At 63.5% G+C, this 55,803-nt stretch carries 55 protein-coding genes and 1 riboswitch (1 of these 56 only partly in view); of the genes, 18 read left to right on the top strand and 37 right to left on the bottom strand.

Going from position 1 to position 55,803, the window contains the following annotated elements; genetic code table 11:
• Positions 1-20 carry the 3' end of an OmpA family protein gene (locus tag AX756_RS14615; protein WP_068312913.1) on the top strand. The gene continues 979 nt to the left of window position 1, outside the view, so 20 of the gene's 999 nt are visible here — the last part of the coding sequence; its start codon lies off the left edge, out of view; its stop codon occupies positions 18-20.
• A gap of 106 nt (positions 21-126) precedes the next feature.
• Here AX756_RS14615 and AX756_RS14610 read toward each other — a convergent pair whose 3' ends face one another.
• From AX756_RS14610 to AX756_RS14590, 5 genes are all read right to left on the bottom strand, one after another.
• Entirely contained in the window at positions 127-1,032 is a 906-nt protein-coding gene (locus tag AX756_RS14610; RefSeq protein WP_068312910.1) for a LysR family transcriptional regulator, read from the bottom strand.
• A gap of 249 nt (positions 1,033-1,281) precedes the next feature.
• Complete coding sequence (locus AX756_RS14605; RefSeq protein ID WP_068312908.1) at positions 1,282-3,309, bottom strand: FAD-dependent oxidoreductase; 2,028 nt, start codon at positions 3,307-3,309, stop codon at positions 1,282-1,284.
• Positions 3,310-3,404: 95 nt separating this feature from the next.
• Entirely contained in the window at positions 3,405-3,791 is a 387-nt protein-coding gene (locus tag AX756_RS14600) for a hypothetical protein (protein ID WP_068312907.1), read from the bottom strand.
• Positions 3,792-3,800: 9 nt separating this feature from the next.
• Positions 3,801-4,568 carry a DUF6478 family protein gene (locus AX756_RS14595; protein ID WP_170307708.1) on the bottom strand — a complete coding sequence of 256 codons (768 nt, stop codon included), beginning with the start codon at positions 4,566-4,568 and terminating at the stop codon, positions 3,801-3,803.
• Between the two features lie 67 nt (positions 4,569-4,635).
• Complete coding sequence (locus AX756_RS14590) at positions 4,636-5,280, bottom strand: hypothetical protein (RefSeq protein ID WP_156461508.1); 645 nt, start codon at positions 5,278-5,280, stop codon at positions 4,636-4,638.
• A gap of 214 nt (positions 5,281-5,494) precedes the next feature.
• On the opposite strand from AX756_RS14590, the gene AX756_RS14585 reads away from it, so the two are divergent.
• The 4 genes from AX756_RS14585 (at position 5,495) to AX756_RS14570 (ending at position 9,662) form a co-directional block, all read left to right on the top strand.
• Positions 5,495-6,385 carry a CPBP family intramembrane glutamic endopeptidase gene (locus AX756_RS14585; protein WP_068312902.1) on the top strand — a complete coding sequence of 297 codons (891 nt, stop codon included), beginning with the start codon at positions 5,495-5,497 and terminating at the stop codon, positions 6,383-6,385.
• 62 nt (positions 6,386-6,447) lie between these two features.
• Complete coding sequence (locus tag AX756_RS14580; protein ID WP_163886806.1) at positions 6,448-7,368, top strand: CPBP family intramembrane glutamic endopeptidase; 921 nt, start codon at positions 6,448-6,450, stop codon at positions 7,366-7,368.
• A 75-nt stretch (positions 7,369-7,443) separates the two neighbouring features.
• On the top strand, positions 7,444-8,391 hold the full coding sequence (accD, locus tag AX756_RS14575; RefSeq protein WP_068312897.1) for an acetyl-CoA carboxylase, carboxyltransferase subunit beta: 948 nt from the start codon (positions 7,444-7,446) through the stop codon (positions 8,389-8,391).
• Positions 8,392-8,423: 32 nt separating this feature from the next.
• Positions 8,424-9,662 carry a bifunctional folylpolyglutamate synthase/dihydrofolate synthase gene (locus tag AX756_RS14570; protein WP_068313171.1) on the top strand — a complete coding sequence of 413 codons (1,239 nt, stop codon included), beginning with the start codon at positions 8,424-8,426 and terminating at the stop codon, positions 9,660-9,662.
• 156 nt (positions 9,663-9,818) lie between these two features.
• On the opposite strand, the gene zapE is transcribed toward AX756_RS14570, so the two are convergent.
• Positions 9,819-10,910: a cell division protein ZapE gene (gene zapE, locus AX756_RS14565; protein ID WP_068312895.1), complete on the bottom strand. Its 1,092-nt coding sequence runs from the start codon at positions 10,908-10,910 to the stop codon at positions 9,819-9,821.
• A gap of 100 nt (positions 10,911-11,010) precedes the next feature.
• On the opposite strand from zapE, the gene AX756_RS14560 reads away from it, so the two are divergent.
• Positions 11,011-12,249, top strand: coding sequence for an MFS transporter (locus AX756_RS14560; RefSeq protein ID WP_068313169.1), 1,239 nt, complete (start codon positions 11,011-11,013; stop codon positions 12,247-12,249).
• Between the two features lie 90 nt (positions 12,250-12,339).
• Here AX756_RS14560 and AX756_RS14555 read toward each other — a convergent pair whose 3' ends face one another.
• The 5 genes from AX756_RS14555 to AX756_RS14535 are packed head-to-tail and all read right to left on the bottom strand — an operon-like array spanning position 12,340 to position 16,170.
• Positions 12,340-13,242: an ornithine cyclodeaminase family protein gene (locus tag AX756_RS14555; RefSeq protein ID WP_068312891.1), complete on the bottom strand. Its 903-nt coding sequence runs from the start codon at positions 13,240-13,242 to the stop codon at positions 12,340-12,342.
• On the bottom strand, positions 13,239-13,859 hold the full coding sequence (locus AX756_RS14550; protein ID WP_068312888.1) for an HAD family hydrolase: 621 nt from the start codon (positions 13,857-13,859) through the stop codon (positions 13,239-13,241). The genes AX756_RS14555 and AX756_RS14550 overlap by 4 nt, the downstream gene beginning before the upstream one ends.
• Before the next feature lie 51 nt (positions 13,860-13,910).
• Complete coding sequence (locus AX756_RS14545) at positions 13,911-14,357, bottom strand: YaiI/YqxD family protein (RefSeq protein ID WP_068312886.1); 447 nt, start codon at positions 14,355-14,357, stop codon at positions 13,911-13,913.
• Positions 14,354-15,187, bottom strand: coding sequence for an S-formylglutathione hydrolase (fghA, locus tag AX756_RS14540; RefSeq protein ID WP_068312883.1), 834 nt, complete (start codon positions 15,185-15,187; stop codon positions 14,354-14,356). Before fghA ends, AX756_RS14545 begins: the two co-directional genes overlap by 4 nt.
• A gap of 59 nt (positions 15,188-15,246) precedes the next feature.
• Positions 15,247-16,170, bottom strand: a complete 924-nt coding sequence (locus AX756_RS14535; protein ID WP_068312880.1) for an AEC family transporter — start codon at positions 16,168-16,170, stop codon at positions 15,247-15,249.
• A gap of 93 nt (positions 16,171-16,263) precedes the next feature.
• On the opposite strand from AX756_RS14535, the gene AX756_RS14530 reads away from it, so the two are divergent.
• Positions 16,264-16,881 carry a TetR/AcrR family transcriptional regulator gene (locus AX756_RS14530; protein WP_068312877.1) on the top strand — a complete coding sequence of 206 codons (618 nt, stop codon included), beginning with the start codon at positions 16,264-16,266 and terminating at the stop codon, positions 16,879-16,881.
• A 54-nt stretch (positions 16,882-16,935) separates the two neighbouring features.
• Here AX756_RS14530 and AX756_RS14525 read toward each other — a convergent pair whose 3' ends face one another.
• Complete coding sequence (locus tag AX756_RS14525; protein WP_082739120.1) at positions 16,936-17,835, bottom strand: LysR family transcriptional regulator; 900 nt, start codon at positions 17,833-17,835, stop codon at positions 16,936-16,938.
• A gap of 112 nt (positions 17,836-17,947) precedes the next feature.
• Here AX756_RS14525 and AX756_RS14520 point away from each other — a divergent pair, with 112 nt between their 5' ends.
• The gene (locus AX756_RS14520; RefSeq protein ID WP_068312875.1) at positions 17,948-18,445 is read left to right on the top strand and encodes a lactoylglutathione lyase family protein; all 498 of its coding nucleotides are present in this window, start codon (positions 17,948-17,950) and stop codon (positions 18,443-18,445) included.
• A gap of 116 nt (positions 18,446-18,561) precedes the next feature.
• Here AX756_RS14520 and AX756_RS14515 read toward each other — a convergent pair whose 3' ends face one another.
• Positions 18,562-19,281: an NYN domain-containing protein gene (locus AX756_RS14515; protein ID WP_068312874.1), complete on the bottom strand. Its 720-nt coding sequence runs from the start codon at positions 19,279-19,281 to the stop codon at positions 18,562-18,564.
• 85 nt (positions 19,282-19,366) lie between these two features.
• Positions 19,367-20,479 carry an S-(hydroxymethyl)glutathione dehydrogenase/class III alcohol dehydrogenase gene (locus AX756_RS14510; RefSeq protein WP_068312872.1) on the bottom strand — a complete coding sequence of 371 codons (1,113 nt, stop codon included), beginning with the start codon at positions 20,477-20,479 and terminating at the stop codon, positions 19,367-19,369.
• Positions 20,480-20,551: 72 nt separating this feature from the next.
• Here AX756_RS14510 and AX756_RS14505 point away from each other — a divergent pair, with 72 nt between their 5' ends.
• Positions 20,552-20,974, top strand: a complete 423-nt coding sequence (locus tag AX756_RS14505) for an I78 family peptidase inhibitor (RefSeq protein ID WP_068312870.1) — start codon at positions 20,552-20,554, stop codon at positions 20,972-20,974.
• Positions 20,975-20,980: 6 nt separating this feature from the next.
• Here AX756_RS14505 and AX756_RS14500 read toward each other — a convergent pair whose 3' ends face one another.
• From AX756_RS14500 to AX756_RS14490, 3 genes are all read right to left on the bottom strand, one after another.
• Positions 20,981-22,657: a thiamine pyrophosphate-binding protein gene (locus tag AX756_RS14500; RefSeq protein WP_068312865.1), complete on the bottom strand. Its 1,677-nt coding sequence runs from the start codon at positions 22,655-22,657 to the stop codon at positions 20,981-20,983.
• Positions 22,658-22,739: 82 nt separating this feature from the next.
• Complete coding sequence (locus AX756_RS14495) at positions 22,740-23,675, bottom strand: NUDIX domain-containing protein (RefSeq protein WP_068312863.1); 936 nt, start codon at positions 23,673-23,675, stop codon at positions 22,740-22,742.
• 17 nt (positions 23,676-23,692) lie between these two features.
• Positions 23,693-24,880: a GAK system CofD-like protein gene (locus AX756_RS14490; protein ID WP_068312860.1), complete on the bottom strand. Its 1,188-nt coding sequence runs from the start codon at positions 24,878-24,880 to the stop codon at positions 23,693-23,695.
• 68 nt (positions 24,881-24,948) lie between these two features.
• On the opposite strand from AX756_RS14490, the gene AX756_RS14485 reads away from it, so the two are divergent.
• From AX756_RS14485 to AX756_RS14460, 5 genes are all read left to right on the top strand, one after another.
• Positions 24,949-25,404: an NUDIX domain-containing protein gene (locus AX756_RS14485; RefSeq protein WP_231701068.1), complete on the top strand. Its 456-nt coding sequence runs from the start codon at positions 24,949-24,951 to the stop codon at positions 25,402-25,404.
• Positions 25,397-27,025 carry a phosphotransferase gene (locus AX756_RS14480; RefSeq protein WP_068312854.1) on the top strand — a complete coding sequence of 543 codons (1,629 nt, stop codon included), beginning with the start codon at positions 25,397-25,399 and terminating at the stop codon, positions 27,023-27,025. Before AX756_RS14485 ends, AX756_RS14480 begins: the two co-directional genes overlap by 8 nt.
• Entirely contained in the window at positions 27,018-27,902 is an 885-nt protein-coding gene (locus tag AX756_RS14475) for a GAK system ATP-grasp enzyme (RefSeq protein WP_068312847.1), read from the top strand. The genes AX756_RS14480 and AX756_RS14475 overlap by 8 nt, the downstream gene beginning before the upstream one ends.
• Entirely contained in the window at positions 27,899-28,978 is a 1,080-nt protein-coding gene (locus AX756_RS14470) for an HprK-related kinase B (RefSeq protein ID WP_068312845.1), read from the top strand. Before AX756_RS14475 ends, AX756_RS14470 begins: the two co-directional genes overlap by 4 nt.
• Before the next feature lie 184 nt (positions 28,979-29,162).
• Positions 29,163-29,429: an amphi-Trp domain-containing protein gene (locus AX756_RS14460; RefSeq protein ID WP_068312827.1), complete on the top strand. Its 267-nt coding sequence runs from the start codon at positions 29,163-29,165 to the stop codon at positions 29,427-29,429.
• Here AX756_RS14460 and AX756_RS14455 read toward each other — a convergent pair.
• The 5 genes from AX756_RS14455 to AX756_RS14435 all read right to left on the bottom strand — a co-directional run bounded on the left by AX756_RS14455 (position 29,426) and on the right by AX756_RS14435 (position 35,338).
• The gene (locus tag AX756_RS14455) at positions 29,426-30,556 is read right to left on the bottom strand and encodes a lytic murein transglycosylase (protein ID WP_068312823.1); all 1,131 of its coding nucleotides are present in this window, start codon (positions 30,554-30,556) and stop codon (positions 29,426-29,428) included. The genes AX756_RS14460 and AX756_RS14455 overlap by 4 nt on opposite strands.
• A gap of 19 nt (positions 30,557-30,575) precedes the next feature.
• Positions 30,576-32,879, bottom strand: a complete 2,304-nt coding sequence (gene rnr / locus AX756_RS14450; protein ID WP_068312820.1) for a ribonuclease R — start codon at positions 32,877-32,879, stop codon at positions 30,576-30,578.
• 130 nt (positions 32,880-33,009) lie between these two features.
• Positions 33,010-33,591: a TIGR04282 family arsenosugar biosynthesis glycosyltransferase gene (locus tag AX756_RS14445; RefSeq protein ID WP_068312818.1), complete on the bottom strand. Its 582-nt coding sequence runs from the start codon at positions 33,589-33,591 to the stop codon at positions 33,010-33,012.
• Positions 33,592-33,594: 3 nt separating this feature from the next.
• Positions 33,595-34,734 carry a succinyl-diaminopimelate desuccinylase gene (dapE, locus tag AX756_RS14440; protein WP_068312816.1) on the bottom strand — a complete coding sequence of 380 codons (1,140 nt, stop codon included), beginning with the start codon at positions 34,732-34,734 and terminating at the stop codon, positions 33,595-33,597.
• 43 nt (positions 34,735-34,777) lie between these two features.
• Positions 34,778-35,338, bottom strand: a complete 561-nt coding sequence (locus tag AX756_RS14435; protein ID WP_068312814.1) for an acyl-CoA thioesterase — start codon at positions 35,336-35,338, stop codon at positions 34,778-34,780.
• A 134-nt stretch (positions 35,339-35,472) separates the two neighbouring features.
• Between AX756_RS14435 and AX756_RS14430 the strand changes: the two genes are divergently transcribed.
• The 3 genes from AX756_RS14430 to AX756_RS14420 all read left to right on the top strand — a co-directional run bounded on the left by AX756_RS14430 (position 35,473) and on the right by AX756_RS14420 (position 38,769).
• Positions 35,473-35,760, top strand: coding sequence for a YggT family protein (locus tag AX756_RS14430; RefSeq protein ID WP_068312812.1), 288 nt, complete (start codon positions 35,473-35,475; stop codon positions 35,758-35,760).
• Between the two features lie 89 nt (positions 35,761-35,849).
• Positions 35,850-37,901, top strand: coding sequence for a DNA helicase RecQ (gene recQ, locus AX756_RS14425; protein ID WP_068312809.1), 2,052 nt, complete (start codon positions 35,850-35,852; stop codon positions 37,899-37,901).
• A gap of 103 nt (positions 37,902-38,004) precedes the next feature.
• Positions 38,005-38,769 carry a YaaA family protein gene (locus AX756_RS14420; RefSeq protein ID WP_068312806.1) on the top strand — a complete coding sequence of 255 codons (765 nt, stop codon included), beginning with the start codon at positions 38,005-38,007 and terminating at the stop codon, positions 38,767-38,769.
• Between the two features lie 33 nt (positions 38,770-38,802).
• Here the strand turns inward: AX756_RS14420 and AX756_RS25675 are convergent, their stop codons facing one another.
• The 15 genes from AX756_RS25675 to AX756_RS14350 all read right to left on the bottom strand — a co-directional run bounded on the left by AX756_RS25675 (position 38,803) and on the right by AX756_RS14350 (position 54,688).
• Entirely contained in the window at positions 38,803-38,973 is a 171-nt protein-coding gene (locus tag AX756_RS25675) for a hypothetical protein (RefSeq protein ID WP_156461507.1), read from the bottom strand.
• Positions 38,970-39,422: a hypothetical protein gene (locus AX756_RS14415; protein ID WP_068312804.1), complete on the bottom strand. Its 453-nt coding sequence runs from the start codon at positions 39,420-39,422 to the stop codon at positions 38,970-38,972. Before AX756_RS14415 ends, AX756_RS25675 begins: the two co-directional genes overlap by 4 nt.
• The gene (locus tag AX756_RS14410) at positions 39,412-40,656 is read right to left on the bottom strand and encodes an agmatinase family protein (RefSeq protein WP_068312800.1); all 1,245 of its coding nucleotides are present in this window, start codon (positions 40,654-40,656) and stop codon (positions 39,412-39,414) included. Before AX756_RS14410 ends, AX756_RS14415 begins: the two co-directional genes overlap by 11 nt.
• Positions 40,637-41,404 (bottom strand): ABC transporter ATP-binding protein, encoded by a 768-nt coding sequence (locus AX756_RS14405; RefSeq protein ID WP_068312796.1) that lies wholly within the window; start codon positions 41,402-41,404, stop codon positions 40,637-40,639. Before AX756_RS14405 ends, AX756_RS14410 begins: the two co-directional genes overlap by 20 nt.
• An 85-nt stretch (positions 41,405-41,489) precedes the next feature.
• Positions 41,490-42,302, bottom strand: a complete 813-nt coding sequence (locus AX756_RS14400; RefSeq protein ID WP_068312794.1) for an ABC transporter permease — start codon at positions 42,300-42,302, stop codon at positions 41,490-41,492.
• Positions 42,303-42,351: 49 nt separating this feature from the next.
• Complete coding sequence (locus AX756_RS14395; RefSeq protein WP_068312793.1) at positions 42,352-43,407, bottom strand: putative urea ABC transporter substrate-binding protein; 1,056 nt, start codon at positions 43,405-43,407, stop codon at positions 42,352-42,354.
• Between the two features lie 89 nt (positions 43,408-43,496).
• Positions 43,497-43,606, bottom strand: a riboswitch (guanidine-I (ykkC/yxkD leader).
• Between the two features lie 271 nt (positions 43,607-43,877).
• Complete coding sequence (locus AX756_RS14390) at positions 43,878-45,773, bottom strand: bifunctional sugar phosphate isomerase/epimerase/4-hydroxyphenylpyruvate dioxygenase family protein (protein WP_068312791.1); 1,896 nt, start codon at positions 45,771-45,773, stop codon at positions 43,878-43,880.
• Between the two features lie 57 nt (positions 45,774-45,830).
• Positions 45,831-47,627 carry a thiamine pyrophosphate-binding protein gene (locus AX756_RS14385; RefSeq protein WP_068312788.1) on the bottom strand — a complete coding sequence of 599 codons (1,797 nt, stop codon included), beginning with the start codon at positions 47,625-47,627 and terminating at the stop codon, positions 45,831-45,833.
• The gene (locus tag AX756_RS14380) at positions 47,627-49,033 is read right to left on the bottom strand and encodes an aldehyde dehydrogenase family protein (protein WP_068312782.1); all 1,407 of its coding nucleotides are present in this window, start codon (positions 49,031-49,033) and stop codon (positions 47,627-47,629) included. Before AX756_RS14380 ends, AX756_RS14385 begins: the two co-directional genes overlap by 1 nt.
• Positions 49,034-49,062: 29 nt before the next feature.
• Positions 49,063-49,896, bottom strand: a complete 834-nt coding sequence (locus tag AX756_RS14375; protein WP_068312779.1) for a sugar phosphate isomerase/epimerase family protein — start codon at positions 49,894-49,896, stop codon at positions 49,063-49,065.
• Complete coding sequence (locus AX756_RS14370) at positions 49,893-50,825, bottom strand: hydroxymethylglutaryl-CoA lyase (RefSeq protein ID WP_068312777.1); 933 nt, start codon at positions 50,823-50,825, stop codon at positions 49,893-49,895. The genes AX756_RS14375 and AX756_RS14370 overlap by 4 nt, the downstream gene beginning before the upstream one ends.
• 46 nt (positions 50,826-50,871) lie before the next feature.
• Complete coding sequence (locus AX756_RS14365) at positions 50,872-52,146, bottom strand: TRAP transporter large permease (protein ID WP_082739119.1); 1,275 nt, start codon at positions 52,144-52,146, stop codon at positions 50,872-50,874.
• Positions 52,143-52,697: a TRAP transporter small permease gene (locus AX756_RS14360; RefSeq protein WP_068312776.1), complete on the bottom strand. Its 555-nt coding sequence runs from the start codon at positions 52,695-52,697 to the stop codon at positions 52,143-52,145. The genes AX756_RS14365 and AX756_RS14360 overlap by 4 nt, the downstream gene beginning before the upstream one ends.
• Positions 52,698-52,756: 59 nt before the next feature.
• Positions 52,757-53,761, bottom strand: a complete 1,005-nt coding sequence (locus tag AX756_RS14355; protein ID WP_068312772.1) for a DctP family TRAP transporter solute-binding subunit — start codon at positions 53,759-53,761, stop codon at positions 52,757-52,759.
• 21 nt (positions 53,762-53,782) lie between these two features.
• The gene (locus AX756_RS14350; protein ID WP_068312766.1) at positions 53,783-54,688 is read right to left on the bottom strand and encodes a shikimate dehydrogenase; all 906 of its coding nucleotides are present in this window, start codon (positions 54,686-54,688) and stop codon (positions 53,783-53,785) included.
• A 156-nt stretch (positions 54,689-54,844) separates the two neighbouring features.
• On the opposite strand from AX756_RS14350, the gene AX756_RS14345 reads away from it, so the two are divergent.
• The gene (locus AX756_RS14345; protein WP_068312763.1) at positions 54,845-55,498 is read left to right on the top strand and encodes a TetR/AcrR family transcriptional regulator; all 654 of its coding nucleotides are present in this window, start codon (positions 54,845-54,847) and stop codon (positions 55,496-55,498) included.
• The last annotated feature ends 305 nt before the right edge of the window (positions 55,499-55,803 follow it).

The raw sequence follows: 55,803 nt of genomic DNA, 5'->3' as shown, positions 1-55,803 counted from the left end.
TCCTGTCGGGTCCGCAATAGACCATTCTCAGGAGCACAGGCCGGATCTGCGGGGGTGTCGGGACGACAGACAAAAAACGACCGGAGCATTGCCCCGGCCAGGTTTCTCACATCGAGGGTCGTTCAATTACCAGATCTTCGGACCTTTTTCCGAAAAGCTGCGCACCAGGAAATCGATGAATGCCCGTACCTTCGGCTGCGTGAAGCGCCCCGGCGGATAGACGGCATAGATCCCAAGCGATTCATGCGGCAGGTCCGGGATCGCTTCCTCCACCAACCCGTCCTTCATTGCATCGGCATAAAGGAAGCTCGGGAGATAGGCGATGCCGAGCCCGGACACGGCAGCGTTGAGCAGCGATTGCCCGTCATTGACGGTCAACCAGCCTGCCGTGCGAACCTGACGCTTTTCGCCCGAAGGCGCGGTCAGCTTCCAGACATTGCCCGAGGACTGGTTTGAATAGTGCAACAGCTTGTGTTCGTTCAGATCATCGATCTTCTCCGGGCGGCCGTACTGGGCGAAGTAGGCCGGGCTGGCGATCATCCGCTTGCTGGTTTCGGTCAGCTTGCGGGCGCGCAACGTCGAGTCTTCTAGCTCGCCGATCCGGATCGCCATGTCGAAGCCTTCGCTGATCAATTCTACATAGCGATTGTTGAGGATCATGTTCACGGTGATGTCGGGAAACTCCGACAGGAAATCCCCGAGAATCGGCGAAAGATGATTCACACCGAAATCGGTCGCGACCGAAATCCGCAAGAGACCGGACGGTGCCGATTGCATGGAGGTCACCAGCGCATCAGCTTCCCCGGCATCGTTGAGTACCCGTCGGGCGCGGTCGTAATAGGCAAGGCCAATCTCGGTGGGCGAAACGCGGCGGGTCGTGCGGTTGAGCAACCGTGCCCCGAGCCGAGCCTCCAGCGAGGAGACGTGTTTCGAGACGGCCGACTTGGAGATACCCATCTTCTTTGCGGCGTCGGTAAAACCACCCTGATCCACCACGGTGGCAAAGGCTTCCATTTCGGTCAGGCGATCCATAGGGCGGTCCTCATGAACTCAGTGCTGTACACATTCTCTGCGTTGACAGCGTTTATCTCCCCGAAATCCGGCGGGATTGGGGCAAACTGCAGACAATGTCGCGATTAGATCGGGCATCGTCATGTCTGAGGAAACATTTGACCACTCCCATCCGAAAATTGGAGTCGCGTGTTTACGGGACGCCCCTGCAAGGCCGGGAAGGCACGCGCCTCCCCGGAAAGTTCCCCGCGCGCGTGACCGGCCCGAGGATCAGAGCGCGGCTGCGAGGCGGACGCCCTGGTTGATCGCCCGCTTGGCGTCGAGTTCCGCGGCAACATCGGCACCACCGATCACATGCACCTTGTGCCCCGCCGCTTCAAGCGCGTCGGCCAGTGTGCGTTCGGGGACCTGCCCGGCGCAGAGCACAATCGTATCGGCCTCGATCAGGGTCGGGTTTTCATGCGCCTCGCCCGAGCTGACAAGGATCCCGCCTTTCTCGATACGTTCATAATTCATCCCGCCGCGCATCTCGACACCCAGCATCTTCAGCTCGGCGCGGTGAATCCAGCCCGTGGTCTTGCCCAGCCGCTTGCCGAGCTTCTCGGGCTTGCGCTGCAGGAGCGTGAGCTTCCTTGCAGCCCGTTCCGGCTGTGGCCCCTCGGGCGCCAACCCGCCGCGATCCTCAGACGGATCGCCTACGCCCCAGATCTCCCGCCAGGCCTCCGGGTTTTCGGTCGGGCTCTCGCCGGTATGGGCGAGGAACTGCGCGACGTCGAAGCCGATCCCCCCCGCGCCGATAATCGCGACCGAATTACCAACGTCCGCGCCGTCGCGGAGGACATCGATATAACTCAGCACATTCGCACCGTGCTGACCGGGGATCCCCGGATCGCGCGGGCGGACACCGGTGGCCAGGATGATCTCGTCAAACCCGGCGAGCGCTTCTGCCGTCGCTTCCTCGCCAAGACGCAGCTCGATTGTCGACCGCTGGACCATGGTGCGGAACCAATCCACCAGCCCGTGAAACTCTTCCTTGCCCGGAACTCGCTTGGCCATGTTGAGCTGGCCGCCCAACTCACCGGCCTTGTCGAACAGCACCACCTTGTGGCCGCGCTCCGCCGCCGTCAACGCAGCCGACAAGCCCGCCGGCCCAGCGCCGACCACGGCAATCGACTTGACCTCGGCCGTTGGCTCGATCTTCAGCTCCGTCTCATGGCAGGCCCGCGGATTGACGAGGCAACTTGTGAGCTTGCCGCTGAAGGTGTGATCCAGGCAGGCCTGGTTGCAGGCGATGCAGGGCGCGATCTCGTCGCCCCGGCCCTCGGCGGCCTTTCTCACGAAATCCGCATCGGCCAGGAAGGGGCGCGCCATGGACACCATATCGGCACAGCCCTCGGCCAAAACATCCTCGGCTACCTCAGGCGTGTTGATCCGGTTCGAGGTGATGACCGGGATCGACACTTCGCCCATCAGTTTCCGGGTTACCCAGGTGAACGCGCGGCGCGGCACGGATGTGGCGATGGTCGGAATCCGCGCCTCATGCCAGCCGATGCCGGTATTGATGATCGTGGCGCCCGCGGCCTCGATCGCCTTGGCAAGCTGGACAACTTCCTCCCAGGTCGAACCATTCGGCACCAGGTCGATCATCGAAAGACGGTAGATGATGATGAAATCGGGCCCCACCGCCTCACGGCAGCGCCGCACCACCTCGACCGGAAGACGCATCCGGTTCTCGTAGGACCCGCCCCAGCGATCCGTGCGCTTGTTGGTGTGGGTGACGAGAAACTGGTTGAGGAAATAGCCCTCGGATCCCATGACCTCGACGCCATCATACCCCGCTTCCCGTGCCAGCGTTGCGGCGGTGACGATGTCGGCGATCTGCTTTTCGATCCCCTCCTCGTCCAGCTCCTTGGGCGGAAAGGGCGAGATCGGAGACTTGACGGGCGAGGCAGAAACGCATTCGGGCGAATAGGCATAGCGGCCCGCGTGCAGGATCTGCATCGCGATCTTGCCGCCGTTTTCATGTACCCGGTCGGTCACGATGCGGTGGTTGGCGATGTCCTGTTCGGTGAACAGTCCCGCCGCGCCGGGAAACACCCCGCCCTCGCGGTTCGGCGCCATGCCCCCCGTCACGATCAGCGCCACATCGCCCGCTGCGCGCTCGCCGTAGAAACTCGCGACCCGATCCCAATCCCGGGTCTCTTCCAGACCGGTATGCATCGAGCCCATCAGCACGCGGTTTTTCAGCGTGGTAAAGCCGAGATCCAGCGGCGCCAGCAGATGTGGGTACGCGGTCATGAAATCCTCCCTGTTTACCGCCGAAGAATACGGGGCGTTTCGGGGAAGTCACGCGCAACGCGGCGTCATCGCTTTACGTTCACGTCAAGGGCGTTTCAGCCTTCGGCCACTTCGACGCAATGGCGGCGAAAGGCCCGCTTCAACAGGTCCAGCTCAGCCCGCAGCAAATCCAGCTCCGCCAGAACATCCTCCCGAAGCGGTTCGCCCGCCGCGATGGAGAAGCGCGCAAGCGTCTCGCCCTGCGTCGCTTCGCGGACTAGGAATGTCTGCACGCCGTCCGATATCAGCGCCGACGGGATGGGAACAGTCAGGGTCCAGACATTCGCCATTTCCCGATCCGCCTCCAGCTCGACACCGTCCAGCGGCGTTGCCAGGTGAATCACTTCGACCCGCGGAGGCGTCGTGCGCTCCTGAGAGGCCACGAGGAGCCCCTTCCACACACCTTCACGCAAACGCGCGTTGCTCACGCTCAGTTTGGGCATTCCCGGCTCCTAGATTTCCGTGCGGTGGCGACGATACATCGTCAGGTCGCGAATCTCGATCTGGCTCATCTGCGGCGCCTCGAAGATGAGATCGAGCCAAGCGCTTTCGATCCGTTTCTCGTTCATTTCCGAATAGGCCAGGTCGAATTCCACATTCCGTTCCTTCGAGCCCTTGGCGATTTCCAGCACGAGCTGTTCGGTATTTGGGCCATTGCGGATGTTCAGCCGGGCGAATATCTCCAACGTCCGCTCGAAACGGAATGCCGCGTGCAGCCCGATAAGGTGGCGGCGCGTAAGGCCGGCCACTGCTTCCCGGGGCAGATCCACCGCCAGCGACAGAAACGACCCCTCGAAGCGGAAGACATCCATGCTCAGCCCAAAAGGGGCAAGATCCGTAGCGCCGCGATTGCGCAGCTGGCGAAAGGTGATCTCCTGCAACGGGCAGTCGTGGAACATCGCCACGCCCGGCCCGACGACCGTTCGGGATACAACACCAGCCACGCCCGGCGGATCGGCCGCGATCCGCCAGAAATCCGGCCTCCAGGACCAGTCCGCATCGGCAGGTGCCTCCACGACCGATCCGGCCGGGCCGACCTCCGCCATCCTGCCATCGGCAGCGCGGCACAACCGGTCGATTTCCCGGCGCAGGTCGTTCGCCCGGGCGCGTGCCGATTTCAGTTCGGAGAAGTCCAGATTGCCGGCAATATCGGCAAGCCGGGTCCAACGTTGAAGGACCCTGCGATCCGCAACGCGCCCGATCAGATTTGAAACACCCATAGACATTGCCAGAACCCGTGTAACCTACGGAACATCCTTACGGCAAAACCTTTCGGAGCTGCAAATATCAGTGAGGAGAAAACGCGCCGCGTTCGGGTTCCGTGGCATTCGGGTTGGCCAAGAGGATCGCGTCGACAAGCTCCTCGACGACTTGGAACCCCTCCGAATCCTCGATCGGCTGCCCGACGAGGTCTCGCAAAGTAGCGGTCACCATGTGGCCCTTGAGTTCGAACACAGCGCGCCAGCTTGCACCGCCCAGGGCGGGGTCTTCACCGCGTTCATCTGCCCGAAGGAAGAGCACGCCGCGACGGCTGAACATGGCGCCAAGCTCCATCGCTTCCGCGTTGCCCGTGCGCGAGAGGGCAGCCCGGCCCTTGGGCGACTCGAAAAAGCGGCTCAGCTCGCCTTGGGAGGGAAACGGACCGGCTTGCCCATCGACGCTGGTCGTGAGCAGCCCAGCAATCTCGGGACGCGCGGCGCGCAGGTCGCCGGTCACGGAACGGCAGGACGCCATCAGAACAAACGCGGCCCGATGCCCGCTCAGAGACGCGAGCGGATCGATGCAATAGCCGTTCGGCGCCGAGATCACGAGCGTCTCGTCCAGCACCGGCAGGCGGGTCCAGCCGGTCAGCGGGCTGTCTTCACGCCCAAACGTGGCCGAATGGGCAAGGGACACGGACAGCAGGAGCGCCGCCCCGAAAAGGGTCGCCATCCAAAGATCCGGATTGGAAATCCAAGTTGCCATGCTACCTGTTCACGTGCCGCGCCAAAATCGCGCAGACCCTAATCTTCATTGGGTTTGGGAGCAATCAGATCACGGGCCGATGAGCGAGTTCCGGCCAATCGCGCGCGCACCGGGCCAAAGCCGACCCCGGCGTTGCAAGCCGGCCCGCTTCAGCCTAGGCATTTGGTCGAGAGGGAACGCGATGCGCTACGAACCACACAGGTATTTCGTAGCCCCGGCCAAGGGGACAGCGGAGCTTTGGCGCACCGGAGCCGGCGCCGTTCTTGTCTTCGTGGCCGGTATGGCGCTCTACCAGCTGAGCTTCGCGCTGATCTCGAACCTGATCGGCCCCGAAACGACGCAGCTGCTGGTCGACAACACGACATTCGACAAGGACAGCGCCTTCGCCACGATCTATATCCTCGCCACTTTCGGCTTTTTCGGCATTGGTCTGGCAATGGTCACAAGCTCGATCCACCACCGAAGCCCGGCAACGCTGTTCGGGCCGGCCGCAGCGGTGGTCTCGGATGCGATCCGGGTGACGCTGAGCGTCGGTGCGCTCTACATCGTGCTGTCCATCCTCCTCCCCAAGGATATCGAACTGGTTCGCAACGCCGAGCTGGCCAGGCGGAGCTGGATCGCGATTCTGCCGATCTCGCTCACCGCGATCCTGATACAGGCCGGAACCGAGGAGCTGATCTTTCGCGGCTACCTGCAACAGCAACTTGCCGCCCGCTTCCCAAAAATGCCGCTATGGATCATCGTGCCTTCGGCTCTGTTCGGCCTCGCCCATCTCTCGCCGGAGACAGCCGGCCCCAATGCCCCCTATTTCGCCCTCTGGGCCACGTTCTTTGCTTTTGCCGCGGCCGACCTGACGGCCCGAACCGGCTCCATCGGGGCGGCAATCGGGTTTCACATGGCCAACAATATCGCGGCCATCCTGTTTACTTCCCTGCTGGGCCCCGGCTCCGGTCTCGCGCTCTACCACATTCCGATGGAGGCCAGCGACCCAAGGCTCGCGGCACAGATATTGCCCGAGTTCGTGATGCTCTTCTGCGGCTGGCTTGCCGCCAGGTTGGCACTCAAGGTCTGAAACCCGCGATTGCGCCAATGCGGCGCGCAGTCTACCAATTTCCCGAACCACCAGAGGATCTCATGCGCACCGGAGAATTCGAAGCCTCCCTGGAAGAAGCCCGGCTCTACCCGCAACTCTGGCGGCTCCTGCTTGGCCTGCTGTTGATCGGCTTCATCTTCGCCACCGGCGCGGCGATGCTGATGGGCGCCTTCGTTGCGGTCGTCAACCAGATCGACTCGATGAACGCTGTCCACACCGGCGCGGCCCTCAACCGGCTGCGCGCGGCAGCACAGGGCTATGGCGGGATCGACACGCCGCTGGCCGTCTTCCTGCTGCTGATCACCTTCATCGCGCTGTTCATCGGCCCGATGCTCTCGGCCGCGGCCTTCCATTTCCGCGGTCCCGGCTCGCTCTTTGGCCCGACCGCCGACTGGTTTCGCGGTTTCGGAACCGCGCTTGCCGTGCTCGTCCCGATCTATCTCGGGCTGGTCTGGTTGAGTTTTCTGTTCGAATCGCCCCAGCCGAACCTGCCCTTCGCACGCTGGCTGAGCTACCTGCCCTTCGCCATCCCGCTCATCTTCATTCAGACCGCTGCCGAAGAGCTGTTGTTCCGCGGCTACCTGCAACAGCAGCTCGCCGCCCGTTTTGCCGCCCGTTGGATCTGGATGGGTCTGCCATCGCTCGTCTTTGCCGGGCTTCACTGGTCGCAGGCGTCGGGGGATACGCTGCCATTCGTGCTGCTCTCGGCGTTGATCTTCGGCCTGATCGCCGCCGACATCACGGAGCAGACGGGCAACCTTGGTGCCGCCATGGGAATCCATTTCGGCAACAACCTGTTCGGGATGCTCGGCGTCGCCCTCGGCGAGAGCGTATCGGGCCTTGCGCTCTTCGTTTCGATCACACCGGAGGGCGTCTCTTCCTCCCTGATCGCGGGGTTGCTGTTCTCCCTGGCAATGCTGGTTCTGGTCTGGTGGATAACACGACGTCTGTTGACCCGGTGATCGGGGCATCAGAGGGTTTGCATTTGGCGCCATACGGGCCTATCTGAGGGGCGAAACTGGCGCTGAAGGACCCCGATGAACTGGATTTCCAACTACGTTCGCCCGAAAATCAACTCGCTGTTTTCGCGCCGCGAGGTTCCCGAGAACCTTTGGACCAAGTGCCCCGAATGCGGGACCATGCTGTTCCACCGCGAGTTGAAGGACAACCTCAACGTCTGCACCAATTGTGATCACCACATGGCGATCACCCCGCGGGAGCGATTTGCCGACCTCTTTGACGGCGGCATCTTCACCGAGGTCAAGGTTCCCGAACCGCTGGCCGACCCGCTGAATTTCCGCGACCAGAAGAAATACCCCGAACGCATGAAGACCGCCCAGAAGAAAACGGGCGAGGCCGAGGCCATGCTGGTGGCCGAGGGCGAGATGGGCCGCACACCAATCGTCGCCGCCTGCCAGGATTTCACCTTCATGGGCGGCTCCATGGGCATGTATGTGGGCAACGCGATCATCGCCGCCGCCCAACGCGCGGTGGAGCTGCGCCGCCCGCTGATCCTGTTTTCCGCCGCCGGTGGCGCGCGCATGCAGGAGGGCATTCTCTCGCTCATGCAGATGCCGCGCACGACCGTCGCTGTCGAGATGCTGCGCGAGGCCGGCCTGCCCTATATCGTCGTGCTCACCCACCCGACGACGGGCGGGGTGACGGCCTCCTACGCCATGCTCGGAGATATCCAGATCGCCGAGCCGAACGCGCTGATCTGTTTCGCCGGCCCGCGCGTGATCGAACAGACGATCCGGGAGAAACTCCCCGAGGGCTTCCAGCGGGCTGAATACCTGCTCGACCACGGCATGCTGGACCGCGTGACCCATCGCAACGAACTGCGCGAGGAGCTGATCACGATCACCCGGTTGATGCTGAGCCTGCCGCCCGCAGTGAAGGGCGACCTGCCCGCACCGACCGAGGACGCCGCACCCGCCCTCGAAGCGCCCGCGCCCAAAACCGAAAAGCCGGAAAAGACCGCGTGAGCCAGGCCCCGAGCGCCGATCTGCTGGCGCAGATGATGGGGCTGCATCCGAGCGAGATCGAGCTCTCGCTCGATCGCACATATCGTCTTCTCGATGCGCTCGGTCGCCCGCAGGACAGGTTGCCGCCCGTCATCCACATCGCAGGAACCAATGGCAAGGGTTCGACACTCGCCATGATCCGCGCCGGGCTGGAAGCCGCGGGCAAGCGCGCGCACTGCTACACCTCCCCGCATCTGGTCCGCTTCCATGAGCGTATCGTGCTGGCCGGCGCCGAGATCACGGAAACGGCCCTGAGCGACTTGCTCGTCCGGACATTGACCGCCAATGGCGGCGCCCCTGTCACCTTCTTCGAAGCCACGACCTGCGCCGCATTCGCGGCCTTTGCCGATGTTCCCGCAGACTACCTCCTGCTGGAGGTCGGCATGGGCGGCAGGATGGACACGACCAACGTTGTCGATGACCCTCTGCTGACGATCATCACGCCCGTCGCGTTCGACCATCAGGCCTTTCTCGGTGACACGCTCGCAGAGATCGCGGGCGAAAAGGCCGGTATCCTGAAGCGCGGCATCCCCTGCGTCGTCGGCCGTCAGGAGGATGATGCGCTGGAGGTGATCGAGGCCCGCGCCGCGCGCCTCGGCGCGCCCGTCATCGCCCAAGGCCAGCACTGGCATAGCTGGGAAGAACGCGGCCGCCTCGTCTTTCAGGACGAAACAGGCCTGCTGGACCTGCCCCTGCCTGCGCTGCCCGGCCCGCACCAGATCGACAATGCGGGCGCCGCGTTGGCCGCGCTGCGCCAACTCGGATTCGGCGAGGAGTCCTGCGAGGGCGCAATGGTCAATGCACATTGGCCGGCCCGCATGCAACGCCTGACACGCGGCCCGCTGAAACAGGCGGCCCCCGAGGCCGATCTCTGGCTCGATGGCGGGCATAACGCCCATGCCGCCCGCGCCATTGCCGCCACGCTCGACCGGCTTCCCGCGCGCCCGACCCGCCTCGTATTCGCGTTGCTGAACAACCGCGCGCCGTCCGACGTGCTCGCCCCGCTCGCGGCACATGTCCAAAGCCTGACCGCAGTCCCGATCCCGGATGAACCCAATGCATCCGATCCCGAGACGCTTGCAGAAGCCGCCCGCGCATTCGGGATTTCTGCAAGCACCGCTGTAGACGTCGAGGACGCCGTGACCGGAATCGCGACAAAGGACCCGCACGCCCGCATTCTGATCTGCGGGTCGCTCTACCAGGCCGGTGCGGTCCTGCGCGAAAACGGCTAGGAAGCGGACGATGCGAGCAGGATGAACCGTGCTTCTGGCGCTCTGCTCAAATCTCCACGAAACGGCTCGGCTCTGGCTCGCGTGCGGAACGGGACAGGCCAACCAGACACGCTCGCTGGCGGCAGGATTATCCGGCTGTCCCTTCCGTCGCAGCCTTCAACCCGCCATCCAATCCGCCGATTGCATCTCCCGCAGCCGGCTCGCGGTGCGCTCGAACTCGAAGATTCCCTCACCCTCCAGGTAGAGCAACTCGGGCTCTGCCGCCGCCGAGCAGATCAGCTTGGCTTTCGCCTCGTATAGGGCGTCGACCAAGGTTACGAAACGCTTCGCTTCGTTGAAATTCGACCGCCCCAGGCAGGGGATATCCGTCAGCACCAGGACCTTTGCCACCTCGGCGATCGCCAGGTAATCCGCCGGGCCCAGCGGATGTCCGCACAGGTCGAAGAATCCTGCGCGTGCGACTCCGTTTCGAAAGGCCGGGATCTCCACCGGCCGGGCCTTCACAGTCAGGATCAGAGGCGGCGCATCGCCGCCCGACAGGTCATCCCAGACCGATTGTATCGCCAGCCGCGCCGCATGATTGTTCGGCGTGAAATAGACCGGAGAGCCGGACAGCCGGTCCTGCCGGTAATCCTTGTCCGAAGTCAGCTCATGCACGACCATGCGCGTCTTGATCATCTCGATGAAGGGCAGAAACAGCTGCCGGTTCAACCCGTCCTTGTAAAGATCGTCCGGCACACGGTTCGACGTTGTCACCACCACCACCCCGGCCGCGAAAAGCCGCTCGAAGAGCCGCCCCACGATCATCGCGTCGGTGATATCGCTGATCTGCATCTCGTCGAAGCAAAGCAGGTCCACATGGGCGATCACCTCATCGGCCACGGGCAGGATCGCGTCGTCGACGCCCCGCTTGCGCGCCTCGTGCAGGCCGGCATGGACCTCCTGCATGAACGCATGGAAATGGACCCGCCGCTTCCGGTCCGTGCGTGCGGCCTCGAAGAACATGTCCATCAGCATGGATTTGCCGCGCCCGACACCGCCCCAGAGATACAGCCCCCGCACCGGGTCCGGCTCGACCGGCTTGGAAAACAGCCCGCGCAGCCCGCTTTTCGGCTTTGCGACCGGGCGATGGGCAAGTTCATGGCGGACCCGTTCCAGCTCCGGCAGGGCGGCCGCCTGTGCCGCGTCTGCTGTTAGCAGCCCCTCTGCCGAACGGGCATTGTAAATATCGATCAATGTCTCGGTCATCGCAGACCGTTTAGGCGGCTGGGCCCCGATTGGAAAGCCGCCTTCCGTCGCAGCTCGCGCATGATTGACGATGGATCAAGGAATGTGGATGGATGCCGAAATGGAAATGCGCACGCCCTTGATAACGCCCGTCCTTGTGGCGGGCTGTTTCATCATCTTGATCAGTTTCGCCATCCGGGCGTCCTTCGGGGTCTTTCAGATTCCGATTGCCGAAGAGTTCGGCTGGCTTCGGTCCGATTTCTCCCTCGCCATCGCGATCCAGAACCTCGCCTGGGGTTTCGGGCAGCCGATCTTCGGTGCCCTTGCGGAGCGGTTTGGCGACCGGCGGGCGATCTTTCTGGGCGCCATCGTCTATGCGGCCGGCCTCTTGCTGTCCTCGCTCGCCGTTACACCCGCCCAGCACCAATGGCTGGAGATCCTCGTGGGCTTCGGCATTGCCGGCACCGGGATGGGGCTGATCATTGCCGTTGTCGGACGCGCGGCCAGCGACGAGCACCGCTCCATGGCCCTGGCCATCGCCACCGCCGCCGGATCGGGCGGGCAGATTTTCGGGCCGCCTTTGGCCGAATGGATGCTCGGCTTCATGCCATGGCAGACCGTTTTCGTGGCCTTCGCCGCCGCCATTCTGGTGGTGATGGTGCTTCTGCCGTTCCTGCGCAGCGACACCGACGGCACCAGCGCCATGACCGATGAAAGCATGGGCGAAATCCTTCGCGCGGCGCTGCGCGATCCGTCCTACACGCTGATCTTCCTTGGGTTTTTCAGCTGCGGCTACCAGCTTTCCTTTGTCACCGCCCATTTTCCCGCCTTCGTCACCGAGATGTGCGGCCCGATCCAGACCGGCGGGCTGCTGGACGGGTTGGGCATCCGGACGACTTCGGCGCTCGGCGCCGTGGCGATCAGCCTGATCGGGCTTGCCAATATCGGCGGCACCCTGCTCGCCGGCTGGCTCGGAAAGTACTATTCCAAGAAATACCTTCTGGCGACGATCTACGCCCTGAGAACACTCGTCGCCGCCGCCTTCATCATGACCCCGATCACGCCCGCGACGGTCGTGCTGTTCTCGCTGGCCATGGGGTCGCTCTGGCTGGCGACCATCCCGCTCACCAGCGGCCTCGTCGCCCAGATCTACGGGTTGCGCTACATGGGCACCCTCTACGGGATCGTGTTCTTCTCGCACCAGCTCGGCTCGTTTGTCGGCGTCTGGCTCGGCGGGCGCCTGTACGACATCACCGGCGACTACACGATGGTCTGGTGGGTCGGCGTCGGCGTCGGTGCCTTCTCCGCACTGGTTCACCTACCGGTCAATGAACGACCGCTGGGCGCCCGTCTCGCCTGACCTGCGAGAGCCAAACGCGCGCGAAGAGCGCGCCCCGCCCCAATCGGCGGGCGGTGCGCCAGCACCAGAGCCGGAGGGGAAGCCGCCCTGTCAGCCCTTCCAGGCGTCGAGAATGTAGCGGCTTGTCATCAGGTCCAGATGCGCCCCCCCGCCATTCTTGAACAGCGTGATGTCCTCCGGCACGCGCTCGAAGGCCGCCAGCTCGTAATAGTCCGCCACCACGTCGGCCCTGCCGATCGCACCGCTCTTCATCGGTTCGATCAGTTCCCCGATATGCTCGAGCGTTGTATCGTAGCTGTCCACGAAGACCCGCGCCCGCGCCATCGCCGCATCGTCGGCTTCGCGCATATCGGGCCGATAAGCGCCGATCAGGTCCACATGCTGCCCGGGCCGCAGCCATTCGCCATGCAGGATCGGCGTGGTCGACATGGTGGCCGAGGTCACGATATCGGCGCGCCCAACCGCTTCCGGCAGATCCTCCGCGACCGACGCCCCATAGCGCTCGGCCAGCGCGACGGCCTTTTCCGACGTCCGGTTCCAGATCTCGAAACGCGCCTCCGGAAAGGCCGCGCCATAGGCCTCGATCAGCGAGGCCGCCACGGTTCCCGCCCCCATCACAAGGATCCTACGGCTGCCGGGCCGCGCCAGCCGTCGCGCCGCCAACAGGCTGTCGCCCGCCGTCTTCCACTTCGTCACGAGGTGGAAATCCAGCAGCGCCTCGGCCACGCCTGTCTTGTCCGAATAGAGCGTTACCCCGCCATTTACCGCTGGCAAACCATGCTCCGCATTGCCCGGAAAGATCGTGGCCGTCTTGACGAGGCTACCAAGCCCGTCGATCCAGGCTGCCCGATTCAATAGCGTGTCCTGCCCGCGATAGAGGAAGCTGTCGGCCACTTCCGCCTTGGGCAATTCATGCGCACGGGCCAGCGCGTCTGTCAGCGCGATCCAGTCAAGATCACGCTCTGCGTCAAAGGGAACAAATGGCAGGCTCATGCCGCCTCCTCTGCCGAAAGCAGCCCCTCTGCCACAAGGCGATCCGCCCAGCCCTTCGGATGCTCGAACAGGTGCCCCTGCCAGCCACGCGCCTCGGCGGTGGCGATATTGTCGACCCGGTCATCGACGAACAAGATCGCTTCGGGCGCAAAACCACAGCACTCCTCGACCATTTCATAGATGCGCGGATCGGGCTTGATCACCTGCATGTGGCCCGAGATGTGCCGCATGTCGAATTCCTTCAGGAAGGGGTAATGCGCCTCGCCCACCTCGAAACTGCCAATGCCGAAATTGGTCAGCGCCTGCACGGGAAGCCCCTTGGCCCGAAGTGCCCGCAGCAGGCGGACGGAATGCTCGATGGCCGGCTGGGCCAGCTCGATCCAGTTGTCGTGCCACATCCGGATCTCGTCGCGCCATTCAGGGTAGCGCTCGGCGGTTTCATAGATCGTGGCCCGGAAATCGGCACCGCGATCCACCTGATCGTTCATCCCATGCAGATCCACCTCGGCGAACATCGCCTCGCGGCGGTCGCGACCAATAGTGGCGTCGTAATAGCGTTCGGGGTTCCACTCGATCAGCACATTGCCGATGTCGAAAATCACAAGTTCCACGGGCATGGGGCACTCCGGTTTCAGATTGCGCCCACCCTCGCCGAATAGCTGCCGGTGTCAACGCCCGCGCACCAGAACCCTGTCCAGCGCCTGCGAAAACCGCGCCCGGTCCGACTTGGAAAAGGGCCGCCCGCCGCCGCCCGTGCCCAGCGGGTCGGCGCTGCGAAGTTCCGTCATCAGGTTCCGCGCGGCCAGCACATTGGCGATGTTGCGTTGGGTCAGCGTCTCACCGTCATGCTTGAGCACGAGTGCCCCCGCTTCGATGCAGTCCGCGGCCAGCGGAATGTCGGCGGTCACGACAACATCCCCTGGCCCCGCCTGCTCCGCGATCCAGCGGTCGGCCACGTCCAGCCCCTGATCGACATAGACCACGCGCACCAGCGGATTGTCCGGCGCACGAATCCCGCCATTACAGACCAGCACCATCTCCACCTTGTGGCGTGTAGCGACCCGCTCGGCCTCGGCTTTCACCGGGCAGGCATCGGCATCGATATAGATTGTCACGAAAGCCCCAATGCTTTGGCGTGGAAGGCAACATGATCGCCCATGAAGGAGGAGACAAAGAAGTAGGAGTGATCGTACCCTTTCTGCATCCGGAAGCTGCCCTCCTGCCGGCGGGCCGCCATGGCCTCGGCCAGAGCCTCCGGTTTCAGCAGGTCAAGGAACTGGTCCTCGCTGCCCTGGTCCACGAGCACCGGACCGTCAAAGCCTTTCGACCGCATCAGGATTGTAGCATCGTGATCCGCCCAGCCGCTCTCATCCGCGCCGAGATAGGCCGTCAGCTGCTTGCGCCCCCAATCCGAGGCGGAGGGGTTGGCGATGGGGGCAAAGGCAGAGGCGGAAGCGAACCGCCCCGGCAGCCCCATGGCCAGCGTCAGCGCGCCATGCCCGCCCATGGAATGCCCGGTGATCGCCTGCCGCGCGGCATTGACCGGGAAATGCGCTTCGAGCAGGAGCGGCAACTCATTGGCCACGTAGTCCCACATCGAGAAATTCGGCGCCCATGGCTCCTGCGTGGCGTTCACGTAGAAACCCGCGCCCTGCCCGAGGTCATAAGCCTCGTCGTCAGTCACGCCATCCCCGCGCGGCGAGGTGTCCGGAAAGACGACCGCCATACCGTGAGCCGCCGCGTGGGCCTGCGCCCCGGCCTTCACCATCGCGTTCTCATGCGTGCAGGTCAGCCCCGAGAGATACCACAGGATCGGCACCGGGCCCCGCGCGGCCTGCGGCGGCAAGAAGAGGCCGAAGGTCATGTCGCACTCGCAGGCATTCGAGCCGTGTTTGTAGACCCCTTGCATGCCGCCGAAGCAGCGGTTCTCGGACAACGTTTGCATGGCAAGTTCCTCCTGCGTTTCGCTAGGCGTAGCCTGCGGCGGCGCGCCGGACAACCCTGTCAGCCGACCCAGGCGATCACGGTCGAAACCGTCAGCACGGACGCGGCGGTGGAGACGAGGATCGCGGTGGAGACCCGTTGTGGAGCCACGCCATAGTGGCGGGCGAGGATATAGACATTGCCCGCAACGGGCAGGGACGCGCAGGCGATCATCACGCTCGCGGCATAGGGTTCGACCGGGAAGACCAGCAACGCCATGACTGCAATGAGTGCAGGGTGCAGCAGCAGCTTGGCCGAGGAGAGCCAGGCCGCCACCGACAGCCGCTCGGCATTCTTGGAGGCCAGCGAGGCTCCAATGGCGAAGAGCGCGCAGGGCGTTGCCGCTGCGCCCATCAGGTCCAGGAACTCGTTCATCGGCACCGGGATCGGCAATTGCAGCGCCGACCAGGCAAAACCGGCTCCGATGGAGACGATCATCGGGTTGCGCATCAGCCCGCGCCCGACCGAGATCAGCACGCCCGGCGCGATACGCCCGTCGCGCGAACCGGTGATGACGATGACGATCATCGAACTGAAAACCAGCAGATCCACCGCCAGCACCATCATGATTGGCCCGATGGCTTCCGGCCCCAGCAGCAATGTCAGCATCGGCACGCCGAGAAAGCCCGCATTGCCGATCACCGCGCATTGCGCCTCGACCGCGCATTCGTCCCAGGCCAGCCCGCGCAACCGCGCCACCAGAATGGCCAGCGCATAGAGCACGGACGTGCCGGACAGGTATGCCCAGATATAGGGCCAGCTGATCACTTCCGACAGCGACAGGTTTGCCGCGAATCGAAAGAGCATGGCCGAGAGCGCGAAGTAGAAGACGAATTTCGTCAGGTAGGCGGTTGCCTCATCGGTAAAGAACCGGGTGCGGCCGGCAAAATACCCGGTCGCGATCAGGCCGAAGAAGGGCAGGGTCTTGATAAGCACGGACAGCATTCTTCGCGCCTAGCACGGGCTTTCGGCGGCGTCATTCGGAAAACTTGCATAAACTGAACTGTATGGTTTACATATGCGGAAGGAGGAATGCGAATGAATGCCGAACCCGGACTGATCAAGCGTGGACGCAAATTCGACCAGGTGCTCGAAGGTGCGCAGGAGATCTTCATGCGCGACGGGTTCGAGGGCGCAAGCGTCGACGATATCGCGCGGGCGGCCGGTGTCTCCAAGGCGACGCTCTACAGCTATTTCCCCGACAAGCGGCTGCTTTTCATGGAAGTGGCGACCGGCCAATGCCAGCGGCAGGCCGAGGAATGCATCCAGAGTATCGACCCCGAATTGCCGCCGGAAGAAGTCCTGCGCGGTTCGGCCAAACGGATGATGGGCTTCTACCTGTCGGAATTCGGGCGGGCGGTGTTCCGCATCGTCGTGGCTGAATCCGAGCGCTTTCCCGATCTGGGCCGCGAATTCTGGGAAGGCGGACCTGCCAAGTCGCGCGCTGTGCTGATCGACTATTTCCAGGAGGCAAATGCCCGCGGCACCCTGCGCATCGACGACCCCGAACTGGCCGCCGACCAGTTCACCGAGCTGTGCAAGGTAGATCTCCACCCCAAGCTGCTGATGGGGCTGTGCCACGAGGTCACTGAAGCCGAAAGGGCGCGGGTAGCCGATGGCGCAGTGGAGATGTTCCTGGCGCGCTACGCGGTTTGAGACTCGCTGCTTTCGGCGCTGGCAGGTGTTTGCTCCGGCATGTGAAGCATTGCGTCAGCCAGACGTCGCAAGAGACCTCGCTATATTCTTGACAATGGCACAGGGCACATCGTTGCACTTCGCAATTTGTCGTCCCTTTTGCCGGATCAACCACAACTCCTGATAGACCGGAACTGGTAACCGCACAGTTCTAACTTTTTGCCTGTTTGCGAATGTGTCCACACCGCTTCGCGGCAAAATGCTGTAGCCGATCCCTTGAGCGACAGGCTCCAGGATCTGGCCGATCTGGTTGATATGACCACGGGTTTTCAGGCGGTCTCCGCCAACAAACTCCTTGGAAAAATTTGGCTCAAACAGAAGGTTGGCAAGGCTTTCACCGTCGGGATGAGAGATGAACCCACGTGCCTCAAGCGCTTGGAATGTCGGCATGACAGCGCTCTGGTCGTTGGGCAGAACCAGGCAGATCTCTTCGCGGCCAATGCATTCGGCGTCAATGCGTGGGTGCCCCGGGTCTTCGTGGAGGACACCAATAGCGAACTGGCCGTCTTTTACCCCGCGAAGGATCGCGGCTTGTGGCGCCGCTTCAAGTCCAAGGATCAGGCCCGGCCGTGATTTGGCGTGCACAAGAAGCTGCGGGTACAAAAGCGAGGCAAAACTGCCAGAGCATGCGATAGAAACCATCCCGGCATCCGGGTTGTCCGCGAGAATCCCCGCAAGGAAACGGTGTTCTTCGCGCCGTCGCGAAACGCCGAAATCCCGCAGTTTCTCGCCCGCCGGTGTCAGCGAAAACCGCTTGCCAGTTCTTCGGACAAGGGGCGTGCCGACCTGAGATTCAAGCTTCTTCAAATGCTGCGAGACGCCCGGCTGCGTCATGTGCAGACGTTCCGCCGTTCGTGTGAGGTTTCCATCTTCACAAACGGCAACGAAAGTTTCCAACCATCTGGTGTTCAGCATAATATCCAAATTATTTGTTATGTTTTTTCATTCAAATCATAATTTTTTGAACAGATGAAGGTGTCCTATATCGGTGTCAGACGATCACCACCACAACGCACTGGACAGCATCATGACCCCGTTTCCCCGCACCTTCTCTCATATCGGCCTTTCCGTCCCGGACCTGGAGGCGGCCGTGAAGTTCTACTCCGAGGTCCTCGGCTTCTACGTCATCATGCCACCAACCGAGATCGAAGAAGATGAAAGCGATATTGGCGTGATGTGCACCGATGTCTTCGGTCCCGGCTGGAAGAAGATCCGGATTGCCCATTTGGCGACGGCCGATCGCATCGGCTTCGAATTGTTCGAGTTCGACGGCAACGCTCAGCCGGAAAACAACCTCGACTACCGTCGGCACGGCACCTTCCACTTCGCCATCCAGGATCCGGATGTGGAAGGGCTGCTCGAAAGGATCCTTGCCGCGGGCGGCAAGCAACGGATGCCCGTACGGGAGTATTTCCCCGGCGAGAAACCCTATCGCATGGTCTATGTCGAGGATCCGTTCGGGATCGTGTTCGAACTCTACAGCCATTCCTACGAGCTGACCTATTCGGCCGGCGCCTATAGCTGATCCCGAACCGGGAAATGGATCGGCACCATCGCCGATCCCCGTCATCCGTTTCACGACGTCTTGCTCAAGCATGCGTGGCGCATGCCTGAGCATTCCGGCGCTTGTGGCGACTGACTTTAGTCCAACCGGCGGACCTGCAACTGGTTCGACGGGCTGCGGCGGGTTTCGAAGATCTTGATCGCCTCGATCAGTTCGGAGAGCTTCTTCTTGCCATAGGTACGGGTGTCGAAATCCGGGTTTGCCGCGGTCATGAACTGGCCAAGCTGGCCGAGCGTGTACCAGTCGTCGTCCTGATCGATCCCGTCCATCGCCTTGAGGATGAGATCGCGCGCCTCGGCGAGCGGGTGCGATTTGGCAGGCGTGGACCGGGGCGTTTTCTCGGTCGCATCCGGTTCGGATCCGGAGAGGTTTTCGACAAAGATGAAACGCTTGCAGGCCTGGCGGAAAGCTTGCGGCGTCTTTTGCCGGCCGATGCCGTAGACATCGAGGCCTTGTTCGCGAATTCGACTGGCCAGCCGGGTGAAGTCGCTATCGGAGGAGACGAGGACGAAACCGTCGAAACGGCCCGTATGCAGCAAGTCCATCGCGTCGATGACCAGCGCGATATCCGAGGCGTTCTTGCCAACCGTGTTGGCCGGTTGGTGGAAGGGCACGAGGCCGTATTCGGCCTGGACCTTGGACCAGCCTTTCATTTGCGGCGAGGAGAAATCGCCATAGACGCGGCGGACAGAGGCTTCGCCATAGGCGGCAATCTCGTCGAAAATCGCTTTCGCGTTCTGGGGAGACGTGTTGTCGGCGTCGATGAGGATGGCGAGGAGGGGGCGTTGCTCGGGCATGTGGGCTCCGGTGGGTAGCGGAGGACCGAGGGGCTGCCTGCCCCCGGACCCCCGGCGATATTTCTGGTCAGAAGAAGCTCTGACGTCAGTAGACGACGACGGAACGTATGCTCTCGCCGCTATGCATTAGATCGAACCCCTTGTTGATATCGTCAAGGCTCAGCGTGTGGGTAATCATCGGATCGATCTCGATCTTGCCCTGCATGTACCAGTCGACGATCTTCGGCACGTCCGTGCGGCCACGGGCGCCGCCGAAGGCCGTGCCGCGCCAGACGCGGCCGGTGACGAGTTGGAAGGGGCGGGTGGAGATTTCGGCACCAGCGGGCGCGACGCCGATAATGATCGATTCGCCCCAGCCCTTGTGCGCCGATTCGAGCGCGGCACGCATGACGTTCACATTACCGGTGGCATCGAAGGTGTAATCGGCGCCACCGCCGGTGAGATCGACGAGATAGGGAACGAGATCGCCCTCGACTTCGGTCGGGTTGACGAAATCGGTCATGCCGAAGCGGGTGGCCATCTCGACTTTCGAAGGATTGATGTCAACGCCGACAATCTGGTCGGCCCCGGCCAGACGCAGCCCCTGGATGACGTTCAGGCCAATGCCGCCCAAGCCGAATACGATGGCCCGGCAGCCGATTTCGGCCTTAGCCGTGTTGATTACCGCCCCGATGCCGGTGGTCACGCCGCAGCCGATATAGCAGATCTTGTCGAAAGGCGCGTCCGGGTTGACCTTTGCCAGCGCGATCTCCGGCAGCACCGTGTGGTTGGCGAAAGTCGAGCAGCCCATGTAATGCAGGATCGGGTCGCCATCGAGGGTGGAGAAGCGCGAAGTGCCGTCTGGCATCAGGCCCTGACCTTGTGTCGAACGGATCGACTGGCAGAGGTTGGTCTTCGGGTTGAGGCAGTATTCACATTCGCGACATTCGGGCGTGTAGAGCGGAATCACATGGTCGCCGGGTTTGAGCGAGGTCACGCCGGGGCCGCATTCGAGCACCACGCCTGCGCCTTCATGGCCGAGAATCGCCGGAAACAAGCCTTCGGGATCGGCCCCTGAAAGGGTAAATTCGTCCGTGTGGCAGATGCCGGTGGCCTTGATTTCCACCAGAACTTCGCCGGATTTGGGCCCGTCGAGGTTCACTTCCATGATTTCGAGCGGCTTTCCCGCTTCAATTGCCACAGCAGCGCGCGTTTTCATTGCCGTTTCCTCTCGTTAGACTGCGGCCAAACCGTGGGCGATGCGCCTTCGATTTGCAACTGCGAGGAAGTTATGAAGACGAGAATTCTGGTCATGGCAATTGGGCTGGCTGCGCTGGCAGGTTGCGAAAGCAGCACGAACGACCCGATCAGCGAAGACATGTTCATGTCGGATCCCGTGACGGCGACACCGCTCAACGACACCCCGGCGAGCCCGACATTCTCCGCCGGCGTCGAGGCCGTCGAGGAAGATCCCTATGATCAGACCATCGAAGGCGGCGCAGATGGCCTGACCGAGCGCCTGCCTGATACCTGCAAGCTGGAAAACTACCAGCAATATCGCGGTCTGACCGCTGCCGATGTTTCCGCGGCCGGGCTGTCGGTGCCGTATCGGGTCGTCGCGCTGACCGATATCGTCACGCAGGAATACAACCCCATGCGGGTGAATTTCTACACCGACGGGAATGGCCAGATCACGCAGATTTCCTGCGGCTGAGCCAACTCAACGCGCGTTGCGCGCCTGGCCGATGGCGCGGGCCTGATCGAGGGTCATTGACGGGGAGAGGGCCTGCGGGTCGAGCCGCAGGTCCAGGACGGCGAGCGTGCCGGCGGCCTGTGCTTCGGCGAAGGCGTCGGGAAATTCCTCGTTGCGGGTGAGCGTGGCCCCCCAGCCGCCATAGGCGCGCGCCAGCGCCGGCAGGTCGGGCACGAACAATTCCGTCCCGCTGACGCGGCCGGGGTATTGCCGCTCCTGGTGGGCGCGGATCGTGCCGTAGCGGCCGTTGTTGAACACGAGCACGATCACTGCCGCACCATATTGGGCCGCCGTGGAAAGCTCGTTGACCGTCATTTGCAGGCAGCCATCGCCCGCCATGCAGATGACGGTGCGCTCAGGGTGCTCCAGCTTGGCCGCAATCGCCGCCGGCAGCCCGTAGCCCATGGAGCCGGAGGTCGGCGCGAGTTGCGTCCCGAACCGCTTGAAGCGGAAGTAACGGTGCAGCCAGGCGGCGTAATTGCCCGCGCCATTGGTCAGGATCGCATCCGAGGGAAGGGTCGCGGAGAGCCAGGAGACGATGTGCTCCTGCTGAAGGGTACCGGGGCTCGGTTGCGGCTGCTGCCAGGTTTCGAAATCGGCGCGGGCCTCCGAGGTCCAGATACGGCTATTGGCAAGCGGCACGGCATTGGCGGCCAGGTCTGCCAGAACCTGGGCGACGGGGGCGGCAAGCACCATGTCGGCACGGTGCACACGGCCAAGCTCGTCGGGGTCCGGGTGGACATGGATCAGGCGCTGGCCCGGGTTGGGGGATGACGGGTCGAGCAGGGTGTAGCCCGCCGTCGCGGTTTCGCTGAGGCGGGTTCCGAGCGCGAGGACCACATCGGCATTCTTCAACCGTTGCCCAAGTGCCGGGTTCATTCCCACGCCGAGATCGCCCACGTAATTGTCGTGCCGGTTATCCATGTAGTCCTGCCGCCGGAAAGTGGCGGCGACGGGCAGGTCAGCGGTCTCGGCGAAGGTCAGCAGATCCTGCGCGGCCTGGTGGGACCAGCCGGAGCCGCCCACCACCACCAGCGGCCGGAGCGCCCCGCGCAGACGCTTGAGCACGGTTTCGGCGAACTCGGTGTAGTCGGCACGCGGAGCGGGTTGCGACGGCGCTAGATCCGGCACGTCGGCGGAGCCCGAGAGCATATCCTCGGGCAGGCTGAGCACCACCGGGCCGGGGCGCCCCGAACAGGCAACGTTCCACGCGCGGGCGATATATTCCGGCAGCCGTTCCGTGTCGCGGATCTCGGCCGCCCATTTGACCAGCGGCGAGAAGAAGGCCGGGAAGTCGACCTCCTGGAACGCCTCGCGATCCTTGTGACCGCGGGCGATCTGGCCAATGAACGCGATCATCGGGGTCGAGTCCTGCTGCGCGACGTGCAGACCAGCGGCGGCGTTCGTGGCGCCGGGGCCGCGGGTGGCAAAGAGGATGCCGGGCGCGCCGGTCATCTTGCCATGCGCTTCGGCCATCATCGAGGCGCCACCCTCATGGCGACAGACGATATTCTCGATCCCGCTTTCATGCAGCCCGTCCAGCGCGGCAAGGAAGCTCTCGCCCGGAACCGAGAACACGCGGCGCACACCGCGCAGCTTGAGCTGGTCGATCAGGATTTGTCCGCCATGACGTATCGTTGCCATCTTCCATCTCCTCTGGCCGTCGGACCGACCATGGACCCAATGGCGCGATTCCAACAGGTTCCGCCGTGCCGCAGGGTGCCCGCTACTGCGTGGAGAACGTGTCCGCGAAACGCCTGACGATCTCCTTCAGACCATCGTGTTTGAGATGCTGCAAGGCCTCCTCGGGAGAGACCCAAAGGCGGCTGCGATTGCTTTCCTCCCACGTCTCCTGATCGAAGATTTCCGTCACGCGCATCGGGTAGACGGCCACGCGGCAGACCCCGCCCCACTTCTCCACAGTGAATTCCCCCAGCGACGCCGCGCCGACCTCGCCCAGAACGCCCGCTTCCTCCTCGGCCTCATGCGCGGCGGAGGCCTGCGCGCTCAGGCCGGGCTCGTGGATACCCTTCGGCACGACCCAATGATTGCGCTTGCTCGACGTGATGACGAGGATCCGGAGCCTGCCGCCTTCCAGCTTCCAGGGGATCACGGCCGATTGCCGATAGTAATAGGCCGGCCTGTCACGCCATTCCGAGCCGCCCGGTCCGGGGAAAGGAAACCGCTCTGGCAGGCTCTCCGGGTGCAGAAGTTTCAGGATTTCGGCATATCCGACCGGAAGCGAGTGCCAATCGTCTGGCAAGGCCAGCCGTAGGAGCGTTCCGGTTGGAAGCAACAGGCCCGGATCGCCGGTCAGGTGGCGGGCAAGCTGTTCCAGCATCTTGCGGTGAGCCACGATCATCGGGCGCCGCGCATCCGCCGGCATGTCGGCAAGACAGTTGAGCGCATCCGCGAGCGCGCGGCTCTTCAGCCGGGCATCCCTTTCGATGATCCCCGCGCTGGCCCCGCCCGCCTTGAGCGCTTTCTGTGCCGAAACCTTCGCGCGCGCGCTGGGGGCCACACGCACATGATCGGGCAACAGCCCCTGCCCTTGCAACCAGACGCCCACGCGTTGAACCTGCCGCTTGCCGCCATCCTTCAGGTCACGGGGCGGGGCGGCCTCGGCCTTTCCGTTTCGTAGAAGTAAGAGCTCACGTGCCATCGGCGATGATCCCCGGCTCAGCACAGCGAAATCAACGCATCGCAGAGCCGGACCGGATCATAGCGATCGGCCCGCTCTTCCTGCGCCAGATCGGCGGTGATGCAGGGCACCCCGTAGCGGCGCTCGATCTCCCGCGCCTCCCTGGCGTCCAGCCGGCCCCGGTCGCAAATCACGGCATTCAACAACCGCTCCGCCGGGCAGGCAGCCCCGGCATCGGCCCGCAACGCCCACAGCAACGCCCCAACCTGATCGCCGAGGCTCGACCCGTTGCATTCCGGGTCCACGCCCAGGCTGGGAACATAGATCTTGGGCACGCCACGCCCGGCCACGGCCTCGCCGACACCGGCAGGCAGCAGGTTGGCGATGACGCTGGAATAGAGGCTGCCCGGGGGATAGCAGATCAGGTCCGCCCGCTCGATCAGCCGGCGATTGCGTTCAGGCAGGCACACGGCCTCGGCGGGAAGCTCGCCATTGCCATCGGAAAGGAAAATGCGTCGGATGGGCTGGGTGAGCGGCGCGGCCTCCTTGCCGGTGAGTTCCTTCTGGCCGAGGATCCGGCCTCCGTCCTGCAGCTCGGCGCCGATATGCAGGTTCACATCCGCAACCGCGCGTACCGTGCCCAGCACCTGCACCATTTTCGACATCAGGAACAGCGCCGGCTCCAGCTCCCGCCCGGCAGAGAAATACCCCCCCGCGAGGATCAGGTTGCCGATACTGGCGCGACGAAAGTCGAAATCCTTCGTGCCATGTGCGACGAAACTCTGCAATTGCTGCAGGATCAGCGTGCGCATTGGCTGCGAGATCGCCCGCATGAGCGGATGCTCTCCCTGCAGGATCGCCTTGAATTCCCGAGCGGCTTGCTGGCGCGGAACATTGACCGGCAGGCGGTGGGAAAACAGCGCAAAGACATCGGGCTGGCCGAGATCGGTTTCATCGGCCAGCGCCATGAGTCGCGAGCGCAGATCACCGACAGCGGGCATGTCGAAGGCCTCGCGCAGAACCTGCGAGGAGCCGCCGGAGTCGAAGGGCGTGATAAGGTGAACGGAATTATGGGTGTATTGCGTGAGACAACGGGAGATGTTGTTGAGCGCGCTGCCTCCGGAAAAGAACAACAGGCGCGGCCCGAGATTGGGCGAGGCCTTGGCCCGGGCAATGCGCAACGGGTCCGGGAATTCGGCATTGCGAGAAATGGTCAGGTCTGACACTGTCTGGCCCCGCGGCGGTTGAGAGCTGTCATGAAGCTGTTCGGTTACATTTATATGGACGAATGATGATGACTGCGACCGTCTTTCTGCCGCCTATACGTGCAACCGTCCGCGCCGTGATCTTCAACCAGAGCAAGCTTCTGGTGCAGGTCAAACGACATCCCGGAAAACCGGATTTCCTGACCCTGCCGGGCGGCGCTCAGGAGATGGGCGAGACGATGCCACAGAGCATCGCGCGCGAATGCTTCGAGGAGATCGGCGCCAAGGTGATCGTCGGGCCGCTGTTGCACATGGCCGAAGTCTACAAGCCCAAGCAGGGCGGACTGCGCCACCAGATCGAGGCGCTGTTCTCCTGCGAAGTACCCACCGGTTACACGCCACGGCTCGGCCCCAAACCGGACCGTTCGCAGATCGACACGATCTGGGCCGACCCTGTCGAGCAAGCAAGCCTGTTCCGGCCGAGTTTCGCATCCTACCTGATCGATCCGGACGCACCCTTTTATCTCGGGTGCTTCCATGGCTGATCTCCCGCGGGCGATCCGCGAGAACTTGCACTTCCTGTGTGCCGAACTCGACGGGCAGCTCTCGGCGGTTCAGGAGTATTTCCAGCGCCCCGAAACGGCGAGCGCGCAGAAGGTCATGTTGCGTGCGGGTTATGCCGACAACCTGCGCGCCCGGGTGCATAGCGCCTCGCAGAAGGGGCTTGGCGCACGCAAGCTGGGGCCCTCACAGCGGTTGCTGCTGCAAAACATGGACATGGTCGCCCGGAACCTGGAAATGCTCAGCCGGCTTGCCCGGCGCAGCCTGTTTCATGCCGAACAGGTCCGCAACAAGGCGCTTCTGCGCCCCGAGGCCTATCCCAAGGTGATCAAGCGGGTACGCGGCGGCGTCTCGGACGTGCTCGATGCGATCGACGCACGCGACAGCCGACAAGCCATCTCCATCGGCCAGATCAAGAGCCGCCTGGACGACCATTACGACCAGATGTTTCGCACCTATACCCGTGACATGCGCGGCTCCAAACACACCGAGGATCTCGCCAACAGCCTGCTGGCCGCCAACGAGATCCGCCGCATGGGCGATGCACTGCAAGGGGTGAGCGAGGCGATCCTGTCAGTCAATATCGGCCAGTCAGTGCAGTTCGAGCGTTATTTCACCCTGCGCTCGATCCTGTCGGGCAATGATTCGCGGGACGAGGCAATCGAGTTGGAACCCTTGGCCGAGACACGTTCCGGCAGCGCCATCTCCTCGGTGCGCTCGCGCGATGGCGATGTCGATGCCGTGTTCAAGGATGGGGAACTGAGCAAGGTCAGGGATGAACGCGCCGGGGTAAAATCCTGGCATTCGATCTATCCCGGCCTCGCGCCGCGCATCCTGTCCTATGAGAAGCGCGGGCAATCCGCTGCCCTGCTGATCGAACACCTCTCGGGCCAGACCTTCGAACAGATCCTTCTGGGCGAGAGCGAGGCGCGACTGGCCGAGGCCCAAAAGGCGCTATCGACAACCCTGCGCGATATCTGGAAGAACACCCGCACGGACGAGCCGGCCGAGATGGCCTCCATGCGCCAACTGGCAAGCCGCCTGCGCGACGTGCGCCGCGTGCATCCCGATTTCGCGGCCCAGCCCGTGCGGCTCGGCGGGCTCTCCCTGCCCGGCTTCGATGCGCTGGTGCGGCAAGCCGCCGCGCGGGAAAAGGCACTGCCCGCGCCCTTCTCGGTCTATATCCATGGCGATTTCAACATCGACAACGTCATCTACGACCCCGTGGAACAGAGAATCCGCTTCATCGACCTGCACCGGTCGCGCTACACGGATTACGTGCAGGACGTGTCCGTCTTCATGGTCTCCAACTACCGGCTGCAGATCCAAGACGGGCCGGTTCGCGACCGCATCACCCGCGTGGCAGAGGATTTTCACGCCATGGCGGCGAGATTCGCGCGCAGCCAGAAGGATACGAGCTTCGAATTTCGCCTAGGGCTTGGGCTGGCCCGCAGTTTCGTGACCTCTACACGCTTCATATACGACAAGGCCCATGCAAGACGCATGTTCCTGCGTGGGCGTTACCTTCTGGAGCGGGTATTGAGCTGTCCAGAAGGTAAGGAAAACAGATTCAAATTGCCGATCAGGGAGTTATTTCGTGACTGATTTGAGAATCGGGGTCGTTGGTATCCCCGGAAAATGGTCGACCGAGGCGCTTGCCGATGCGGTCGAGGAACGCACCGGTTTCCGGCTGGTGATCGACATGGGCCATGTCACGCTGGATCTCCAGCGGGGCGAGATGCTCTATGACAATATCGACCTGTGCAAGCTCGACGGGCTGATCATCAAGAAGATCTCCGAGATCTACAAACCGGATGTGCTCGACCGGATGGAGATCCTGCGATACGCGCAGGCGAAGGGCGTGCAGGTGTTCAGCGATCCGGAGGCCATCATCCGCCTGATCGACCGGCTGGCCTGCACCGTAACGCTCGCCGCGACCGGCGTGCCGATCCCGCCGACGGTGATCACCGAGGACCCGGAGGTCGCCCTTGAGACGGCGACCGAGTTCGGCACCGCCGTGTTCAAGCCGCTCTTCTCGACCAAGGCGCGCGGCATGGCGCTGATCGAGGGAGACTCCTTCCGCGCCATCAACCAGATCGCCTCCTTCGCCTCCGACAACCCGGTGATGTATATCCAGAAGAAGCTGGACCTGTCGGGCAAGGATCTGGGTCTGATCTTCCTGGACGGAGAGTATCTGGGGACCTACGCGCGGGTTGCTCAGGGCAAAACCTGGAACACGACAATTGACTCGGGCGGAAAATACGAACCCTTCGAGCCGGATGCGGAACTGATCGAGATGGCCCGCAAGGCACAGGAGCCGTTTGGCCTGACATTCACCACGGTCGATGTCGCCCTCACCCCGCAGGGCCCGATCGTCTTCGAGGTCTCCGCGTTCGGTGGCTATGGCGGCGCGAAATATGCCTGTGGTATCGACGCGCCCGGTCTGGTGGCCGATCACGTGATCGCAAAGATCCGCGGATGAAGACAGACGAGGTTTTGGACCGGCTGGACTTTTCCGTGCTGGACGGTTCCGAGCCGATCCATCTCGCGGTGGGACATCTGCATGTTTCGGTGCTGTGCGCCGAGCCGCTGCGCAGCACACTGGCAGACTACTTCTTCGACGCGCTCGCCGCGCCAGGTAAGGCGGATGCCATTGTCGAGGTACTCGACGGCCAGACCCTCAGCCCCGCGCCCGAATGGGTCGACTGGGCGCGCGAGCCCGGAAAGACGGGGCGCAAGGACGCGTTCTTCGATCTTGAAGACGGGCGGTTGGTCCACAAGGTCCGCACCGGGGTGAGCTTCCTGCAATCCCCGGAGCGGCTGGTCGCCTTCGGCCCGGCCGCCGAGCACCCCAACCAGGTGATCAACTTCGTCAACACGCAGTTTCTCAATATTTGCCAGCGGCAAGGCTGGCAGATCTGCCATGCCGCTGCCCTCGGCAATGGCCGCCGCTCGCTGGGCATTGCCGGGCTGTCGGGCGGCGGAAAATCGACCTCGGTGCTGCGGCTGATGGATATAGACGGGCTTGCCTATATCACCGGCGACAGGCTGCTGGTGCGCAAGGGCACCCCGCCCGATGCGCTCGGCATTCCCAAGCTTCCCCGGATCAACCCGGGCACGATCCTGGGCAATCCCCGGCTTCACGCGATGCTGGACCCCGCCCGGCGCGCCGAACTCGCGGCCCTGCCGGGGGACGCCCTCTGGAAACTGGAGGAAAAACATGACCTGCATGTCGGGCAGGTCTACGGCGCGGGACGGGTCTGTTTCGAAGGGCCGCTCACCCATTTCTGGGTTCTGAACTGGCAGCGCAACGCCGAGGCCCGGATGTCGGTCGAGCGGGTCGCGCTTGCCGACCGGCCGGACCTGCTCGCCGCGATCATGAAAAGCCCGGGCCCGTTCTACCAGAAACCGTCAGGCGCTTTCCTGACCGATAGCGAGTTGCCCGATCCACAGGGTTATCTCGATGCGTTGAAAGGCGTTGAAATCTTCGAGTTCCGCGGCAGGCTCGATTTCGACGCTCTTTTCGCCGCCGGACAGGCCCTTTTCGCCGAGACATGACGGTAGCGCAGATCCAAGCCGATGTGGCGCCCGACCGTTCTTCGCAGCGGCGCGCGGGGTTGACGGGGGTGGGCTGCGGCGCGACGTTGTTCTTTCCGAGCGGGGATGTGGTCGGGCCGACCTCGGACTATCCGAAGGCCAGGCACGTCCATTCCGAACGCCACAACTGGGAAGCGGAGATCTCATGAAGACCGACGGCAAGTTTCGCCACGACTCCTTGCAGACACGCAAGACCGTGAAGACCCTGCTCGAAGCGCTGACCAAGGGGATCGGCAAGGGCGAGCTGGTTCTGAGCGACGACGATGGCGAGATCACGCTGGAGCCGGACGGGCTGTTGAACCTGCGCATCCGCGCCGAACGGGCCGATGGCAGCAACCGGGTCGATCTGCGCATAACCTGGAACGACGAGCCGGGGCCGAGCGAGAGCAAGAACGCCCCGAAGGTGGGCTAGCGCTTTCGCATCCTGTCCAGCAGGTCCAGCGTTGCGAACCCGTCCGCCGGCAGCGCATGAGCGCGCTGATAAGCACGGATGGCGGCCGCCGTGTTCGGACCGGCCAGACCATCGGCACCCTGCGTATCGAACCCCACCTCGGTGAGACGGCGCTGCAACTCGGCAAGCTGCGCCCGGTCTGGCAAACGCAGCGCGCGCGGCCACGTCCCTTGCAAGGCACCCCTCCCGGCAAGACGGTCTGCCAGAAGCAAGACCGCCAGCACATAGGCGTCTGAAGCGTTATAGCGGCGCAAAACCTCGAAATTTCGGGAAATGCAGAAGGCAGGGCCGGAATGGCCGGCCGGCAACAGGATCGCGGCCGGTTCCGCAGCAGAGAGCGCGTCGGATTCGCGGAGCGCCATTCCAAGCGCTTGCCACTCCCTCACCGGCTTCCATGTCTGCCGGCCTGTCAGCGACAGCTCGAACCCGTCCGATAGCCGGGCCTCCGCCCCCCATCGCACCCCTTCGTTCCAGCCCGCCGCCGACAGGTAGGACGCCGCCGAGGCAAGCGCGTCGCTCGGGTCGTCGCCCCAGATATCCCGCCGCCCGTCCCCGTCGAAATCCACCGCATGGTCGAAATAGGTCGAGGGCATGAACTGCGTGTGGCCCATGGCACCCGCCCAGCTTCCCAGCATCCTTTCGCGGCTGACATCGCCGGCCTGAAGGATCTTCAGTGCGGCCAGCAGCTCCCCCTCGAAGAACGCTGCCCGACGCCCGTCCCAGGCCAATGTCGCCAGCGCCGGGACGACCGGTTCTGCCCCCCGGATCGCGCCGAAATTGGTCTCGATGCCCCAGATGGCCGCGATTATTTCGCGGGGAATGGCGAAACGGCTCTCGATCCGGGCGAACAGCGCGGCATTGGCCGCCAACGCCATGCCTCCCGTATCGACTCGCTCCTCTGAAACGGCAGTGTCGAGGTAGTCCCAGACCGGGCGCGTGAATTCCGCCTGGTTGCGGTCCTTCTCGATCACCGACGCAGCTGGGGTCAGTTCCGCCAGAGCGTCGCGCAGAACGCGCTCCGCGATGCCAGCCCGACGGGCACGCTGTCGAAAGGCCGCAATCCAGAGATCGAATTCGGGACGGGTCATGGCGCAGCCCTGCCCTTGCTCAACGCCGCTTGCGGTTCACCTTGCGGCGGTCGGACTTGGACTTCGCCGCCGCGCTCGCCCGCGCCTTGCCCTGCTTGCGACGCACCGGCTTGCTCCCCCCGCGTCGGCCGCCAGAGCCACGGCCAGAGCCGCCGCCCGCCTTTTCGCCCTCGATTTCCAGCAGTTCGAGCATCAAGCCGCCGGTGACCGGAACAGCCTCCGTCAACCGCGCGACAACGCGCTGGCCAAGCCCGATCACGCGCCCGGAATCCGCGCCCATCAGCGTCTGGGCGTCCTTGTCGAAATGGAAGAACTCGTTGCCGAGCGAGCGGATCGGAACCAGCCCGTCCGCGCCAGTCTCGTCCAGTCTCACAAACAGGCCGAAACGTGCGATCCCGGCGATCCGTCCGGTGAACTCATTGCCCACCCGCTCCGACAAATACGCCGCGAGGTAGCGGTCCGTGGTGTCCCGCTCTGCCGTCATGGAGCGGCGCTCGGTCTCCGAGATATGCTCCGCCGTGGGTACAAGCCGGTCGATATCGTCGGGCGAGAGCCCATCCGATGCCTTGTCACGCCCCCCGCCCCATTTATGCGCCGAGATCAGTCCGCGATGCACGATCAGGTCGGAATAGCGGCGGATCGGCGAGGTGAAATGGGCGTAGGTTTTCAACGCCAGACCGAAGTGGCCGAAATTCTCGGGCGAATAATTGGCCTGCGTCATCGAACGCAGCGTGGCCATGTTGATCAGTTCCGAGAGTTCGCTGCCGGCGCTGTCATGCAACAGCTTGTTGAGATGGCTCGTGTGCAGCACTTGCCCCTTGGCCAGCGTGAAGCCGCTCGCCTGCGCCGTCTCGCGCAGCGCCTCCATTTTCTCCGGCGTCGGCTCCTCATGCACGCGGAAGAGGAGCGGGGTGCGCTTCACTGTCAGCGTCTCGCCAGCGCAAACATTGGCCAGGACCATGAATTCCTCGATCAGGCGGTGCGCCTCCAGCCGCTCCTTGAAATTCACCGATTTCACTTCGCCCTTGTCGGTCAACTCGATCCGGCGCTCCGGAATGTCGAGATCCAGCGGCTGACGCATGTCGCGCGCATGGGCGGCAGCGAGATAGGCGGCCTGGAGCGGCTTGAGAACCTCCTCCAGTAGCGGGCCGCATTTGTCATTCGGCGCGCCGTCGAGCGCCTGCTGTACTTCCTCGTAATTCAGCGAGGCTTCCGAGCGCATCAGGCCCCGGTGGAAGGAATGGCCGATCTTCTGGCCGCTTGCGTTGAGCCGCATGCGCACGGCGATACAGGCGCGCGGGACGCCCTCGTGCAGCGAGCACAGATCGCCCGACAGGCGGTCCGGCAGCATCGGCACGACACGGTCCGGGAAATAGGTGGAATTGCCACGCGTCCGCGCCTCGGCATCGAGCGCGGAGCCGGGGGTAACGTAATGGGCCACGTCGGCAATAGCGACCCAGACGACATGACCGCCCTCGTTCTTCGGGTCGTCATCGGCATGGGCATAGACGGCATCGTCGTGATCGCGCGCATCCGACGGGTCGATCGTGATGAGCGGCAGATCGCGGAGATCCTCCCGGCCCGAGAGACCGGCGGGTTTCATTTGGTCCGCTTCCTCGATCACCTTGTCCGGGAAATCGTCGGGAATGCCATGCTGGTGGATGGCAATGAGCGAGACAGCCTTGGGCGCGGACGGATCGCCCAGACGCTCGATGATCCGGGCGGTGGGCAGACCGAGCTTGCCGCGCGGGCTTGCCTGTTCGGCTTCGACCAGTTCGCCATCCTGCGCGCCATGGGTGGCACCTGCGGGCACCTGCCATTCGCGGTCCGCGCCCTTGTCGATGGGTGTGATGCGGCCGCCTTCCGTGCGCTTGCGATAGACACCGAGGATCTTTATCGGGTTGTGGCCGATACGGCGGATGAGACGGGCCTCGTACTGGTAGTCGTCGGTGCGGATCTCGGTCAGCCGGCCGAGGATGCGGTCGCCCTCGCCCAACGCCGGATCACTTTCGCGCGGAATATATAGCACTCGCGGTTCGGGGCCCTCGCCATGCCATTCCAGAGGCTTGGCGTAGAGGTCCCCGTTGGCATCGGGCGCAAGAATGTTGAGCACGCTCACCGGTGGCAGCTTGTCCGGATCGCGATAGTGCCGCCGGGCCTTCTGCAAGTGACCCTCGGCTTCGAGTTCCTTTAGAACACGTTTGAGGTCTATCCGTGCGGCACCCTTGACCCCGAAGGCCTTGGCGATGTCACGCTTGGAGTTCTGCGTCGGGTTGTCGGCGATCCAGTCGAGAAGCTGGGCCTTGGTGGGAAGCTCTGCCATATGCGCGGCGTAGCATGGAGGCCGGGGGCTGTCACCTCTGGAAAGGAAGCGTTGCCACTGGCCAGAAGCCGCGCGGCGCCTGCTTGGTTGGCGGCAGCCGGGCAAGGCGCTGCGCAATGGCTCTCTCCGCTCAACCCGCCCGTTTCAGGTCCTTCACCGTGTCGACATCCGCAAGCAAGTCGATCAATGCAACCCGCGCCGAACCGAGCGACTTCATGGTATCCGCCATCGCATGTTCGCTCGACCACCGCACGTCCCGGAACAACCCCGGCGATTGCGCCGAAACCCGCTTCAACCCGATCGCCCAATAGCCGCCATCCGGTGCCGGACCGAGCACCGCGTCATGGGCCCCGAGCGCGCGAAACGCGCGGGCCACCTGGATCCTGCCGATCCCGGGAATGTCGGCGCCAACAATCACGACCGGGCCGGGTTCGGCACTTCGGAAGACCCGCGCCATGCGGTCGCCAAGATCGCCCGCGCCCTGCGGCTGGCGCGGCAGGTGGCGCGGCCAGATACGGGACATCATCCCCTCGGCATCCGGTGCGACCGCAAGCGTGATCTGCCAGCGCGGGTCCTGAAGCCGGCGGAGCAGGCGGGCATTCTGGTGCCGGAACCACCACGCGGCCGGAACCATGCCGATATCGCGGCCCAAGCGGGTCTTGACCCGGCCCGGGCGCGGCTCCTTGAGCATGATGACAAGCTGACGACGCATCGCTCAGGCGAAATATTCGCGCAGGATCCGCGTGTAAATGGTCTTGAGCTGATGGATCTGCTCGACGGACACATGCTCATCCACCTGGTGCATGCTGCGCCCGACAAGGCCGAACTCCACTACCGGGCAGTGCTCACGGATGAAGCGGGCGTCCGAAGTGCCTCCGGAGGTCGACAGTACCGGTTTCAGCCCGGTTTCCGCCTCGACTGCCGCCGCGACCCCTTCGGAAAATGCCCCCGGCGGGGTGAGGAAAGCCTCGCCCGAAACGCGGGTCTCCACCGAAATCTCGACGCCCGTTTCGTCCGCGACGGCTTCGGCCTGACTGCGCATCCAGTCCGACAGGCCCGCGCCCGTGTGCAGGTCATTGAACCGAACGTTGACCGTCGCGCGACAGCTCGCCGGAATGACATTGGTCGCCGGATTACCCGTGTCGATGGTGGTCACGGCCAGGGTGGAGGGGTCGAAATGCTCCGTTCCCTTGTCGAGCAGGCTGTTCGACAGGCTCTCGACAAGCCGCGCGATGGCGGCAACCGGGTTCCGGGCGCGATGCGGATAGGCAACGTGCCCCTGAACGCCCGTGGCGGTAAAGAAGCCCGAAACCGAGCCGCGCCGGCCGATCTTCATCATGTCCCCCATCCGCTCCGGGCAGGTCGGCTCGCCCACGAGGCAGACCGACATCGCCTCGCCGTGCTCCGCCATCCAGTCGAGTAGCGCGGTCGTGCCATCTGTCGCCGGGCCTTCCTCGTCGCCGGTCACGGTGATGAGGATCGCGCCATCGGGCGGCGTGTCCCGGACAAGATCCACCGCCGCCGCAACAAAGGCCGCCACGCCGGATTTCATGTCGGTCGACCCGCGCCCCCAGAGGAAACCGTCCTTCTGCTCGGCGCCGAAGGGATCGACGCTCCAATCGGCCGGATCCCCCACAGGCACCACGTCCGTGTGGCCATTGAAACCGAAGCTCTTCGCGTGCCCCTTCGCGCCCCAGCGGGCGAACAGGTTCGGGGTGCCATTACGGTCAACGCGGGTGCAATCGAATCCGGCCCCGGACAGCATCTTCTCCAGCAAGACCAGGGCACCGCCTTCCTCGGGCGTTACCGAGGGGCAGCGGACAAGATCGGCAGTGAGCGCAACGGGGTCGGTCATGGGAACTCCTGTCTGAGGCCCAGATGGCCTAGCCGCTTTGTCCTCAGGCCGCAATCCTGGCATCAGTGGGATCATCCTGCATCGGCGGCCAGGGGCGTGCGGCTTCCGCTTCGATCCAGGCGCGAACCCAGCCGGGCAGTTCGGGGCTCTCGCCCTCATGGCCAAAGGCCGCAGCCATTCTGGATGTCTCGACCAGCCCCTGCGCATCGGTGATCGCCATGCGCAAAAGCCCGTGCGAGGTGCACTCGCCCTTTCGCCACATCGACTGTTCGGCATAAACGAAACGCTCGTCCCAGCCGATCATGCGCGTGCGCAGCTCGTAGCGATCAAACGCCCGCACCCGCCGCCGATAGCGGAAGGAGGACCCGGCTATGGTGCCCGCCCAGCGGTTCTTTTTCATCACCTGCACGATCCCGGCCCGCAGGAACAGCCCCACCCGGCCCATGTCGTAAAGCGTCAGCGTCCGGCCATTGTTCAGCTCCATCCAGGGATCGATATCCCAGGGCCAGCAGATATGGCTCGCGACATGCGTGCCCAGAAGCGGCAACGGCGCGGCCTTGCGGTTGCGGAGAACCTCCCGGATCAGGCGAAGAAATGGGTACATGCGCAGGTCCTTTCAGTCTCCCCTCAACCTAATCTTTACCTCCGCGTCAATATGTACCTGACGGCACGAATGGTTGCACCCGTCCCCCGCGCAGCTTACATCCTGTGCCGAATTGCCAATGACGGAGACCGATGATGCTGGCGATCTATCAAATCCTGCAACTGCTCCTGGACGTCGCCTTTTTCATCATGATCGTTCATATCATCATGAGCTGGCTGCTGAATTTTGGCGTGCTGAATTATGGCCAACCGACGGTGCGCGGGATCTGGGACGGTCTGAACCGCCTGCTGGAGCCGGTTTACACCCCGGTGCGGCGGATACTGCCGGACACGCGCCCGCTCGATCTCGCGCCGCTGGCCGTGTTCATCTGCATCATCATTCTGCGCGATATCCTGCTGCCGACGCTGTTTGGCTTCCGGTAAGCCGGCCCTCGCGGCCTTGTGAACCGATTCCCGGTGTGGGATGCTGCACGCAACAAAGAGCAGCTAAACCAACACAGGCAGGATCGGCCATGGCCGCGCCCTCCCCGACAGATCTTCTGTCTTCCGTTTTCGGATTCGATGCCTTTCGGCCTGGACAGGCCGAGATCGTGGAAGCCGTTACGGCAGGCGAGAACACGCTGGCGATCATGCCGACCGGTGGAGGGAAATCGCTGTGTTTCCAGCTTCCGGCGCTCTGCCGCGGAGGGGTGACGGTCGTCATTTCGCCGCTTATCGCGCTGATGCGCGATCAGGTGCGGGCGCTGCGCGAGGCCGGTGTTGCGGCCGGGGCGCTCACCTCGGGCAATACACTTGAAGAAAACGATGCGGTGTTCGACGCACTCCATCGCGGCGAGTTGAAACTGCTCTACATGGCTCCCGAACGGCTGGCCACGGGAACGGCGGCGAACATGCTGCGGCAGGCCGGCGTGTCGCTCATTGCCGTGGACGAAGCCCATTGCGTGAGCCAATGGGGGCATGATTTCCGGCCAGATTACCTGCGGATCGGCGAGTTGCGCCGGTCATTGCAGGTTCCGCTCGCTGCCTTTACCGCCACGGCGGACGAAGAGACCCGCGAAGAAATCGTCACCCGGCTCTTCGACGGCGTCCAGCCGCGCAGCTTCCTGCACGGGTTCGACCGACCCAACCTGCACCTTGCCTTCGAGGCCAAGAATTCCCCGCGCAGCCAGATCCTGAATTTCGCCGCCGCGCGCAAGGGGCGCTCCGGCATCGTCTATTGCGGCACCCGGGCCAAGACCGAGAGCCTGTCCCACGCGTTGCGAGAGGCCGGTCATGCGGCCTGCCATTACCACGGCGGGATGGACGCGGAGGCGCGCCGCGACGTGGAACACCGATTCCAGACGGAGGACGGTCTGATCGTCGTGGCGACGGTCGCATTCGGCATGGGCGTGGACAAGCCGGACATCCGCTGGGTAGCCCATGCGGACCTGCCGAAGTCCATCGAGGCCTATTACCAGGAGATCGGACGCGCGGGCCGCGACGGGGCGCCGGCGGAAACACTGACACTCTACGGCCCGGAGGACATTCGCCTGCGGCGGTCGCAGATCGACGAGGGACTGGCGCCACCCGAACGCAAATCGGCGGATCACGCGCGGCTCAACGCGCTTCTTGGTCTTGCGGAGTCCCTTGGCTGCCGACGGCAGCTCTTGCTGGGCTTTTTTGGCGAGCAAGCAGAGCCCTGCGGGAATTGCGACCTCTGCGAACGTCCGCCAGAGACCTTCGACGGCACGACCGCGGTGCGCAAGGCACTCTCCGCGATCCTGCGCACCGGCGAGAGCTTCGGCAGCGGGCACCTGATCGACATCCTGCGCGGCGAGGAGACCGACAAGGTGCGCCAGCGCGGGCATGAAAGCCTGCCAACCTTCGGCGTGGGCACGGAATACGGGCGCAAGGAGTGGCAGGCGATCTTTCGCCAGATGATGGGCCATGATCTCGTCCGGCCGGACCCGGAACGTCACGGCGCGCTGCGCATGACAGACCCGGCGCGCCCCATTCTGCGCGGCGAGCAGGACATCACGCTGCGCAAGGACACGATCGTGAAGGCCCAGGACCGGCCCAAGGTCCGCGCGCTGGTGAGCGAGGAGGACGCGCCGCTGCTCTCGGCGCTCAAGGCAAAGCGGCGCGCGCTGGCCGAGGCGGCGGGCGTGCCGCCCTATATCGTCTTCAATGACCGCACACTGATCGAAATGGCCGAGACGCGGCCAACGACCTTGGACGAGATGGCCCGGATCGGCGGCGTTGGCGCGATCAAGCTGGAGCGGTACGGGGCGGGCTTCCTAGCGGTCATCACCGGTGCCGTCGAGCAGATGCACCCCGCCCGACGGCAACTCGCCGGACGCGAAAGCGGCGATGTGTTCGACCGGCTGCAGGAAATCCAGCTCGATCTTGCCCGGGGCGAGGACGGGTCTGGCAAGTACCTCTCCTGCCCTCACTCGACGCTGAAGAAGATCGCGGAGCGGCGCCCGGACTCGCTCGACGACATGGCCCGCGTTCCCGGCATGGGCGCGCAGAAAGTGGAGCGGTTCGGCCCGGCCTTCCTCAAGGTTCTGACCGAAGCACCCTAGCGGCCTCTTGCCTCGCGGCAGCGGTGGAATAGATAGCTTTTGGAGTGTATCCATCCGCTCCGCGCGACACGCGCGATGAACCAGAAACCCGGGAGACCAACGCATGCTGATCTTGCTGTCGCCAGCCAAGAGCCTGAACGAAGATAGGGCACGCGGCCATGCCAGCACGGTGCCGCGCTTTCTTGACGAGGCCGAACAACTCGTCTCTGTCGCGCGCGGCTGGTCGGAGGCTGAGATCGCCGAGATCATGAAAGTCTCGGCCGCGATCGCCAAGTTGAATGGCGGGCGTTTCGCGGATTGGACTCGAGAGGCCGGACCAGCTTTCGCAGCGGGCGAGCTTTTCGATGGCGATGTCTACCGGGAGCTGGAATTCGCAACGCTGGACGAGGTTGCGCGGACCGAGGCGGCGCGCCGGTTGCGCATCCTTTCGGGACTCTACGGTCTTTTGCGGCCGACAGATTCCATCCGCCCCTACCGGCTCGAAATGGGCCGCCGGATTCCCGGCCATTCCGCTGGAAATCTCTATCGTTTCTGGGGCAGCCGGATCGCGGAAGCCGTCACGGAGGACGCGGCCGCACTCGGGACGGATACCGTCCTGAACCTCGCCTCCGAGGAATATGGCAAGGCCGTCGACCGTGCCGCGCTTCCCGGCCTGCGCCTCGTCAGCCCACGCTTCGAGGAAGAGCGCGGCGGTGTGAGCCGGGTGATCGCGGTGGCCGCCAAGCGGGCGCGGGGCGTAATGGCCCGCTGGGTGCTGGAGACCGGCGCCTCACAGCCCGAGGACCTCACGGAGTTCCGCACCGGGGGGTACATGTTCGACCCAAATGCCTCCACCGAGGAACGGCCGGTTTTCCTGCGCACGCAATAGGCCCGAGCCTCGCGCGCGCAAGTAAAAGGCGCGTCAGCGGCGTTGCCGAACTTTCCAGACCACGTAGGCGAGAGCCACGACACCGATAGCTGCGAGGGCCGCGATATCGGGTCCATGCGGATGGAGATGCGCAATCGGCCCGGTCTCATGCGCATGCGCCGGAAGGGCCACCACGAGGGGCAGCAGTGCGGTGAGTTTTTTCATTTGGAAAGCTCCTGTCTTTTGTCTGCTAGGAAATCCTTGATGTCGGTGGAGGTTTTCTCGTCTATCGACACGTAAATCAACGCCATATTGGTTCGTTCGCTAACCATACTGCCCGGATAGGGCAGATAGCTCAACTCGCGCGAGCCGAAAGAGGGCGAGGCGGTGCCGACCTGCCATTCGGTCTTCAGCTCCACATCGACCAGCTTCAGCGCATTTGCGCCACCCACTCCGGGCTTTTCGAACGGAACACCGGCAAGCCGGAGATAGGCGGATTTGTCCGCCGCCTTCACGAAACCGTCGATGAACTGGGTGGTAAGCACCTGAAGATCCGCCGCCGCATCCTCGTCATGCATGTGCGAATGCAGATGATCGGCCTGGGCGTGGTTGTGCCCCGCCCCGTGGGGGGCGTGGTCATGGTGGTGGTGATGGTGCGGGTGATCATGTGGCATTGGACCACCTCTTTCCCTCGAACTCGCCATGCGGGATTGCGACCGGCTTGTCGATATGGCGCTTGTGCTTGCCCAGCGTGCCGTTGGAGACCATCGCGCCGAGAACGTCCACGATGACGCGGGTGCCCATGAGCGCGGTGATGTCCGAGGTGTCATAAGGCGGAGAGACCTCGACCAACTCCATGCCACAGATCCCTTGCGCGGCGACCTTTGAGGCCAGCGCCAGCGCCTCGCGCGGCAGGAAACCGCCCGGTTCCGGCCAGCCCGTGCCGGGGACGAAGCCGCAATCGATGCTGTCGATGTCGAAGGACATGTAGACCATATCCACCCCGTCCCAGGCCATCTCCAGCGCCATCTCGGCGGTCTTGTCGACGCCCATACGCTCCATGTCGGACATGGTGATGATGTTGGTCTGCCGCTCGCGGGCGACCTTCACCGCCTCGCGCGGGACCTGCCAGCCGCCGATGCCGACCTGCACGAGGTTCTTGGCCGGTACATTGGGAAGGTTGGTGGAGTGAAACCACGGCGTTGTGTGCATCCGCTCGTCGAGATCCTTTTCCTGGATGTCGGCATGGCGGTCGAAATGCACGATACCGATCTTCTTGGATGTGCATTCGGCGATACCGCGCACACAGGGGAAGCCGATGGAATGGTCGCCGCCGATCATGATCGGAAGGCTTCCGCTGGAGAAGACGTGAGAGACGGCGCGGCTGATCTGGTCGAAGCTCTTTTCGATATTGGCCGGGATGGTGAAGACATCGCCCGCGTCGCAGAGCGTCATCTGCTCGCGCAGGTCCACCCCGATCTCGTAATTGTAGGGCGTGTAGAGCGCGGAGATCTTGCGCACCCCCTGCGGCCCGAAACGGGTGCCGGGGCGATAGGTCGTGCCGCCATCGAAGGGAATGCCGAGCACGGTAGCATCGTAGTTGGCCACTTCCAGCACGTCTTCGGCATAGGGCGCCTTTAGGAAGGTGTTGATGCCGGCGTAATGCGGCAGCTCCCCTCGGGCAAAGGTGGGGATGGACTTGTCCTCGATGCTGTCGGCCCCGGTCAGGCCCATGCGCAGTGCCCAACGGCGCTCCTCGTCCCAGCGGCCTTCGGGCAACTCTCCCTCCTTTTGCATCGCCTTCCAGCCGAGGAGCTTGGTCAGGTCCGGGTGGTGGAAGCGCTTCTCCTCGCGGCGCATGTGCCGCGGGTTGTGCGGGCGCGAACGGTCACGCGGTGATGGGAACATGGGTTTCCTCCGTCAGTCTCTGGAAAGGGATGCCGCCATCGCGGGCATCGAAATCATAGGTGATGGTTGCGCCGAAAGCCTCGGGGTCGGTCGGATCCCAACGCGGCTTGTCGAAGACGAGCACCCGGTCGCCGAGCTTGAAGCCCTCGGTCAGATCATGGGTGACCATGAAGACGGTCATGTTGGTCTCGGCGCGCAGCTCCATCAGGAAGTCGTGCATCTGAAGCCGCGTGCCCGGATCGAGCGCACCGAAGGGCTCGTCGAGCAGCAGGATGCGCGGCTTCGCGGTCAGCGCCTGACCGATGGCAAGGCGCTGCTGCATCCCGCCGGAGAGGGTGGCCGGGTATTGATCCGCCACATGGGCGAGACCGATGCGTTCCAGCACGGCGTCGGCGCGCTCTCGGGCCGCGCGCTGAGCCTTGCCGAAGAACCGCCCGAACGGCTGGGCGAGGCTTTCCCCGGCGATAATGTTCTGCCGGATCGTCATATGCGGGAAGACCGAATAGCGCTGGAAGACGACACCGCGCTCGGGGTTGGGCTCCACCGCCGGCGGGTTGCCGTCGATGGAGATCTCGCCTCGGGTCGGCGTCTCCTGCGCCAGCAGCAGGCGCAGGAAAGTGGACTTTCCACAGCCGGACGCGCCGACAATGGAGATGAACTCACCCTCCTCCACCTCGACATTGACACGTTCGAGGATCGGGCGGCGCCCATAGGATTGGAAAACGTCGGTAACGGAGACGAAGCTCATGGGTGCCTCCGAAGCTTTGTGCAGAGAAAGAAGGGCAGCGCCCGGCCCGAGGGGGGGGACAGATGGCACAGGCCAGAAATCATCATCACAGCCCCTCCTCCATCCACGGGAAGGCGCGCTTCGACAGCTTCTTGAGCAGGAAATCGATCACGAAGGCGAGGAAGGTGATCCAGATCACGTAGGTCAGGATCACATCCATCGCCAGGTAGCGGCGCACGAGGAAGATGCGGTAGCCGAGGCCGAGATCGGAGGCGATGGCCTCGGCCGCGATCAGGAATAGCCAGGCCGGACCGAGCGACAGCCGCACCGCCTGGATCAGCCGGGGCAGCACTTGCGGCAGCGCCACGCGTAATGCGATCACGCCGGAGCCGGCCCCCAGCGTCTCGGCCTTCACGATCTGCTCGCGCGGGATCTCGATGACGCGCTGCGACAGGTCGCGGATCAGGAAGGGCGTGATGCCGATGACGATCAACACGACCTTGGACAATTCTCCGAGCCCGAAGGTGATGAAGAGGATCGGCAGCAGCGCCAGTGGCGGCACCATGGAGACGACAGCGATGAAGCCCGCCAGCCCCGCGCGCACATGCGGGAAAAGCCCGATCAGCAGCCCGGCGCCGAGGCCGATGGAGGCCGAGATGGCCACGCCGATGCCAAGCCGCTGAAGGCTGATCGCGGTGTCATGCCAGAGCAAGATCCGGCCCGTGCGCTTGTCGGGCTGGGTGAAAAGCCGCTCGGCGGTATCGGCGATACTCGAGAGCGCGGGCAGGAGCTTGTCGGCCGGGTTCTCGGCCAGCCGGATCTCGGAGCCGATCACATAGGCCACAAGCACCAGCACGAAAGGCAGGAGCGCGAGGAAGGTGGCCAGCACGGGGCCGGGCGTTCGGTTTATCAAGCGCATGGGAGATCCCGGATTGGCCCCGCGCGGGAAACGCGGAGCCTGATGGAGGTCACAGGCTGCCGTCGGCGGCCATCTTCATGAAGGTCGTGTCGTAGCGGAAGGTGACGTTGTTCGCGTCGCCCGTGGTCGAGCCGTCGGGGTAGGCGACACCGACGAAATCGGCCGAGGGCGCGCCTTCGCCGAGGATGCCCTTGTCGAACAGGAACTCGGCGACGTTGACCATGGTCTTGGGAAGCTCGGCGCTCTCGGTAAAGGCGACCGCGTCGGCCGGGTCATAGAACATCTCGGTGGAGGCCAACTGCGACTTGTAGCCCGCCAGGTCGGTGCCGGACTCCTCGGCCATCGCTGTCAGCGCCTCTTCGTCTCCCGCCGCCATCAGCGCCATCAGCTCGTACCACGCCCCCGTAAGCGCCTTGCCGAAGGCCGGGTTGTCGGCCAGCGTCTCGGTGTTCACGAACATTATGTCGATGATCTCGCCGGGAATGTCCGAGCTGTCGAAGAGCTTGTTGGCGCCGGGCTCTTCCATGATGGTCGAGACCAGCGGGTTCCAGGTGACGACCGCTTCCACGTCATCGGTGGCGAAAGCGGCGATCATGTCGGCATCGGAGGTGTTGATGACGCCCCCCAGATCGGCCTCGGACAGGCCCACGCTGTCGAGCCCGCGCGCCAGAAGGTAGTGCGAGACCGAGAGTTCGACGAGGTTCACCGGCTTGCCCTTCAGGCTCATCAGGTCACCTTCGCCCTTCAGGATCACCGCATCATTGCCGTTGGAATAGTCGCCCACGATCAGCGCCGTAGTGTCCACGCCACCACCGGCGGGGATGGAAAGCGTGTCCATATTGGTCGCCGAAACCCCATCGAAGGCACCGGCAGTGTATTGGTTGATCGACTCGATATAGTCGTTGATCTGCACGATCTCGACATCGATGCCGTATTTCTCGGCCCATTTGTCCATGATGCCGGAGGTCTCCAGATACCCCCAGGGCATCCAGCCCACATAGATCGACCAGGCGACCTTGAACTCGGTTTTCTCCTCGGCCATCGCGGCGGGGGCACCAAGCGCGGCGGCAAGGATCGTTGCAGACAGAATCGTCGACTTCAGCATGTTTCAGCTCCCTGTCGTTCCGCCGATGTTAAGGTTTGCCGGTGCGCTGGCGGAACAAGGAGGTGAGGCGCGGGCGAACCGACGCAGTACTCTCCCGGGATTTTGGCCCGCCGTGTACCACGGGAAAATTTGCCCCCGCGGCGGCACTTCTCGGACCAGGCTTCGGTGAAAACCGAACGGAACCCTAAGTACCCTGCACCTTCAGGTCACACTCCAGGACGGATTCGAAACAAGGCTGCCGGGCCATTTCGAGCTTGCGAACCCCGGAATGCCGCTGAATTCGTCGGTATTCGGCACTATCTGCTGAAAGGCTGAGCTTTGCATGCATTTCGGGTCAATCCGGCACAGGCGAATTCATCCGCGACGCCACACGGAATCTGACCCTCTATCTGAAGCGGAAGATCGCAAACCTTGCGTCGCTTGGCCGGCCTCGCAAGGCCGGCCAGCGCGGGTCACGGGCCGAAATTGTCTTACCGAGGCTGGATTCCCGCCGTCCGGACAATTCGTTTCAGCGCCGCGGTGCGATAAGGCGCGTTCCGGGCGCCGTAGCCATCGTAACCACCCCGGCGTTCAACGATCTCGAAGAACATCCCGTCGCCATAGGGACGCGAGTAGAACTGGAAGTAGCTGCCGCCGGCGCCGTCTTCGTCATAGAAGATGTTCGCGCGCTTCAGAGCCACAATCGTCTCCTCGGGCAGGCTGAAGCGGGAGCGGATCTCGGCGAAGTAATCCTCGGGGATCGGCAGGCTGTCGAAGCCGTTGGAGGCGAGGCTTTCGGCTGTCGCGAAGATGTCGTCGGTCGCAAAGGCGAGATGCTGCACCGAGGAGCCGTAACTGTCGGAGACAAAGCGCCCGGCAAAGGTGTGGTGGGTATCGACCCCGTTGAGCGTCAGGCGGACGGCGCCGTCGCTGCTCTGCAAGGCGCGCGAATGCACGATGCCACCGGGATCGGCCACGTCCACTTCCGGTTGCGCCGCGATGTCGAAGACCGAGGTGTAGAACAACGTCCAGGTCAGCATTTCGTCGTGCTTCATGACCTGCGCGATATGATCGATGCGGCTCAATCCGGCCGAGGCGACGCCTTCTTCCCCTTCCAGGGGCTGGAACTCACGCTCCCAGACCTCGCCGAGGTCGGAATGGCGGTCGAGGAAATGAAGAACGGTGCCACCAACGCCGCGAACGGCGGGGATCTTCAACTCGCCCGCACCGATCTTCTGCGAGAAAAGGTTGGCGCCCAGAACCCGCGCGCGTTCGACCGTGGCGCTGGCATCTTCGACCAGAAGGCCGATGTCGCAGACCGAGGTTCCGTGCATGACATAGGCCGAATGGGCAAAGCCCTCCTGCTCGGTGTTCACGACGATATTGATATCGCCCTGCCGCCAAAGCGTGACCGCCTTGGAGATGTGCCGTGCAACCCGCGAGAAACCGAGCGCGGACAGCATACCGCCCAGTATCTTCGCCTCGGTCTCGTTGGCGGTGAATTCGACGAACTCGATGCCTTCGACGCGGCCTCTCTCCGGCATCTCGGGCAGATCGACCGGCAGGCTCGGCTCGGCGCGGCGCAGCTGGTCGGCGAGGTAAATCAGCGAACGGCGCCCGTCCAGCGCGGCGATCCGTGCCGCCCCGCCCCGCAACTGGTCATTGAGGATCTCGAGGCTGAAGGCACCATCATAGCCGGTGGCGGCAACCGCGCGCATGAAGTCCAGCAGCGGCAGGTCACCTTCGCCCGGCATCCGCCGGAAATGGCGCGACATGTATTCGAGGTCCATTTCGATGAGTGGCGCATCGGCGAGCTGAACATGGAAGATGCGGTCGCCGGGAATGGAGCGGATAGCTTCCGGGCTGACCTTCTTGGCAAGGGTGTGGAAACTGTCGAGGATCAGGCCGACATTCGGGCGGCTCGCCCGGCGCACGACCTCCCAGGCGTCGCGATAGTCGGAGACATGCCGCCCCCAGGCCCGGGCCTCGTAGCCGATCCGCAACCCACGGGCAGCAGCTCGGTCACCGAGTTCGGCAAAATCCGCAGCCATGCGGTCGATACCGCCAAGGCTTGCGGGATGGGTGCCGGAACTGACTAGCAGCAGATCGGTTCCCAGTTGTTCCATCAGGTCGAAACGTCGCTCCACCCGGTCGAAAGCCTTGCTGCGCAGGGGCTCCGGCAGGCCTTCGACATCCCGTACCGGTTGCATCAGGTCGATCCGCAATCCGTGGTCCCGCACCATCTCGCCGATCTCGGTCGGCGTGCCGCTATGGGCGATGAAGTCCTGCTCGAAGATCTCGATCCCGTCGAACCCGGCGCCGGCAATGGCCGCCAGCTTGTCCCGCAATTCTCCGGCGATGGACACGGTGGCAATGGAGGTCCGCATCGTTTCGTCCTTTCCAAGTGGAATTGGACGGCGCCCTTGGGGCGCCGCCCGTTGCGGTCAGTCCGTCGACACGTGGCCGACGTTGCCGTCGGGGGAGTAGATGTCGAGGATGTTCCAATGCCCGGATGTGGGCGTCGGGTTGTTGATCATGGCGACGTCGATCACCGTCGGACGCCCGCTGGCAATGGCCGCTTCGAGCGCGGGCTTGAAGCCGTCCGCCGAGGTGATGCGCACCCCGTCGCAGCCATAGGCGCGGGCAATGGCGGCATAATCGGGCGTCTGCTCATCCGGACTCGACGCCTTGGGGAAGGTCGTGCCGTGAGTGAGCCCGTAATTGGCCTTTTGCAGGCCCGCGATCGTGCCGTAGGCATTGTTGTTCATGATGATCCAGATGACGGGCGTGTTCTCGGCCGCAGCCGTGGCCAGCATGGCCGGATTCTGCCCGAAACCGCCGTCGCCGACGAGGCTGATCACAACCCGGTCCGGAGCAGCAATCTTGGCGCCAATGGCCGCCGGTGGGCCGAAGCCCATGGTGGCAAAGCCGCCGGGGATCAGGATCGAACCGGGCTCGTAGATGTCGAACTGCTGGGCGACGCCGTTCTTGTTCCAGCCGACATCGGAGGTCAGGATCGCGTCCCTGGGCATCGCCGCGCGCAGATCCGCCAGGATCCTTTCGGGCATCATCGGGAAGGCGTCCGATTGCTGCATCTCGATATTCTGCGCGGCGAATGCGCGGCGTTCCTCCGCGATCCGTGCCACGAGCTCCGGTGCCTTGCGGCCCTTGGGCAGCATCTCGCGAGCCACCTTGTTCAGCACCTTCAGCGCCGCTTTGAGGTCGGCCACCACGCCGATCTCGGTCGGGTAGTTGCGCCCGATCTCCTGCGGTTCGATATCGATATGGATCAGTTTCGATGCACCTTCGCCAATGTCGAAGGTGTAATCGGGATACCAGGACGAGCAGTCCGCCTCCTTGAAGCGGGTGCCGAGACCCAGGATCCAGTCCGCCGCCAACGTCTGTTCGTTGGTGAATTTCATCCCCCAGAAGCCGGTCATGCCAAGCACCAGCGGATGATCGTCCGGCAGCACGCCCTTGCCCATCAGCGAGTGCGACACCGGTATCTGCATGTGATTGACGAAATCGCGCAGCTCGTCATAGGCGCGCGCCAGCGCCACACCGCCGCCTACATAGAGCACGGGGCGTTCCGCCCCCGCCAGGTTCGAGACAATCTCCCGCGCGGTATCCTCGTCAATGGACGGTTTCGCCAGCGTCTTGGTATTGGCACGCAGCCTGTCCCAGAGCGCCAGATCAATCGGCGCGGAAAAGATATCCATCGGGACATTGACCAGCACCGGGCCGGGCTGGCCACTCTCGGCCAGCAGGAAGGCCTTCTCCAGGATCTCCGGCAGAAGCTCTGGCGTGTCCACCCGCCAGGCGCGCTTCACGAAGGGCCGGTAGATCTCGTACTGGCTGCCATCGGCATGCAGGTTCACTTCCTGATGCGGATGCTTGCCGTAGTAATAGGAGGGAATGTCGCCCGCGATCACCACCATCGGGATACAGTCCAGCGCGGCATTGGCCACGCCGGTCGCGGCGTTGGTCAGACCCGGCGACAGGTGCGACAGCAGCACCGAGGCCTTGCCCGTCACCCGGGCGTAGCCATCGGCAGCATGGGCCGAGATCTGTTCGTGACGGACATTGATGAAGCGGATCTTGGAATTGGCCATCGCGGAGAGCACGGCGATATTGGTGTGTCCGCACAGCCCGAAGATATGCTCGATGCCGCGCCCTTCGAGGTAGCGGACGAGCTGGTTGGCAATCAGGTCCTTGCCAGGCTCGATATGGTCGCGGGGCATCACAGCACCTCCGTGTTGAAGAATTCACCGAAGAGCTCTTCTTCGGAGGGGCGGTCGATCGGGATCGGACGAGCCACCCAGGTGACGTTCATGTAGTGCTTCAGCGAGACGTTCTCGTTGGTGACGTTGCCGCCCCAGACGCCGCAGCCGAGGCTCGACGTCATGGGCATTCCATTCTCGAAGCTGCCCGCATTCGCCTTGGATTGCGGCTGGCGCACCATGACGCGGGAGACCGGCGCATTGGCTGCGTGGGCCAGAATATGCGCTTCGTCGAAGGAATAGATTCCGCAGGAATGGCCCTTTCCGCCAACCGCGAAGATCTCGCGAACCATGCGCAGCGTGTCCTCGAAATCCTTTGCCCGGTAGAGTGCCATCGTGACCGAGAGCTTCTCGCGGCTGAAGGGGTACGCCTTGCCGATCTTGTCTTGTTCGACCATCAGGAACTTCGCGCCTTCCGGCAGTTCGAACCCGGCGAAATCGGCGATGGTCTTGGCCGAGACCGCGACGGTTTCGATCCGGCGGCTACCGTCTTCCTTCCAGAGCGCCTTGGCCAGCAATTCCTTTTCTTCGGGCGAGCAAAGGTAACCGCCCTCCGCGATCAGCGCTTCTTTCATCTGCTCATAGACAGCATCGACGATGATCAGGTTGCCATCGGCCGAGCAGCCCGAGCCGAAATCGGACATCTTGGAGACGCGCGAGTTCATCGCCGCTTCCTTGATGTCCGCCGTCTCGTCGATCACCATCGTCGAGTTGCCCGCGCCCACGCCATAGGCCGGTTTTCCCGAGCTGTAGGCGGCATGCACCATCGGCTTGCCGCCGGTGGCCAGCGTCAGGTCGCATTGCGCCATCAGGTAGTTGGTGCCCGGGATGGACGGCTTGCGCACGCATTGGAACAGGTCCTCCGGCGCGCCGACGAGACGACAGGCATAGCGCATCACCTCGACCATCTCGTTGGTGGTCTCCTTGGCGCGCGGGTGGGGCGAGAAGATCACCGCGTCCCGGCACTTGGCCGCGTAAATGCCGGTCACCGGCGGGGTCAGCTCCGGGTTGGTGGTCGGGATCAGCGAGGCGATCACGCCGGCGGGCTTGCCGATCTTGGTCAGGCCCTTCTCCGGGTCCTCCTCGATCACGCCGACGGATTTCTGCCGAAGCGCATCGCGCAGCACGCCCTGAACCTTGAAGCGCTTTCCGGCGCGACCGGCGCGGTCGCCAATGCCACTTTCATCCACACCCATCTGGGCGATGCGCAGGAAGGTCGTCTCGTTGCCGCAATGCCAGCCGAGCGCACGGGCAAGGCGGTCGACCTGTTCCTGGTCGTAATCGGCAACCTCGTCCATCGCCTTGCGGGCGCGGGCAATCATCTCGTCGATGACTGCGATTTCTTCGGGGGTAATATCTCGAGCCATAAGCGTCCTCCGGGATGTTGTACGCGGCCTCAGGCCGGTTTCGTGTCCGACCCTTCGTCGTCAAAGACGGAGCGGGCGGCGTCGATGCAGTTTTTCGCGTGTTGTTCGGCTCCGAATTCCGCCATCCGGGCCGCGTGCGGCAGTTCGATGGAGAGCGGAAGATCGGGAAAGAGGTAGTTGACCGACCAGAAGTCGATCGCGCCTTCGCCCGGGTAAAGGCGGGCATCGCGGGCAATGTGGATCATGTCTTCCTTGGTGAAGGCGAGGTTCTCGCAATCGCAGATATGCAGGAAGTTGATCCATTCCGCCGGCACGCGTTCCAGCGTCAGCAGCGGTTCCTTGTTGAAGTGCATATAGAGCGTGTCGACCAGCACGCCCTGGTTGCGCCGGCCGGTGCGGTCGAGAATGTCGATCACCTCTTCCAGCGTTGTCAGGCGGGAGAAGGCCGGGAATTCGAGATTGACCGTCAGGCCGAAGGGCGCGGCAAGATCGCAGATCTCGGCGAAGGTCTCGACGATGAATTTCCGGTCGTTGCGCACGTCGGTCCAAGCGGAGCAGATGACGTGCTTGGCCCCGAGCTCACCCCCGGCCTCGAAAGCCGGCAGGAACTGTTTCGGATCGAGCCCGCGGACGATCCGCATCAGCTCGATGTCGAAGCATTCGAGACCGGTCTCGGCCAGCGCCTGCTTCGTCTCGCGGATGATCTGCGGCGAGGTCGGGTCGATGTCCGGTTCGCCCGCCACACCCAGATGGTAAAGCCTATAGCTGACATACTCATAGCCTGTCCGGGCGGCGATATAAGTCTGTTCCGGCGGTGTGACGCCGGGCACGGTCAGGTAGGACAGCGAATATTTGTGACTCATTCCGCAGTCTCCTTCTGTTGATCCCAGGGCGGGGCCGGCACATGGCTGACGCGCGCCGGAAGTTGACGTTCCAGGAGCGCCTCGGCCGCGGCCACGGGGGCTGTGAGCGCTTGCCAGTCGATCCCAGTATTGAGCCCCATTTGCTCGCAAGCAAAGGCGGCATCTTCGGTCGCGATATTGCCGGTGGCCTTCGGCACGAAGGGGCATCCGCCCAAGCCGCCAAGCGCGGCGTCGAAGACCCGAACCCCGGCCTGCAGCCCGGCCACCATGTTGGCCAGTCCGAGGCCACGCGTGTCATGCAGATGCAGCGACAGGCGGACGTCAGGCGCGATCTCGTCCCGAAGGCGGGTGCAGAGCGCGTAGACATCGCGCGGGTTCGAAAGGCCCGCGGTATCTGCGACATTGATCTCACCGACACCGAGCGCGGAAAATTCCCGTGCGATCTCGACCACGCGATTGGGGTCGATCGGCCCTTCGAAGCCGCAGCCCAGCGCGGACTGGATTCCCGCACGCACCGCGACCCCTTCACCGAGCGCCTTCTCGATGGTGGGCACGATGGCGGCACGGGCCTCGTCGACGGAGCGATTGGTGTTCTTCTTCGAATGGGTCTCGGACGCGGAGACGGAGATCGACAGATGTTTCGCCCCGACCGCCAGCGCCCGGTCGAGCCCGGCCTTGTTAAGCACCAGCCCCGTGTAGACGATCCCAGGTTTCGGAACGATCCGTTCGAAAAGCGCATCGGTATCGGCCATCTGCGGCACCCATTTCGGATGCACGAAGGAGCCTATCTGGATTCGCCGAACACCGGCGGCCTCCAACGCTGCGAGAAAGCCCAGCTTCTCTTCGATGGAGAACAGCCGTTTTTCGTTCTGAAGACCGTCGCGCAGGAACTCGTCTTCGATCAGGACGTCTCCGGTCATCTCGTACATGGGGTTCTCCCGTTGGTGGGCGTGCAAGGGATGGATGAGGTGGCCATCAGAATCCCATCGCCCGCGGCAGCCAGATCACGGTCTGTGGAACGAATGTCAGGATGATGAGCACCAGGACCTCGACCAGGAAGAAAGGCAGGATAGCGCGGGTCAACTTGACCATGCCCACTTTAGCGATCCCCTCGGCCACGAAAAGACAGAGGCCGAGCGGCGGGGTGATCAGGCCGATCATCAGGTTGAAGATGACGAGGATACCGAAATGCACCGGGTCCACGCCTAGCGAGACGGCGATCGGGTGCAGGATCGGCACCAGCACCAGCATCGCCGCGATCCCTTCGAGAAAGAGTCCGACAAAGAGGAAGAGCAGGATCACCGCGATCAGGAAGGTCGTCTTGCCGTCGACATTCGCCAGCACCCAGTCGGTCAGCATGTTGGGCACCCGGTTATAGGTGAGCAGCCAGTTGGCCGCGCCGACCGCGGCAATGATGATCAGGATGACAGAGCTGTCCTTCATCGCGCCGGTAAAGATCCGCGGCAGCGCGCGCATCGGGATCTTGCGATAGACGAAGATGCCCAGAAAGAGCGCATAGGCCACCGCAAAGGAGGCGGCTTCGGTCGGGGTGACGACGCCGAGCAGGATCGAGCCGACAACGAAGACCGGCATCAGCAATGGCAGAATACCATCCAGAAGCGCTCGCACCGGCTGCGCTGACTGCATCTGTTCTGCGCGCGAGGATTCATCGACCCGCACGGTGAGCATCACATAGATCGACAGGAAGGTTGCCAGCATCAGGCCGGGGATGACGCCGGCAAGGAAGAGCGCCGGAACGGAGACGCCCGAGACGATCAGGGCATAGATGATGACCGGGATCGAGGGCGGAATGATCGGCCCGATCACCGAGGAGGCGGCCGTCACTGCGGCGGCGAAACTGCGATCATAGCCGTGCCGCTCCATCTCGGGGATAAAGACCCGACCGATGGCGGAGGTATCGGCGACGGCGGAGCCGGAGAGGCCGGCGAAGATGACCGAGGCCCAGATATTGACCAACGCGAGTCCCGCCCGCATCCGCCCGACAAGCACATCGGCAAAGGCGATGATGCGCACAGTGATGCCGCTTTCGTTCATCAACTCGCCAGCCAGAACAAAGAGCGGGATGGCCAGCAGCGGAAAGGAGTTGAGGCTGCGGAACATCTCGGTCGCAACGATGCGGATGGTGTAAGGGGCTTCGCCGGTAGCCATGAAGACGAGCAGCGTGGCAATGATCGCAATGGCGACGGGCATGCCGATCAGCAGGGCACCGACAAGAAAGGCATAGATCACAGGATCCCCTCCCCTGTTTCGACTTCGGTTTGGTCAACTGATGTCAGGCGTTCGACAAGGCGAAGAAGGGCCGCAACGGCGAGAATCGCGCCACCGATAGCGATGGCATATTGCCAGGTACCGACCTTGCCGATCCATTCGAGGAATTGAAGCCCGGTCGTTTCGGCGAGCCTGTCTCCGGCGCTTTTCAGGCCCGAGCTGTCAAGATTGCCCCGGCGCAATGCGAAGGCATGGCCCGCCCAGGCGAGGGCGACGCCGGCGATGACCGTGACCACGTCGTTCACGACCCAGAGCCAGCCGCGCACTTTTTCCGGCAACAGATCCGTGATGACCGCGAAACGGATATGGCTATCGGTCATGTAGGCATAGGCGATGCCGAACATCACGCCATAGATCGTCAGATAGATCGGCAGTTCCTCGCCCCAGGCGATGGATTTGCCCAGCGTGTAACGACGCAATGAATTGATGAAGATGATGCCGAAAACCAACGCCATTGAGCAACCAGCGCCAAAGGCAAGGAGTTTCCGGACATATCGGGTAATGGTTTGCATGGCTTTCCCGGAATGAAAAAACCGGGGGCGAGTCTTGCCCGCCCCCGGAAAGGGAGAGTTTATTGTGCGGCGGCGACGGCGTCTTGGAGCCGGTCGATCCAGACGGCATCGTCGCCCAGTTCCCCACGCAGATATTCGACGACGGCAGGCTGTGCCTTTTCAGCAAAGGCGGCAATCTCGTCGGCGGTCGGGGAATAGACCTGCATGCCTTCTTCCTGCACCTTGTTCACGCCCTCGGCGGTGCCCCATTGCTGGATCGCGCGACCCATGGTGCCGGCAACCTTGGCCGCCTTGGCAACGACCTGTTGCTGGGCGGGATCGAGCGACTGGTAGAACTCGTCGGAGATCACGATGAAGTCGGCGGCATAGACGTGGCCGTCGAGCGTCATGAACTTCTGCAGCTTGTGCAGCCCGTTATTGTAGATCACGCCAACCGGATTTTCCTGTCCGTCGACCACGCCCGTGGACAGCGCATTGGGAAGCTCGGTCCAGGCGATCGGAGTCGGCTCGCCGCCAAGCCCCTTGACCATCTCGACATAGAGCGGGATCGGCTGGACACGGAACTTCAGGCCTTCCATGTCGGCAGGCGAACGGATTTCGCGGGTGCCGTTGGTGAAGTTGCGGAAACCGGTCTCGCCATAGGCCAGCGTACGGAGCCCGGTCTGCTCCAGGCAGTGTTCGGCCAACGCGTCGCCAAATTCGCCGTCCAGAACCTCCCAGGCGATGGTGGCCGAGGAGAAGGTATAGGGTATGTCCAGCACGCCGGCGGCCGGGCAGATCTTGGACATGGCACCGGAGACCAGCGCGACCTGGGTCAGCCCTTCTTGCGCCTGACCGACCAGTTCGGTCTCGTTGCCAAGTGCGCCGGCCGGGAAGAGCTCGACCGTCAGATCGGTCTCGCCCTCGACGATGTTCTTGAAAATATGGGCGGCGGCACCCTTTTTCGACGCCGTCCAATCATCCGGGTCGACATGGGCGACGCGAATGGTCTGTGCGCCCGCGGTTGCGGCAAGCCCGAGGGTCAACGCCGCGGTGGCCGCCAGCTTTGCAAATGTGAACGTCATGATCTTTCCTCCCAGTTTCGATCAAGGACCTGCCATTTCTTTTGGTTTCTGAACGAAGGCGTCGAATGTCGCCCTCATCCTTTCCGGGTCTGCAGGCCGACCCGTAAACAGTTCGAAGGCGCGAACCGCCTGGAACACGGCCATTCCGGCACCGGACAATACCCGGCAACCGCGTGCTTTCGCGGCCTTCAAGAGCTCGGTTTCCAGTGGAAAGTAGACAACATCCGCGACCCACATTTCCGGCTTAAGCAGTTCCGTCGGAAAGGCCGATCCGGGCAGCTTGTCCATCCCCACCGGCGTGGCATTGACGACCCCGTCGGGCCGGTCCTCGGACACAAGCGCCGCCAGATCGGAAACGGGGTTCACCTGGGTGCCCCAGCGTTTCGACACATGTTCCGCCAAGGCTTCCGCACGGGCCGGATCCACATCGTGAATGGAGAGCCGTCCCACCTTGCAACAATCCGCCAGCCCATGAGCAACCGCCACGCCAGCTCCGCCAGCTCCGATCAGCAGCGCATGATCGCGCTTCACATCGCGCAACCCGCGGCGGAAGCTTTCCGCAAAACCCCAAAGGTCGGTGTTGTGGCCGGTTCGGCGGCCATCTCGAAAGATGACGGTATTGACCGCGCCGACCGCCGAGGCATTGGCCGACAACTCGTCGAGCAACGCCATAACCTTGATCTTGTATGGATAAGTGACGTTGACGCCCGCGAAACCGTCGGCTTCAACCTTTTCGAGCACCGCTTCGAGAGAAACGCTGCCCAATTCCTCATCGTCCATATCCATCAGATGATAGTCGCAGCGCCCACCTTGCGCGCGCGCCTCCGCCATATGCATTGATGGTGTACGGGACTGCTTGATCCCACGCCCGATCAGCCCAACGAGCACATCGAAATCTCCGACCTTCTCAGGATCCCCTTGTTTCATGTGACGCCCTCCAAAGCCGCTGATGCGATTCGTTAAACGTCATAATGAACCGGGAGGTTAATTTGGTCAAGGCAATTGTACCAAGCGGTTAAATACCTTGCCGCTCCGTGGGTTGAGTGCTGGACATTGATCGAGTGAGACGAATAAAACCCCCTCATGGCTGAAGGAACGAAAGAAACGGGCAAGCGCGTGCGGACCTGGAAGCAGGACCCGGAAGCTGTTCGCGCTGATATTCTGAACGCCGCCACGGCCGAATTTGCCCAACATGGTCTTGATGGCGCGCGGATGCAGGACATCGCCGACCGGATCCAGACCTCCAAGCGGATGATCTTCTACTATTTCGGCGACAAGGACGGGCTTTACCGGGCGGTACTCGAACAGGCCTACCGGAGCGTTCGGCAGCGCGAGGCCGAGTTGGACCTGAAGGGCTTATCCCCGGTAGACGCACTCCGGCGCCTGGTCGAATTCACCTTCGACCATCACCGCGACCATGCCGATTTCATCCGCTTGGTCATGATAGAGAACATTCACGACGCCCGGCATATGCGAAAGATCGAGTCCCTGAGCGGCACGAGCAACGCCGCGATCGACCAATTGGGCAAGATTTGCGAAGCGGGAAAAGAAGCCGGGCTCTTCCGCGACGATATTTCGCCTCTCGCGCTGCACTGGCAGATATCCGCGCTGAGCTTCTTCAATGTGGCGAACCGGGCGACTTTCTCGATGAATTTCGGCGATGCCCTTTTTTCGGAAGACGCTCAAAAGGAACTGCGTGAGCAGGTTGTGAAGTCAATCCTGGCCATAGTCATGTGAGTTGGCCACAACAGTTCAAAGGCCTGTGGACCGACGCCCCGATGTGGTGAGCAGACTTGTAGATTTCCGCTTCATGGGCTGCGCTTGCCTGGACCGACGGATTCGTGATTTCGAACGCCCGCTGACGCGCGCGGCCGAACAGTGCTGGGCACGAAGCTTTGGCGCAGTCAACTTCGCGATTTCTTCGGTCGACTTTAGCCTTGCGTCGTTGAGATGGACGCCTGCCGATGCGCCCACCACCGGGGGCGAGAGATCGGAGACCCTAGGTCGTGTTGACAAAAGGGATTCACACTCGGCAGTAGGCG

It is taken from the genome of Aliiruegeria sabulilitoris (assembly GCF_001558155.1).
Classification (GTDB): Bacteria; Pseudomonadota; Alphaproteobacteria; order Rhodobacterales; family Rhodobacteraceae; genus Tropicimonas; species Tropicimonas sabulilitoris.
This window is presented reverse-complemented; position numbering and strand designations above follow the sequence as displayed.

Excerpts from the sequence above, each read along its gene's own strand:
- AX756_RS14610 (WP_068312910.1), bottom strand. The coding sequence starts at position 1,032 with ATGGATCGCCTGACCGAAATGGAAGCCTTTGCCACCGTGGTGGATCAG.
- AX756_RS14605 (WP_068312908.1), bottom strand. The coding sequence starts at position 3,309 with ATGACCGCGTACCCACATCTGCTGGCGCCGCTGGATCTCGGCTTTACC.
- AX756_RS14600 (WP_068312907.1), bottom strand. The coding sequence starts at position 3,791 with ATGCCCAAACTGAGCGTGAGCAACGCGCGTTTGCGTGAAGGTGTGTGG.
- AX756_RS14595 (WP_170307708.1), bottom strand. The coding sequence starts at position 4,568 with ATGGGTGTTTCAAATCTGATCGGGCGCGTTGCGGATCGCAGGGTCCTT.
- AX756_RS14590 (WP_156461508.1), bottom strand. The coding sequence starts at position 5,280 with ATGGCGACCCTTTTCGGGGCGGCGCTCCTGCTGTCCGTGTCCCTTGCC.
- AX756_RS14585 (WP_068312902.1), top strand. The coding sequence starts at position 5,495 with ATGCGCTACGAACCACACAGGTATTTCGTAGCCCCGGCCAAGGGGACA.
- AX756_RS14580 (WP_163886806.1), top strand. The coding sequence starts at position 6,448 with ATGCGCACCGGAGAATTCGAAGCCTCCCTGGAAGAAGCCCGGCTCTAC.
- accD (WP_068312897.1), top strand. The coding sequence starts at position 7,444 with ATGAACTGGATTTCCAACTACGTTCGCCCGAAAATCAACTCGCTGTTT.
- AX756_RS14570 (WP_068313171.1), top strand. The coding sequence starts at position 8,424 with ATGATGGGGCTGCATCCGAGCGAGATCGAGCTCTCGCTCGATCGCACA.
- zapE (WP_068312895.1), bottom strand. The coding sequence starts at position 10,910 with ATGACCGAGACATTGATCGATATTTACAATGCCCGTTCGGCAGAGGGG.
- AX756_RS14560 (WP_068313169.1), top strand. The coding sequence starts at position 11,011 with ATGGAAATGCGCACGCCCTTGATAACGCCCGTCCTTGTGGCGGGCTGT.
- AX756_RS14555 (WP_068312891.1), bottom strand. The coding sequence starts at position 13,242 with ATGAGCCTGCCATTTGTTCCCTTTGACGCAGAGCGTGATCTTGACTGG.
- AX756_RS14550 (WP_068312888.1), bottom strand. The coding sequence starts at position 13,859 with ATGCCCGTGGAACTTGTGATTTTCGACATCGGCAATGTGCTGATCGAG.
- fghA (WP_068312883.1), bottom strand. The coding sequence starts at position 15,187 with ATGCAAACGTTGTCCGAGAACCGCTGCTTCGGCGGCATGCAAGGGGTC.
- AX756_RS14535 (WP_068312880.1), bottom strand. The coding sequence starts at position 16,170 with ATGCTGTCCGTGCTTATCAAGACCCTGCCCTTCTTCGGCCTGATCGCG.
- AX756_RS14530 (WP_068312877.1), top strand. The coding sequence starts at position 16,264 with ATGAATGCCGAACCCGGACTGATCAAGCGTGGACGCAAATTCGACCAG.
- AX756_RS14525 (WP_082739120.1), bottom strand. The coding sequence starts at position 17,835 with ATGCTGAACACCAGATGGTTGGAAACTTTCGTTGCCGTTTGTGAAGAT.
- AX756_RS14520 (WP_068312875.1), top strand. The coding sequence starts at position 17,948 with ATGACCCCGTTTCCCCGCACCTTCTCTCATATCGGCCTTTCCGTCCCG.
- AX756_RS14515 (WP_068312874.1), bottom strand. The coding sequence starts at position 19,281 with ATGCCCGAGCAACGCCCCCTCCTCGCCATCCTCATCGACGCCGACAAC.
- AX756_RS14510 (WP_068312872.1), bottom strand. The coding sequence starts at position 20,479 with ATGAAAACGCGCGCTGCTGTGGCAATTGAAGCGGGAAAGCCGCTCGAA.
- AX756_RS14505 (WP_068312870.1), top strand. The coding sequence starts at position 20,552 with ATGAAGACGAGAATTCTGGTCATGGCAATTGGGCTGGCTGCGCTGGCA.
- AX756_RS14500 (WP_068312865.1), bottom strand. The coding sequence starts at position 22,657 with ATGGCAACGATACGTCATGGCGGACAAATCCTGATCGACCAGCTCAAG.
- AX756_RS14495 (WP_068312863.1), bottom strand. The coding sequence starts at position 23,675 with ATGGCACGTGAGCTCTTACTTCTACGAAACGGAAAGGCCGAGGCCGCC.
- AX756_RS14485 (WP_231701068.1), top strand. The coding sequence starts at position 24,949 with ATGACTGCGACCGTCTTTCTGCCGCCTATACGTGCAACCGTCCGCGCC.
- AX756_RS14480 (WP_068312854.1), top strand. The coding sequence starts at position 25,397 with ATGGCTGATCTCCCGCGGGCGATCCGCGAGAACTTGCACTTCCTGTGT.
- AX756_RS14470 (WP_068312845.1), top strand. The coding sequence starts at position 27,899 with ATGAAGACAGACGAGGTTTTGGACCGGCTGGACTTTTCCGTGCTGGAC.
- AX756_RS14460 (WP_068312827.1), top strand. The coding sequence starts at position 29,163 with ATGAAGACCGACGGCAAGTTTCGCCACGACTCCTTGCAGACACGCAAG.
- AX756_RS14455 (WP_068312823.1), bottom strand. The coding sequence starts at position 30,556 with ATGACCCGTCCCGAATTCGATCTCTGGATTGCGGCCTTTCGACAGCGT.
- rnr (WP_068312820.1), bottom strand. The coding sequence starts at position 32,879 with ATGGCAGAGCTTCCCACCAAGGCCCAGCTTCTCGACTGGATCGCCGAC.
- AX756_RS14445 (WP_068312818.1), bottom strand. The coding sequence starts at position 33,591 with ATGCGTCGTCAGCTTGTCATCATGCTCAAGGAGCCGCGCCCGGGCCGG.
- dapE (WP_068312816.1), bottom strand. The coding sequence starts at position 34,734 with ATGACCGACCCCGTTGCGCTCACTGCCGATCTTGTCCGCTGCCCCTCG.
- AX756_RS14435 (WP_068312814.1), bottom strand. The coding sequence starts at position 35,338 with ATGTACCCATTTCTTCGCCTGATCCGGGAGGTTCTCCGCAACCGCAAG.
- AX756_RS14430 (WP_068312812.1), top strand. The coding sequence starts at position 35,473 with ATGCTGGCGATCTATCAAATCCTGCAACTGCTCCTGGACGTCGCCTTT.
- recQ (WP_068312809.1), top strand. The coding sequence starts at position 35,850 with ATGGCCGCGCCCTCCCCGACAGATCTTCTGTCTTCCGTTTTCGGATTC.
- AX756_RS14420 (WP_068312806.1), top strand. The coding sequence starts at position 38,005 with ATGCTGATCTTGCTGTCGCCAGCCAAGAGCCTGAACGAAGATAGGGCA.
- AX756_RS25675 (WP_156461507.1), bottom strand. The coding sequence starts at position 38,973 with ATGAAAAAACTCACCGCACTGCTGCCCCTCGTGGTGGCCCTTCCGGCG.
- AX756_RS14415 (WP_068312804.1), bottom strand. The coding sequence starts at position 39,422 with ATGCCACATGATCACCCGCACCATCACCACCACCATGACCACGCCCCC.
- AX756_RS14410 (WP_068312800.1), bottom strand. The coding sequence starts at position 40,656 with ATGTTCCCATCACCGCGTGACCGTTCGCGCCCGCACAACCCGCGGCAC.
- AX756_RS14405 (WP_068312796.1), bottom strand. The coding sequence starts at position 41,404 with ATGAGCTTCGTCTCCGTTACCGACGTTTTCCAATCCTATGGGCGCCGC.
- AX756_RS14400 (WP_068312794.1), bottom strand. The coding sequence starts at position 42,302 with ATGCGCTTGATAAACCGAACGCCCGGCCCCGTGCTGGCCACCTTCCTC.
- AX756_RS14395 (WP_068312793.1), bottom strand. The coding sequence starts at position 43,407 with ATGCTGAAGTCGACGATTCTGTCTGCAACGATCCTTGCCGCCGCGCTT.
- AX756_RS14390 (WP_068312791.1), bottom strand. The coding sequence starts at position 45,773 with ATGCGGACCTCCATTGCCACCGTGTCCATCGCCGGAGAATTGCGGGAC.
- AX756_RS14385 (WP_068312788.1), bottom strand. The coding sequence starts at position 47,627 with ATGCCCCGCGACCATATCGAGCCTGGCAAGGACCTGATTGCCAACCAG.
- AX756_RS14380 (WP_068312782.1), bottom strand. The coding sequence starts at position 49,033 with ATGGCTCGAGATATTACCCCCGAAGAAATCGCAGTCATCGACGAGATG.
- AX756_RS14375 (WP_068312779.1), bottom strand. The coding sequence starts at position 49,896 with ATGAGTCACAAATATTCGCTGTCCTACCTGACCGTGCCCGGCGTCACA.
- AX756_RS14370 (WP_068312777.1), bottom strand. The coding sequence starts at position 50,825 with ATGTACGAGATGACCGGAGACGTCCTGATCGAAGACGAGTTCCTGCGC.
- AX756_RS14360 (WP_068312776.1), bottom strand. The coding sequence starts at position 52,697 with ATGCAAACCATTACCCGATATGTCCGGAAACTCCTTGCCTTTGGCGCT.
- AX756_RS14355 (WP_068312772.1), bottom strand. The coding sequence starts at position 53,761 with ATGACGTTCACATTTGCAAAGCTGGCGGCCACCGCGGCGTTGACCCTC.
- AX756_RS14350 (WP_068312766.1), bottom strand. The coding sequence starts at position 54,688 with ATGAAACAAGGGGATCCTGAGAAGGTCGGAGATTTCGATGTGCTCGTT.
- AX756_RS14345 (WP_068312763.1), top strand. The coding sequence starts at position 54,845 with ATGGCTGAAGGAACGAAAGAAACGGGCAAGCGCGTGCGGACCTGGAAG.